General features: G+C 67.9%; 42 protein-coding genes and 1 rRNA gene. 21 read left to right on the top strand and 22 right to left on the bottom strand.

The window, feature by feature from the left end; all coding sequences use genetic code 11:
• The 3 genes from AC1DYK_RS29250 to AC1DYK_RS29240 form a co-directional block, all read right to left on the bottom strand.
• A partial coding sequence (locus tag AC1DYK_RS29250; RefSeq protein ID WP_478169491.1) for a CoA-transferase occupies window positions 1-443 on the bottom strand: 443 nt, incomplete at its 3' end.
• On the bottom strand, window positions 436-1,392 hold the full coding sequence (locus tag AC1DYK_RS29245; protein ID WP_478091822.1) for a CoA transferase subunit A: 957 nt from the start codon (window positions 1,390-1,392) through the stop codon (window positions 436-438). The genes AC1DYK_RS29245 and AC1DYK_RS29250, both read right to left, overlap by 8 nt.
• A gap of 41 nt (window positions 1,393-1,433) precedes the next feature.
• The gene (locus tag AC1DYK_RS29240; protein WP_478169490.1) at window positions 1,434-2,927 is read right to left on the bottom strand and encodes a pyridoxal-phosphate dependent enzyme; all 1,494 of its coding nucleotides are present in this window, start codon (window positions 2,925-2,927) and stop codon (window positions 1,434-1,436) included.
• A gap of 263 nt (window positions 2,928-3,190) precedes the next feature.
• Between AC1DYK_RS29240 and AC1DYK_RS29235 the strand changes: the two genes are divergently transcribed.
• The 5 genes from AC1DYK_RS29235 (at window position 3,191) to AC1DYK_RS29215 (ending at window position 7,961) form a co-directional block, all read left to right on the top strand.
• On the top strand, window positions 3,191-4,345 hold the full coding sequence (locus AC1DYK_RS29235) for an ABC transporter substrate-binding protein (protein ID WP_478169489.1): 1,155 nt from the start codon (window positions 3,191-3,193) through the stop codon (window positions 4,343-4,345).
• Between the two features lie 134 nt (window positions 4,346-4,479).
• The gene (locus AC1DYK_RS29230; RefSeq protein WP_478091827.1) at window positions 4,480-5,355 is read left to right on the top strand and encodes a branched-chain amino acid ABC transporter permease; all 876 of its coding nucleotides are present in this window, start codon (window positions 4,480-4,482) and stop codon (window positions 5,353-5,355) included.
• Complete coding sequence (locus tag AC1DYK_RS29225; RefSeq protein ID WP_478169488.1) at window positions 5,352-6,434, top strand: branched-chain amino acid ABC transporter permease; 1,083 nt, start codon at window positions 5,352-5,354, stop codon at window positions 6,432-6,434. The genes AC1DYK_RS29230 and AC1DYK_RS29225 overlap by 4 nt, the downstream gene beginning before the upstream one ends.
• Window positions 6,435-6,448: 14 nt before the next feature.
• A complete protein-coding gene (locus AC1DYK_RS29220; RefSeq protein ID WP_478169487.1) occupies window positions 6,449-7,264 on the top strand; it encodes an ABC transporter ATP-binding protein in 816 nt (271 codons plus the stop codon).
• Window positions 7,257-7,961, top strand: a complete 705-nt coding sequence (locus AC1DYK_RS29215) for an ABC transporter ATP-binding protein (protein WP_478169486.1) — start codon at window positions 7,257-7,259, stop codon at window positions 7,959-7,961. Before AC1DYK_RS29220 ends, AC1DYK_RS29215 begins: the two co-directional genes overlap by 8 nt.
• Here the strand turns inward: AC1DYK_RS29215 and AC1DYK_RS29210 are convergent.
• The 4 genes from AC1DYK_RS29210 to AC1DYK_RS29195 are packed head-to-tail and all read right to left on the bottom strand — an operon-like array spanning window position 7,946 to window position 11,225.
• Window positions 7,946-8,314 carry a non-heme iron oxygenase ferredoxin subunit gene (locus AC1DYK_RS29210; RefSeq protein WP_478169485.1) on the bottom strand — a complete coding sequence of 123 codons (369 nt, stop codon included), beginning with the start codon at window positions 8,312-8,314 and terminating at the stop codon, window positions 7,946-7,948. The two genes, AC1DYK_RS29215 and AC1DYK_RS29210, sit on opposite strands and share 16 nt — an antisense overlap.
• A gap of 8 nt (window positions 8,315-8,322) precedes the next feature.
• The gene (locus AC1DYK_RS29205) at window positions 8,323-8,793 is read right to left on the bottom strand and encodes an aromatic-ring-hydroxylating dioxygenase subunit beta (protein WP_478169484.1); all 471 of its coding nucleotides are present in this window, start codon (window positions 8,791-8,793) and stop codon (window positions 8,323-8,325) included.
• Window positions 8,794-8,795: 2 nt separating this feature from the next.
• Entirely contained in the window at window positions 8,796-10,040 is a 1,245-nt protein-coding gene (locus tag AC1DYK_RS29200) for an aromatic ring-hydroxylating oxygenase subunit alpha (RefSeq protein WP_478169483.1), read from the bottom strand.
• A gap of 39 nt (window positions 10,041-10,079) precedes the next feature.
• Window positions 10,080-11,225: an NAD(P)/FAD-dependent oxidoreductase gene (locus tag AC1DYK_RS29195; RefSeq protein ID WP_478169482.1), complete on the bottom strand. Its 1,146-nt coding sequence runs from the start codon at window positions 11,223-11,225 to the stop codon at window positions 10,080-10,082.
• A 115-nt stretch (window positions 11,226-11,340) separates the two neighbouring features.
• Here AC1DYK_RS29195 and AC1DYK_RS29190 point away from each other — a divergent pair, with 115 nt between their 5' ends.
• From AC1DYK_RS29190 to AC1DYK_RS29180, 3 genes are all read left to right on the top strand, one after another.
• Entirely contained in the window at window positions 11,341-12,258 is a 918-nt protein-coding gene (locus tag AC1DYK_RS29190) for a LysR family transcriptional regulator (protein WP_478169481.1), read from the top strand.
• Window positions 12,259-12,347: 89 nt separating this feature from the next.
• On the top strand, window positions 12,348-12,680 hold the full coding sequence (locus AC1DYK_RS29185; RefSeq protein ID WP_478169480.1) for a 2Fe-2S iron-sulfur cluster-binding protein: 333 nt from the start codon (window positions 12,348-12,350) through the stop codon (window positions 12,678-12,680).
• Entirely contained in the window at window positions 12,680-13,912 is a 1,233-nt protein-coding gene (locus AC1DYK_RS29180) for an NAD(P)/FAD-dependent oxidoreductase (protein WP_478169479.1), read from the top strand. Before AC1DYK_RS29185 ends, AC1DYK_RS29180 begins: the two co-directional genes overlap by 1 nt.
• 45 nt (window positions 13,913-13,957) lie before the next feature.
• Here the strand turns inward: AC1DYK_RS29180 and AC1DYK_RS29175 are convergent, their stop codons facing one another.
• The 3 genes from AC1DYK_RS29175 to AC1DYK_RS29165 form a co-directional block, all read right to left on the bottom strand.
• A complete protein-coding gene (locus AC1DYK_RS29175; RefSeq protein WP_478169478.1) occupies window positions 13,958-14,992 on the bottom strand; it encodes an aromatic ring-hydroxylating dioxygenase subunit alpha in 1,035 nt (344 codons plus the stop codon).
• Between the two features lie 83 nt (window positions 14,993-15,075).
• Window positions 15,076-15,831, bottom strand: coding sequence for an SDR family NAD(P)-dependent oxidoreductase (locus tag AC1DYK_RS29170; protein WP_478169477.1), 756 nt, complete (start codon window positions 15,829-15,831; stop codon window positions 15,076-15,078).
• On the bottom strand, window positions 15,822-16,895 hold the full coding sequence (locus AC1DYK_RS29165) for an oxamate carbamoyltransferase subunit AllG family protein (protein ID WP_478169476.1): 1,074 nt from the start codon (window positions 16,893-16,895) through the stop codon (window positions 15,822-15,824). The genes AC1DYK_RS29170 and AC1DYK_RS29165 overlap by 10 nt, the downstream gene beginning before the upstream one ends.
• Window positions 16,896-17,186: 291 nt before the next feature.
• On the opposite strand from AC1DYK_RS29165, the gene AC1DYK_RS29160 reads away from it, so the two are divergent.
• The gene (locus AC1DYK_RS29160; RefSeq protein ID WP_478169475.1) at window positions 17,187-18,338 is read left to right on the top strand and encodes an ABC transporter substrate-binding protein; all 1,152 of its coding nucleotides are present in this window, start codon (window positions 17,187-17,189) and stop codon (window positions 18,336-18,338) included.
• Between the two features lie 93 nt (window positions 18,339-18,431).
• On the opposite strand, the gene AC1DYK_RS29155 is transcribed toward AC1DYK_RS29160, so the two are convergent.
• The 6 genes from AC1DYK_RS29155 to pxpB form a co-directional block, all read right to left on the bottom strand.
• Window positions 18,432-19,685: a xanthine dehydrogenase family Fe-S subunit gene (locus AC1DYK_RS29155; RefSeq protein ID WP_478169474.1), complete on the bottom strand. Its 1,254-nt coding sequence runs from the start codon at window positions 19,683-19,685 to the stop codon at window positions 18,432-18,434.
• Complete coding sequence (locus tag AC1DYK_RS29150; protein WP_478169473.1) at window positions 19,682-20,503, bottom strand: FAD binding domain-containing protein; 822 nt, start codon at window positions 20,501-20,503, stop codon at window positions 19,682-19,684. Before AC1DYK_RS29150 ends, AC1DYK_RS29155 begins: the two co-directional genes overlap by 4 nt.
• The gene (locus AC1DYK_RS29145) at window positions 20,500-22,881 is read right to left on the bottom strand and encodes a xanthine dehydrogenase family protein molybdopterin-binding subunit (RefSeq protein ID WP_478169472.1); all 2,382 of its coding nucleotides are present in this window, start codon (window positions 22,879-22,881) and stop codon (window positions 20,500-20,502) included. Before AC1DYK_RS29145 ends, AC1DYK_RS29150 begins: the two co-directional genes overlap by 4 nt.
• Window positions 22,882-23,071: 190 nt before the next feature.
• Entirely contained in the window at window positions 23,072-23,839 is a 768-nt protein-coding gene (locus AC1DYK_RS29140) for a GntR family transcriptional regulator (RefSeq protein WP_478169471.1), read from the bottom strand.
• A gap of 77 nt (window positions 23,840-23,916) precedes the next feature.
• Window positions 23,917-24,951, bottom strand: a complete 1,035-nt coding sequence (locus AC1DYK_RS29135; RefSeq protein ID WP_478169470.1) for a 5-oxoprolinase subunit C family protein — start codon at window positions 24,949-24,951, stop codon at window positions 23,917-23,919.
• Window positions 24,948-25,673: a 5-oxoprolinase subunit PxpB gene (gene pxpB, locus AC1DYK_RS29130; RefSeq protein WP_478169469.1), complete on the bottom strand. Its 726-nt coding sequence runs from the start codon at window positions 25,671-25,673 to the stop codon at window positions 24,948-24,950. Before pxpB ends, AC1DYK_RS29135 begins: the two co-directional genes overlap by 4 nt.
• A gap of 130 nt (window positions 25,674-25,803) precedes the next feature.
• On the opposite strand from pxpB, the gene AC1DYK_RS29125 reads away from it, so the two are divergent.
• The 9 genes from AC1DYK_RS29125 (at window position 25,804) to AC1DYK_RS29085 (ending at window position 34,484) form a co-directional block, all read left to right on the top strand.
• Window positions 25,804-26,580 (top strand): LamB/YcsF family protein, encoded by a 777-nt coding sequence (locus AC1DYK_RS29125; RefSeq protein WP_478169468.1) that lies wholly within the window; start codon window positions 25,804-25,806, stop codon window positions 26,578-26,580.
• Between the two features lie 170 nt (window positions 26,581-26,750).
• Window positions 26,751-27,413, top strand: coding sequence for an NADPH-dependent F420 reductase (gene npdG / locus AC1DYK_RS29120; protein ID WP_478169467.1), 663 nt, complete (start codon window positions 26,751-26,753; stop codon window positions 27,411-27,413).
• 18 nt (window positions 27,414-27,431) lie between these two features.
• Window positions 27,432-28,202 (top strand): coenzyme F420-0:L-glutamate ligase, encoded by a 771-nt coding sequence (gene cofE, locus AC1DYK_RS29115; RefSeq protein WP_478169466.1) that lies wholly within the window; start codon window positions 27,432-27,434, stop codon window positions 28,200-28,202.
• Entirely contained in the window at window positions 28,199-29,209 is a 1,011-nt protein-coding gene (gene cofD, locus AC1DYK_RS29110) for a 2-phospho-L-lactate transferase (protein ID WP_478169465.1), read from the top strand. The genes cofE and cofD overlap by 4 nt, the downstream gene beginning before the upstream one ends.
• On the top strand, window positions 29,209-29,943 hold the full coding sequence (cofC, locus tag AC1DYK_RS29105) for a 2-phospho-L-lactate guanylyltransferase (protein ID WP_478169464.1): 735 nt from the start codon (window positions 29,209-29,211) through the stop codon (window positions 29,941-29,943). Before cofD ends, cofC begins: the two co-directional genes overlap by 1 nt.
• Window positions 29,940-32,378, top strand: coding sequence for a 5-amino-6-(D-ribitylamino)uracil--L-tyrosine 4-hydroxyphenyl transferase CofH (gene cofH / locus AC1DYK_RS29100; protein ID WP_478169463.1), 2,439 nt, complete (start codon window positions 29,940-29,942; stop codon window positions 32,376-32,378). Before cofC ends, cofH begins: the two co-directional genes overlap by 4 nt.
• A gap of 29 nt (window positions 32,379-32,407) precedes the next feature.
• A complete protein-coding gene (locus AC1DYK_RS29095) occupies window positions 32,408-32,551 on the top strand; it encodes a hypothetical protein (protein ID WP_478169462.1) in 144 nt (47 codons plus the stop codon).
• Entirely contained in the window at window positions 32,541-33,197 is a 657-nt protein-coding gene (locus tag AC1DYK_RS29090) for a nitroreductase family protein (protein WP_478169461.1), read from the top strand. Before AC1DYK_RS29095 ends, AC1DYK_RS29090 begins: the two co-directional genes overlap by 11 nt.
• A gap of 45 nt (window positions 33,198-33,242) precedes the next feature.
• Window positions 33,243-34,484 carry a diaminopropionate ammonia-lyase gene (locus AC1DYK_RS29085; protein ID WP_478169460.1) on the top strand — a complete coding sequence of 414 codons (1,242 nt, stop codon included), beginning with the start codon at window positions 33,243-33,245 and terminating at the stop codon, window positions 34,482-34,484.
• Here the strand turns inward: AC1DYK_RS29085 and lnt are convergent, their stop codons facing one another.
• The 4 genes from lnt to AC1DYK_RS29065 form a co-directional block, all read right to left on the bottom strand.
• Window positions 34,485-36,095 (bottom strand): apolipoprotein N-acyltransferase, encoded by a 1,611-nt coding sequence (lnt, locus tag AC1DYK_RS29080; protein ID WP_478169459.1) that lies wholly within the window; start codon window positions 36,093-36,095, stop codon window positions 34,485-34,487. It abuts the gene before it with no gap.
• On the bottom strand, window positions 36,092-36,970 hold the full coding sequence (locus tag AC1DYK_RS29075; RefSeq protein WP_478093947.1) for an HlyC/CorC family transporter: 879 nt from the start codon (window positions 36,968-36,970) through the stop codon (window positions 36,092-36,094). The genes lnt and AC1DYK_RS29075 overlap by 4 nt, the downstream gene beginning before the upstream one ends.
• Window positions 36,971-37,310: 340 nt before the next feature.
• Window positions 37,311-38,036, bottom strand: coding sequence for an N-acetyltransferase family protein (locus AC1DYK_RS29070; RefSeq protein ID WP_478169458.1), 726 nt, complete (start codon window positions 38,034-38,036; stop codon window positions 37,311-37,313).
• Between the two features lie 106 nt (window positions 38,037-38,142).
• Window positions 38,143-38,616, bottom strand: a complete 474-nt coding sequence (locus AC1DYK_RS29065) for an Lrp/AsnC family transcriptional regulator (RefSeq protein WP_478169457.1) — start codon at window positions 38,614-38,616, stop codon at window positions 38,143-38,145.
• A gap of 151 nt (window positions 38,617-38,767) precedes the next feature.
• Here AC1DYK_RS29065 and hppD point away from each other — a divergent pair, with 151 nt between their 5' ends.
• Complete coding sequence (gene hppD / locus AC1DYK_RS29060; protein ID WP_478169456.1) at window positions 38,768-39,898, top strand: 4-hydroxyphenylpyruvate dioxygenase; 1,131 nt, start codon at window positions 38,768-38,770, stop codon at window positions 39,896-39,898.
• 35 nt (window positions 39,899-39,933) lie between these two features.
• Here the strand turns inward: hppD and AC1DYK_RS29055 are convergent, their stop codons facing one another.
• On the bottom strand, window positions 39,934-40,818 hold the full coding sequence (locus AC1DYK_RS29055; protein ID WP_478169455.1) for an esterase/lipase family protein: 885 nt from the start codon (window positions 40,816-40,818) through the stop codon (window positions 39,934-39,936).
• A gap of 114 nt (window positions 40,819-40,932) precedes the next feature.
• On the opposite strand from AC1DYK_RS29055, the gene AC1DYK_RS29050 reads away from it, so the two are divergent.
• Both AC1DYK_RS29050 and AC1DYK_RS29045 read left to right on the top strand, forming a co-directional pair.
• Window positions 40,933-42,624 carry an AMP-binding protein gene (locus tag AC1DYK_RS29050; protein ID WP_478169454.1) on the top strand — a complete coding sequence of 564 codons (1,692 nt, stop codon included), beginning with the start codon at window positions 40,933-40,935 and terminating at the stop codon, window positions 42,622-42,624.
• Window positions 42,621-43,544 (top strand): MBL fold metallo-hydrolase, encoded by a 924-nt coding sequence (locus AC1DYK_RS29045; RefSeq protein ID WP_478169453.1) that lies wholly within the window; start codon window positions 42,621-42,623, stop codon window positions 43,542-43,544. The genes AC1DYK_RS29050 and AC1DYK_RS29045 overlap by 4 nt, the downstream gene beginning before the upstream one ends.
• Before the next feature lie 134 nt (window positions 43,545-43,678).
• Here the strand turns inward: AC1DYK_RS29045 and rrf are convergent.
• Window positions 43,679-43,775 (bottom strand): 5S ribosomal RNA (rrf, locus tag AC1DYK_RS29040); the annotation flags it as partial.

Here is a 43,775-nt window from a genome sequence, read left to right as displayed (position 1 = left end):
ATGGCGACGATCATGTTCGTCAGGCTCGAGATGTCGTTGCCGCCGCCGGTGCCCGGCAGCCGCGTCTTCGGGTGGGCCGGGTTGCCGATGTAGGACGAATTCAGGTTGCCGTACTTGTCGATCTGCGCGCCCCCCATGAAGCCGACGTCGACATGGCCGCGCTGCAGCAGCAGCAGCACGTCGGTGCTGCTCAGCACCATGTTGGCTCGCTTGGTGCAACGCTGTTCGTTGGTCGACGGCGGCAGCTTGCCCGGCTCGATGATCGGGCCCACCACGCCGCCCTCGAACAGAATCGTCAGGCCCGGGCAGCGCAGGCCCTGAGCCAGCGTCGCGGCCAGGAGCGGCACGCCCACGCCGGCAAAGACGACCTGCCCTTCGTTGAGCAGGCGCGCGCTCATGACGGCCAGGATCTCGCTGGCGGTGCAATCGGCGATCTCAGTCATTGAGCATGCTCCTTCCGCGGCGCGCCGCGTCCAGCAATTCGTCCAGACCCAGCAGGTTCAGGTAGTCGTTCCACGACTTCGGCTGCCGGATGTAGCGCTCGATGTAGTCCTGCATGGCGGCCACCGGGTCGGCGTTGACCAGCGAGGTGTAGTAGTCCATGTGCTTGAACAGCGGCTCGTAGACGTTGCTGCACTCGTGCGGCGCGCAGCCGTAGGGCACCTCGACCACGGCGTCGACGGCGAAGAACGGAATCTTGGTCTGGTCCGGGGAACGGCGGATCTGGTCATTCGAGACGATCCGCTCGGTCGTCAGGATCACGCGGGTGGCGGCCATGGCCAGGTCGATGTCCATGAACTGCAGGCCGTCCATCTGGGCATTGCCGTAGGCATCGCAGCGCTGCACGTGAATGATCGCCACGTCGGGATTCAAGGCCGGCACCAGCAGCACGTCTTCCTGGGTGAAGGGGCAGGTGATGGTTCGGGCTTCGGGCCGCAGCTCCAGCACGTCCGAGCCGAGCATCGAGCGCATCGGCAGGAAAGGCACCCCCATCGCTCCGGCGCGAAAGCGCATGCCCATGGCCAGGTGGCTCCACTCGTCGTAGCGCGCCTGCTTGCTCTCCACGTAGTGGCGCATGACCTTCGAGATGCCCCAGACGATGCCCTGGCTGAACCAGCTGGTGATGATGTGGTCCGAGACCCCCGAGGCGAACAGCAGGTCGCCTTCGCTCGAGACGATGCTGCGCGAGACCTGCAGATGCTTCTTGCGCTCGCGGATCAGCTGCCAGATCATCGCCGTCGGCGTGCGCGACAGCGTGCTGCCGCCGATGCCGACCTTGTCGCCGTCGTTGACCAGCGCGGCCGCATCCTCGAGCGACATGACTTTCTCTCGCAAGCTCCGGTCGCGCTGCGCGAGCTTGTTCCTCAGTTCGAGATAGGGTGTACCTTCCATATTGCCTCCTGCTTTCCCCACAGATCCTGTGGATGTGTTGACTACCGCTGTGCCCCTGTCTTCCCGTTGAACGCCTCGACGAGCGCGTCCCAGGCCGGCACCGACGCTTGCAGGCGGCCCCAGAAGGCGGGGTCCTTTCGAGCGTCGAACTGGTCCACGGAAATTCCTTGTTGCTCCACCCAGGTGAAATAGCCGAGGTTGAAGATCCTCTTGCGCTGCGAATGCGTGAGTTCCAGCAGGTGGTCGTCCTCGATGCCGCCCAGATGGCGCGCGAAAAGCTCGCCGGCATGGACCTCGTCGAAGCCCTGCGCATAGTGGCGCTGCACATAGCGCTGGCGTTCGCTGGCGTACATCGGCGCGCTGTCGGTGGCCACGGTGACGATGGCATCGTCGGGGCCGAGGTCAAAGTGCTTCGCCACCTTGATCGCGGCGACCACGTTGGCCCAGCCCGAGATGCCGATGGCCGCCAGCGCCTCGACACACGCCGGGTCGAGCTTCTGGCGCTGCACCAGATAGCGCTTGCCGACCTCCGAATTGAACAGCTGGTTCAGCGCGTCCGAGCTGCGGTCCGACACGCCGACGGCGACGTCGGTGTTCATGACGTTGTGGATCAGCGGAATGTGCTTGTCGCCGATGCCCTGGATGTTGTGTTCGCCGTAGCCGTTCTCCAGCAGGGTCGGGCACTCGCTGGCCTCGACGGCGACGATGCGCGCGCCGTGGCGCTGCTTGAGATAGTCGCCGGCGGCCAGGGTGCCGGCCGAGCCGGTCGCCGACACGAAGGCCGCCAGCCGCAGCGCGGGCGCATCGGCCTGCAGCGCGGCGAACAGGCGCTCCATCGCGCGACCCGTGCAGTGATGGTGGACGATGTAGTTCCCGAACTCGGAGAACTGGTTCAGGATCACGTTGTCCGGGACCGCTGCGAGCGCGGCGCAGCGGTCGTAGATCTCCTTGACGTTGCTTTCCGTGCCCGGCGTGCGGACGATGTCTTCCGGCGCCGCCACCCAGCGCTCCAGCCAGTCGAAGCGCTCCCTGCTCATGCCGGCGGGCAGCACCGCGATGCCGCGGCAACCGAGGATCCGCGAGATGGCGACGCCGCCGCGGCAGTAGTTTCCGGTCGACGGCCACACGGCCTTGTGCCGGCCTGGATCGAAGCGCCCCGTGACCAGGCGCGGCACCAGACAGCCGTAGGCCGCGAGCACCTTGTGCGCGCCGATCATCGGAAAGCGGTCGCCCAGCGCGATGACGATCCTGGTCTTGACGCCGGTCAGCGCCTCGGGCAGCACCAGGTGGCCCGGCACGCTGGCCGGGCCGCTTGCGGCGGCGTCGTTGAACCAGTGGACGCGCCACAGATTGGCCGGGTGGGGCTGTCCGGGATCGACCTGCGCCAGCGCGGCGAGGCGCTCGGGCGGAATCGTCTCGGGGTCGGCCAGCTGGCTCAGGGTCGGCAGCGCCACGCCGGCTTCGCGCAGGCAGGCGTGCGCCTTCGAGAGCGTCCGCTCATCGACCACTTCCGGCGAAATATTCAACTGGCTCATGACTCTCCTGGGCTGGCTCTGGCGACCAGTGCCTCGGCATCATATGATGCCATCAGCTGGTCGTCCTATTATTAGTATCTTATCAGCGAGTAAAGGCTCAGGCAAACAACGGCTCGTCGGTGAAAACCATGAGTCGGTGCACGACTCATCGATATACAGTAGTCCTATTGTTAGATAGATAGTTTGAGTGATTGCGCGACAGCTCGAATGCGCCGGCATCCCGCCGGACGATTCGTCCCCCACCTCTCTCTAAGGAGCGGAAGATGAAGCAAACCTGGCTGAGACCGAGTCTGGTCGCCGCGGCGGCGTGTTTTTCCGTCGCTGCGGCAGCCCAGTCCAACGTCATCAAGATCGGCGTCAACCAGCCGCTCACCGGTGTCGTGGCGGCGTCCGGCAACTTCGTGACGAGCGGCGCAAAGATCGCCGCCGACGAGATCAATGCGAAGGGCGGCATCAACGGCGCAAGGATCGAACTGGTGATCGAGGACAGCAAGAGCAATCCGACCGAGGCCGCCAACGCCACCGAGAAGCTGATCGTGCGCGACAAGGTCCCGGTCATCATGGGCGCGTGGAGTTCGACCTACACGCTGGCCGCGATGCCCAAGCTGATGGAATACAAGGTGCCGATGGTGGTCGAGACCTCGGGGGCCGACAAGATCACGACCTCGGGCAACCCCTACGTGTTTCGCATCTGCCCGACCAACGACATGGAAGCCAAGAGCTTTGCCCGCCATGTCGAGCCGCTCAAGATCAAGAAGGCCGATCTGCTGGTCGTGAACAACGACTGGGGCCGCGGCTCGGCCGAGTCCTTCCAGCGCATGCTGGAAGCCAAGGGCGTGAAGGTGGGCCGCGTGCTGACCATGGACGCCTCGGCGCAGGACATGACCTCCCAGTTGTCCCAGCTCAAGGCCACGGATGCCGACACCCTCTTCGTCACCACGGCGGTCGAGCAGCTCACCCTGGTGCTCAAGCAGGCGCAGTCGGTGGGCCTGAAGCGCCAGATCATCACGCTGGGCGGCTCGCAGAGTCCGGACCAGTTGATCGAGCACGCAGGGTCTGCAGCCGCGGGCACCATGCACAACATGATGTTCGCGCCCTGGACGCCCGACGCCTCGGCCGATCCGGCCACCGCCAGGGCGTTCATCGCGGAGTGGAACAAGCGCAAGCACGACAAGGCCGGCCTGACCGAAGGCTTCCGCGGCTATGACGGCATCCGCACCATCGCCGCGGCCGTCACCAAGGCCGGCGCCGCCGACCCGGAAAAGATCCGCGCGGCGCTGTGGGACATCGAGCTGACCGGCCTGACCGGCAAGATCAAGTTCGAGAAGGTCGGCCCCTCGGGCCGCGAGAGCGGCCAGAGCACGCCGAACACCTACCTCGTGAAGATCGACAACGACAAGATCGGCATCGTCAACTAGCCGGCTGTATCGCCGTATCGCGCCCGGGCCGACAGTCGCCTCGACGACGGCGCAGTCCGGGCGTGGCCCCGTGGGTCGTGGAATCAGCGCTTTCCGCGAAACGTTTCGTTCTTCCAGCGCGTGCGAGAAACCAAGTGGACCAACTCATCCAGCACATAGCCAATGCGCTGATCCTCGGAGGCACCTATGCGCTCCTGGGGATCGGCCTCACCCTGATCCTCGGGATCATGAAAGTCGTCAACTTCACGCATGGCGAGCTCTATGCGTTCGGCGGCTTCATGGCCTACTACTTCGTGTCCAGCCTCGGATGGAATTTCTTCCTGGCGATGGGCATGGCGATCATGCTGGGCATCCTGCTCGGCGCGCTGATCGAGCGCATCTTCCTGCGCCGCATGCGCAGCGCCGACATCGACTCGACCATGGTGGTCATGATCGGGTGCTGGATCGCCATGCAGAACATCGCGCTGCTGGTCTGGGGCGGCGTCGCCAAGTCGGTGCCGACGCCCTTTCCGACCGAGCCGCTGGTCATCGGCCCGGTGTCGATCTCCTGGCTGCGCCTGTTCGTGCTGGGCGCTGCGCTGCTGCTCATTCTCGCCACCTATGTGCTGATCCACCGCAGCCCCCTGGGCAAGGCGATGCGCGCCACTTTCCAGGACCGGGACACCGCCTCGCTGATGGGCGTCAACATCAACGCCATCTACACGGCCACCTTTGCGCTCGGCTCGGGCCTGGCCGCCGCCGCCGGTGCGCTGCTCGGACCGGTCTTCGTGGTCACCACCACGATGGGCAACACCGCCGCCCTGAAGGCCTTCGCCATCGTCATCCTGGGCGGCCTCGGCAGCATCCAGGGCGCGGCGATCGGCGGCTTCATCCTGGCCTTCGCGGAAGAGCTGGGCTCGGGCTACGTCTCGTCGGGCTACCGGGATGCGATGGGCTTCATCCTCATCATCCTGGTGCTCATGTTCAAACCTACCGGCCTGTTCTACGTACGCGGGGAGCGCATCGGATGAAAAACCTCAGAACCAGCCTGCTGCTCGTGGCGCTGCTCAGCGTGCCCCTCTGGGTCACCGACCAGTACTACCTGCACATCGTCATCACGACCGGCATCTTCATCATCGGGGCGATGAGCCTCAACCTGCTGCTCGGCTACACCGGTCAGCTGAGCCTGGGCCACATCGCCTTCTTCGGCATCGGCGCCTACACGAGCGCGCTGACCTCGCTGGGCTTCGACATCCCGGTCTTCTGGGGCGACGGACGCATCGTCCACACCCCCTGGCATCCAGTCATCGGCGTCCTGCTGGGCACTTTCGTGGCCGGCGTCTGCGGCTACATCGTGGGCAAGCTGTCGTTCAAGATCCGCGGCGCCTATTTCGTGATCGTGACGATCAGCTTCGCCGAAGTGGTGCGGCTGGTGGCGCTGAACTGGGTCGACCTCACGCAGGGGCCGCTGGCATTGAGCAACATTCCGCCGCTCGGCTTCAACTTGCCGCTGTTGGGCGAGAACGTGTTCTGGAGCAAGCTGCCGAACTACTACCTGGTGCTGGCGCTGGCCGTGATCGCCTACGTGCTGATCCGCCGCGTGGTTCATTCCCGCATGGGCAGGGCCATGATCGCGCTGCGCGAGAACGAGTCGCTGGCCACCTCGGTCGGCATCGACGTCACGCGCTACCTGGTGTTCGCCGCCGTGATGTCCGCAGCCCTGGCGGGCGCGGCAGGCAGCCTCTATGCGCACTACATCCGCATCATCGATCCGGACATCTTCCTGTTCATCTACACGGTGACGATGGTGATCATGGTGGTGACCGGCGGCAAGGGCACCCTGGCGGGACCGATCGTCGGCGGCGTCATCTTCGGCGTGCTGCCGGTCGGCCTGCGCGCGGTGGCCGCGCCCGAGGTGCAATGGGTGGTCTACGGCATCGTGATGGTGCTGATCGTCTTCTTCCTGCCGCGCGGCATCGTGCCGGCGGTGTGCGACTTCTGGGCCCGCAGGACCGGCGGCATCCAGCGCCACCAGCGCGCCACGCCGGCAGCGCCGGCGCAAGCCTCGCCACCCGAAGCGGCGGCCAAACTGAACGGCGCAGCCGGCTGACCATGCAAGCAACCATGAACCCCTCGATCCGACCCGCCACGGCGGCCACCCGGAGCGACAGGAAGATCCTGTCGATCGACCATGTCGCCGTGCATTTCGGCGGCCTGGTGGCCATCTCCGACATGAGTTTCCACGTCAACGAAGGCGAGCTGGTCAGCCTGATCGGCCCCAACGGCGCCGGCAAGACCACCGCCTTCAACGTGGTGACCGGCTTCCTGCGCCCGACCAAGGGCGAGGTGCACTTCCGCGACGTCGCGCTGCACAGGCTCAAGCCTCACGAAGTGGCCGGTGTGGGCCTGGTGCGCACCTTCCAGAAGACCAGCCTGTTCACCACCAACACGGTGTTCGAGAACGTGCTGACCGGCTTGCACCGCCACGGCAACGCCTCCGCCTGGTCCACCCTGCTGGCACTGCCGGGCATGCGCCGCGAGGAGGCCCGGCTGCGCGAAGCCGTCTGGGAGACGCTCGACTTCGTCGGCATCGCGCACCGGGCCAATGAACTCGGCGGCTCGCTGCCCTACGGCGAACAGCGCCTGCTGGGCGTGGCCGTGGCATTGGCGGCCAACCCGACGCTGCTGCTGCTCGACGAGCCGGCCGCCGGCATGAACCCCTCGGAGACCGGCGACTTCATGGCGCTGCTGGCCCGGATCCGCCAGCGCGGCATCTCGATCCTGCTGGTGGAACACGACATGCCGCTCGTGATGGGGGTCTCCGACCGCATCGTGGTGCTCAACTACGGCAAGATCATCGCCGACGGGTCGCCCGCCGAGATCCAGGCCAATCCGGAAGTCATTCGCGCCTACCTCGGCCAGGGGATCAAGCATGCTTGAGATCGACAACATCGTCTGCCGCTACGGCAAGGTCGAGGCCATCAAGGGCGTCTCGCTGAAGGTCCGCAAGGGCGAACTGGTGACGGTGATCGGCGCCAACGGCGCCGGCAAGTCGTCCACCCTGAAAGCCATCTCGGGCCTGTTGCCGCCGGCCAGCGGCACCATTCGATTCGAAGGCGTGGACATCACGCGGGCCACGCCGCAGCGCATCCTGTCGATGGGCATCGCCCACTGCCCGGAAGGCCGACGCGTCTTTCCGCAGATGACCATCCAGGAGAACCTCGAGATGGGCGCCTACCGCCGCAAGGACAAGTCGGGCATCACGGCCGACATGGCGCGCATGTTCGACAACTTCCCGAAGCTCGCCGAACGGCGCTACCAGATGGCCGGCACGCTGTCCGGTGGCGAACAGCAGATGCTCGCCATCGGCCGCGCGCTGATGTCCCGGCCCAAGCTCGTGATGTTCGACGAGCCGTCGCTGGGCCTGGCGCCGAACATCGTCGAGAAGACCTTCGAGATCATCCAGAAGGTGCGCGCCGACGGCGCCACGGTGCTGATGGTCGAGCAGAACGCCTATGCCGCACTGGACATGTGCGACCGCGCCTACCTGTACGAGTCAGGCTCGTTGGCATTGGAGGGGACGGGCAAGGACATGATCCACGACCCCCACGTGCGCAAGGCCTACCTGGGGGGCTGATCCGGGGCCGGACATCCATCCGGCGGCGCAATGCGCACGAAGATGTCCTTGCCGATGATCTTCACGGGGAACACCGCGATCGCCTCGGTCGCGGGACGGCAGAGGGCCTGGCCGGTTCGGATGTCGAAGCGCGCCTGGTGCAGCGGGCACTCGATCTCGCAACCATCGAGATAGCCTTCGGAGAGATGGGCGCGCTCGTGCGAACAGATGTCTTGCGTGGCGTGCACCTCGCCATCGATCCTGTAGAGGGCGACCGGCCGGCCGCCCGCGTGGACACCCCTCGCCTCGCCCTCCGCCACCTCGTCGACGCCGGCGGCGCGCTCCCAGCCTCGGCCCGGTCGTTGCTCGTCCATGGCGGGCCTCAGATCGGGTAGACGATCGAGTTCGGAACCAGCTCGCTGTCGAAGACGCAGATGCGCTCCCTGAACTTCAGCCGGCCCTCCTCGCTGACGATGGTGTCGATGTAGCGCCCGGTGTTGAAGACCTCCGAGAAGGCGTCGAGCTTGGTGCGCAGCACGACGTAGTTGGCCTCGGCATGGATCACGCCCTCCTTGCTGCCGAGGATCCTCGGAGCGCCCACGACGTGGCGCTGCATGTAGGGTGCGTGGTAGATGGTCTCGTTCATGCCGTAGACGCGGTCCTTCAGCATGGCCTTGCTTTCGAGCGCCAGCGCCGACATCTTCAGGCCGGCGTCGAAGTTCTCGCGCGAGACGATGCGGTACATGCATTCGTCGGTGAAGAAATCGGGCCACTCCTGGTACTGGGTGTCGTCCACGCAGCGGACGTAGTCGGTGTAGAGGTCCTGCACCGCAAATCGGGTCGTCGCATCCATCTTCAGATCTCCATCACTTTGCGGTAGTACTCGTACATGCCCCGGATCAAGGTCTCCGAGATATGGGTGTCGGTGTCGGCGACCTCGCGCCCGCCCAGTTCGCACAGCGACTCCGCCTCTGCGTTCTGCGATACGCCCTCCTCCACCAGCCCGATGATCTCGCTGTCGTCCACCGAGACGAAGCCCGCCGGTCCGAACAGGTTGGCCTGGCGCAGCCGGCGCTGCGTCATCTCCGGCGAGTCGTCGGCGAACCCCAGGTGGGTCCAGATGTAGTCGAAACTGCGCGGGCCGCGCGGGATCACCTGGCGCACGGCGACCGAGTTGATCTGCTGCTGCATGATCACGCTCGGGAAGATGCTCTGGATGACTGCGGTCGGGCCGTTCCACCACGGCTCGGTCTCGACATCGAGGAAGCGGCCGTCGTTGAGCGCCATGTTCTCGCGATAGCTGCTGACGCCGGAGGTCGCCTCGCCCTTGCCGCCTTCATTTCGCACGGTGACCATGGCCGAGTGGCGATGCAGGTCGTCCATGACGTTGGCGGATTCATTGTCGGCACGCCACAGGCCGTAGTTGACGAACCAGGTGTGCAACAGGCCCGGGTGGTAGCAGTCCTTGAGGTTCTCGTGGATCAGCTTCCAGTTGCCCGGCACGCGCTGGCGGTTGTAGCCCAGGACCTTCAATTCGCGGCCGTCGAACACGCGGTCGAAGTACTTGAGCATGGCGGGGCCCAGGAACTCCTCGAAGCCCGGCACCTCCGGATGGAAGCTCGCGAACACCACGCCGTGGCGCACCGCGACCTGGAGCCTGGTCAGGCCATGGTTTTCACGCTTGAAATCGGCGGGCATCCCGCCTTTGCCCTTGAGGCCGCGCATGAAGGGCACGCCGAGCAGGTTTCCCTTCAGGTCGTAGCTCCACTGGTGGTAGGGACAGATGAAGTCCTTGCGGTTGCCCGTGTGCGCCTGGCAGAACTGTGCCCCGCGGTGGGCGCAGCGGTTCTCGACCACGTTGACGCTGCCGTCCTCGTCGCGCACGACGATCACCGAGCGTTCGCCGATCCAGCTGCGCTTGTAGTCACCCGGGCGCGGGATCTCGGACGTGAGCGCCACGTAGTTCCAGTGCGGGCCATTGAAGATCCGCTCCTGCTCGCGGCGGTAGATCTCCGGGTCGGTGTAGAGCCAGAACGGCATGCGCGACGAGCCGGGCCGGTGCCAGTGGCGTACGAAGGAAATGGGTTGAGGACTGTTCATCGTGTGCTCCTTGGAATGCATCGGCGTGGGTTCAGGAACTCAGGCCAGCCACATCGGCATCGCCTGCGCCAGCGCGCCGGCGCTCTCGGTGCGGGCACCGTTCAGCGCGAAGCCGCGCAACTGTCCGGCTTCGTCGCGAAACAGCGACTGCACGCCGCTGGCATCGGACTCGGTGTGCCACTGGCCCGACACGTCGATCGGCGGCGGGCACACCACGGACGGACAGGCCGGCGTCTTGACCACCACCGGCATCGCTGGATAGCGCACCATGGCGGCCTCGCCTGCCAGGTTGGCGGCAACCACCTTGGCGGCCGGTCCGATGGGTGCGATGTAGGGAAGCCACAGGCCATCCACCTGCGCGCAGTCGCCCAGTGCGTAGACATGCGGATCGCTGGTGTGCAAGCCGGCATCGACGCTGATGCCGTGCGCCACAGCCAGACCGGCTGCACGCGCCAGCGCGGTGCGCGGGCACAGGCCGATGGCCGACAGCACGAGGTCGGCGTCGAAGGCGTCCCCGTTGGTGCACAGGATGCGCACGCCCTCGCCCTTCGCCTCGATGCGTTCGACGCCGGTGCCGAGATGCCAATCCACGCCGGCTCGCTGTAGCGCTTCGTGCAGGCAGCGGGCGTTCGCATCCGGCAGCAGGCGGCGGAGCGGCAGGCCGGCGATATCCACCACCTTGACCGCAAAGCCGGCATGCACCAGGTCATTGGCGAACTCGCAGCCGATCAGGCCGGCGCCGAGGATGGCGACCACCTTGCGGCCTCCTGCCGCCGCGCGAAAGCGCCGGTAGTCGCAGAGGTCGTTGACGCTGAGCACATGCGCCAGCGACTGCGCATCCAACGCAAGGCGCACCGGTTCGGCGCCCAGGGCCAGGACCAGGCGGTCGTAGCCGAGCCGGCCCCTGGAGGTTTGAAGCAGGCGGGCGGCCAGGTCCAGCTGCGTCACCCGCGTGTCGCGCCATACCTCGCCCTGGATCTGCGCGGCCATGGCCTCGGCGCTGCGCGAACTCAGCGCCGCCACGGGCGCGCCGAGACGAAAGGCTTCGGACAGCGTGGGCTTGGAATAGAAGTGGCCGTCGTCCGCCGTGACCACGACCAGGCGGGCCGTCTTGTCGCGCTTGCGGACTTCGCGCGCCACCGAGTAACCGGCGAGTCCGCTCCCGACGATGACGATGGACTGCATGCGACCTCCTCCAGGCACTGCCTTGATGTCTTGCGCGTCGGACGGCACCGCCGCGCTGTCCTTGTCAAAAATGTAGGCGGCCGCATACCATACGTAAATCGCACGAGGTCGATTCATGGTATTCAAGAAAATAGATATTGCAGATCTCGACCTGAAGCTGCTGGTGGCCTTCGAAGCGGTGCTGATACAGCGCAGCGTCACGGCCGCGGCGGACCGCATCGGCCTCAGCCAGCCGGCCATGAGCACCTGCCTGGGCAAGCTGCGCAAGGTGCTGAACGACCCGCTGTTCGTGCGCACCTCGCGCGGCATGGAGCCGACGCCCTTCGCCATGGAACTGGCGGAGCCGATCCGCCACGCCTTGCATCTGATCCGCCAGACCCTGAACCACGACAAGCATTTCGACGCCGCCACGTCGACTCGCACCTTCCGGATCATCATGACCGACATCGGCGAACGGGTCTTCCTGCCGGGGCTGCTGCAGCGGCTCAGCGAGGTCGCGCCGGGCGTCAACCTGCACACCGTGCAGCTCCCGATGAAGGAGATGCGCGAGGCGCTGGAATCGGGCGAGATGGACCTGGCGGTCGGCTTCATTCCGGACCTGGCCGCCGGCTACTACCAGCAGCGGCTGTACAACCGCTCCTATGTCTGCGTGGCCCGCAGCGACCATCCGGTCATCGGCCGCACGCTGAGCCTCAAGCAGTACCTGGCGGCATCGCACGCCATCGTGTCGGCGCCCGGCACCGGCCATGACGTGGTGGAGCGGGTGCTGAGCGAGAAGGGCTACACACGCAGGGTGGCGCTTCACGTCACCCATTTCCTGGCCATCCCGCTGATCGTGGCCAACACCGACCTGGTCGTGACGATCCCGACCATGCTGGCCGAGTCCTATCTGCCGACCAGCAACATCAAGCTGCTGACCCCGCCGCTGAAGATGCCGGTCTACGCCATCAAGCAGTATTGGCACGAGCGTTTCCACGAAGACCCGGCCAACCGCTGGCTGCGCGAGCTGTTCAGCGATTTGTTCACGGACTGACGGGGTGCGCTGCCTGGCCTCCGCCGCATCATGGTGTTAAGATTCTATTAATAGAACCTTTACATCGGACTGCGAACGAAGGAGTACGCATGGTCAGCATCACCTACATCGAACCGTCAGGCCAGGCGCTGACACTGGAACTGGCCGAGGGCTGGAGCCTCATGCAGGGCGCGGTGGCCCACGGGGTCGACGGCATCATCGGCGAATGCGGCGGCTCCTGCGTCTGCGCCACCTGCCATTGCTACGTGGACATGGATCGCCTGACGCAGCTGGCGCCGCCGAGCGAAGAGGAAGGCGAGCTCCTGGCATGCGCGGCCGCCGAGCGCAAGGCCAACAGCCGGCTGGCATGCCAGATCAAGGCCAGCCCCGCGCTGGAGGGCCTGGTCGTGACGATCGCGCCCTTGCAGGGCCTCGGCGTGTGATGAAGCACATCGTGATCGTCGGCGCCGGCCAGGCCGGGCTCCAGGCCGCCGAGACGCTGCGCGCCGGCGGCTTCGATGCGCCGATCACCCTGCTGGGCGACGAGGCGCACCTGCCCTACCACCGCCCTCCGCTCTCCAAGGCCTGGCTGGCCGGCAGCCTGGGCGCGGACCAGTTGGCGATGCGCACCGCGGCGGCGCTGGAACGCAAGAAGATCGCCGTGCGGACCGGTGCCAAGGTCGTCTCCATCGATACGGCGGGACGGTCCGTCGCCCTGGCCGACGGCAGCCGCCTCGGCTATTCGGGCCTGCTGCTGGCCACCGGCGCCACGCCCCGGACCCTGCCCTGCGCCGCGGCGGCGGCCGGCGCCGTGTGCGTGCTGCGCTCGCGCGACGATGCCGATGCGATTTCCGCACGCCTCTCGCGTTGTGCGCAGCGCGGCCTTGCGCTGGTCGTGGTCGGTGGCGGCTTCATCGGCCTCGAAGTCGCCGCGACCGCGCGCGCGCTCGGCGTGGCCGTGACCATCCTCGAAGCCGCGCCGCGCCTGCTCGAACGGGTGCTCGCCCAGCCCCTGTCCGACTGGTATGCACGGCTGCACCTGGGCCATGGCGCACGGGTGGTTCTGGATGCCCGCATCGGCGGCATCGAGGCCGCGGCCGACGACACGGTCGAAGTGCGCCTCGCCGACGGGCGCATCTTTCCCGCCGGGCTGGTGCTGGTCGGCATCGGCGTCGACGCCAACGATACCCTGGCGCGCGATGCCGGCATCGAGTGCGCTTCGGGCATCGTCGTCGATGCCCATGGCCGCACCTCGGCGCCGGGCGTCACGGCAGCAGGCGACTGCACGATCCGGCGACTCGACAATGGCGAGTTGCTGCGTCTCGAGTCGGTGCAGAACGCCGTCGAGCAAGGCCGCGCCGCCGCCTCCACCTTGCTGGGGCTGGACCGCCCCTTCGCGGGCACGCCCTGGTTCTGGTCGGACCAGCACGGCAGGAAGCTGCAGATCGCCGGCCTCTCGCGCGGCGCCGACGGCTGGACGGTGCGCGGCGACATGCAGGGCGACGGCTTCTCGGTCTTCCACTACCGCGACGCGCGTCTGATCGCGGTGGATTCGATCGACGCCGCACGCGATCACCTGGTCGCGCGCAAGCTGCTTGCGGCCGGCGCCTCGCCGACCCCTGCGCAGGCGGCCGACCTCGCGCTCGACCTCGCGACGCTGATCGCCGGCGCCTGACAGGCGCCACGCGACAAGGGCCTTCGATCTCGAAGGCCCTGCGGCTCAGCGATCGGCCCCGGCCGACTCGCGCTCGATCAGGCGGTCCACCATGCGCCGCATCTTGCGCGGCGCTGCATCGATGCCCAGCACGATGCGCTTGTAGTCGGCGTTGCGCTCCTCCTCGCGCTGAATCCGCTCGAGAATGACCTTGTCCTCCTGGAAGGCCTTGTCCAGGTCGGCCGTGAGTTCGGCGTCGATGTCGTGTTCGTCGATGCGGAAGTTGCGCACATGAAACCAATGCTGCAGCACGGTCCGTTCGTCCACCGGGGTGAGCACGTGGCAGGCATGCATCTGGATGCCTTCGTGGCGATTGCCGGCGTCGGGGATGGTGCCGCTGACGCAGGAGCCCATGTCGATCGCGAAGAAGCAGGGTGCCGTGTAGTTGTAGTAGTGCCAACGGTCGACCGCGCCGCTGAGCTTCCCGTACTTGGCGAACAACGGGATCGCCTGCGCCCCGCGGATCCAGCGCCAGACGGTGATGGCATCGTCGCCGTACTCGTTGTTCACCGGGACCGTCGCGCCCGCGGGCGTGCCCAGCGTGGTGGTGTGCACGAAGGTCACGTGCGCCGGGTCCAGCAGGTTGTCGCACAGGCTCAGGTAGTTGCACTCGATGCGCAGCGTCTGGCCCTGCACCGCATGCCATCCTTCGGCGCCGTACTGGTCGAGCTGGAAGATCTTCGCCGTGTCGGCGGCGGCGGGGTCGCCCATCCAGACCCAGACCAGGCCGTACTTCACCTCGAGCGGATAGGCAGCGACCGTCGCATTGGCGGGGATGATCTCCTGCCCGGGGATGCGCACGCACTTGCCGGCGCAGTCGAAGGTCATGCCGTGGTAGCCGCATTCGACGGTGTCGCCCTTGAGCTTGCCGAGCGACAACGGCGCGAGCCGGTGCGGGCAGGCGTCCTGCAGCGCGACGATGCGGCCGTCCTCGCGGCGGAACAGGACGAGCGGCTGTTCCAGCACCACGTGGCGCGACAGTTCTCTGCCGATCCGGTCGGCCCACACGACGGGGTACCAAGCGTCCTTGACGTATTTCACTCTGTCTCCTTTCGGGTTGTTGCAAGAATCGATCGGGCTGCCACGCTCTGCAGCGCGTGCGGGCGGCAGACCGATGCCAGGGGTCAGTGGTAGTAGGCGCCGCCGTCCACGACCAGCGTCTGTCCGGTGATGAACGCCGAGTGCGGGCCTGCGAAGAAGCCCACCGCGCCCACCACGTCGCCTGGCAGCATGTCGCGCTTGAGCGCACGGTTCTGGACCGAGAAGCCCGCCACGGTGCTGGCAAGTTCCGGATTCCTGTGGACGCCGTCGCTGAGCGTGAAGCCCGGCGCCACGCTGTTGACCAGCACGCCATGCGGACCGAGTTCGCTCGCCAGGGTACGGGTCATCGAGACGATCGCGCCCTTGGACGCCACGTAGTGCAGCATGCCCGGGTTGCCCTTGAAGGCGACGCCCGACGAGATGTTGATGATGCGGCCGCCGCCCTGGGCCTTGAAGGCCGGCAAGGCGGCGCGGCAACAGAGGAACTGCCCGATCACGTTGACGTCCAGCATCTTGCGCCAGTCGGCCACGGTCAGTTGCTCGAAGGGCTTCAATTGCAGCGTGGAGTAGATGGCGGCGTTGTTCACCAGGACGTCCGCGCGCCCGAAAGCCTCCAGCGCCGTCGCGACCATGCGCGCGGTGTCGTCCTCGCTCGACACGTCGGCATCCACGGCTGTCGCCCGGGCGCCGCCTTGCCGCAGCTTGTCCGCCGCGGCCTGGCCGCCGGCCAGGTCGGCGATGACGATCGAGGCGCCGCGCTGCGCCAGCGCCTCGCAGATCGCATAGCCGATGCCCATCGCGCCGCCTGTGACGATCGCAACCTTGTCTGCTAGATCCATTCGTGTTCTCCTTGTTGAAACAATGTGATCGGCGGGCAATAGACGCCTCTGCCGATGGGTCCGGGACCGCCCGCCCGGTCGAGGATCGCGAGATGAACCATCGGCGCCGTACGGCTCGCGCGGATGCGATCGAGATCGACGAGTCCCGAGGCCGGGTCGACGATGCGCATGCGCCGCGTCAACGCATCGGCGGGCAGCACGGCGGCCCACTCCTCGCGCAGCGTCGGTGCGTGCTGCAAGGCCTGGCCGCCGAAGCCGCAGGCGTCGACCAGGGCGCTGTCGCCGATGGCGCCCAGCGCCTGCGCGGCCAACTCAGGCCGAAAGTACTTGCCGAGCGGTGGCGTGGCCGCTGCGACTCTCCAGGCGGTCTCGCCGCGCGGGCGCCATCCGAACTCGATGCCGTTGCCGCCTATCGCCGCGATCCGACCGCCCTCCACGTGGATCTTCCAGGCGCTCCAGGCCATCCAGATCCCGAGCACGAAGCCCGGGTTGGCCAGCAGCAGCACCTTCGCCGCGGGGCCGAGCCCGGTCAGCGCATGGACGAAGAGCCCGTTGCCGGCCGAGGTCAGGGCGTGGCAATCGTCGCCGAGCTCCAGCGCGGCGCGCATCAGGGATTGCGGGTCGGGCAACTGCGCGAGCAGGGGATTGATGGCCGCGGCGATCTGCCCGCAGCCCTCACGGGCGCGATCAACGCAGCCCGGGTCGCTCGACCCGAAGCGCAGGGCGGGCGGCACGCCCTCGCTGACCGGCGCGTAGCCGCGATGCCCCTCGTCGCCGACTTCGAAGCACCACATCGAAGGCGCCAGCACCTGGGCCAGCGGCGCGGCAATGCCGAAGTCCTGCGCCGGGCGCAGCGCGATGCGCCGCGTGGCGATCATCTCGCGCGCCTCGGCCGGGTCGCCGGCCAGGCCGCCGATCACCGCCGCCTGCGCCGCCGCGGCCGCGACGGCCCCGGGGGGCGCGCCGCGATAGGGCGGCCCGGCATGGAACAGGGTGCGGGCTGGAAGCTGCGGCAGCGCCTCTTCGAGGCGAACCAGCCGGATCAGTCGCGCGAGCCGCTTCATGGGTTGGCGAGCCGGTCCGAACGGCCGGACCCTGCAAGCGCGTGCGCAAGCCTTTCCGGCCGGACAGGTCTCCAAAGGTGCGCGTCCAGATGCATCGCCGTTCTCCGAGTGGATTTAACGTTCTATTTATAGCACGATAGAACTTCACGCGAGCAGTAAAAACCATGACCCCGCTGCCGGAGCATTGGTATTTAAATATAGTCATCCTATTGTTAGGCCAATAGGGTGACTAGCTCGGGATGCGCCGGCACTCCGCCGGTGCGCCAAGCGAGGACAACAGGAGACGACGAGATGAGAAAGACACTGACAAGAATCGCACTGGCTGCGGCCGTTGCGTGCCTGGGGGCGACTGCCGCGGCCCAGGACGTCATCAAGATCGGGGTCAACCAGCCCCTGACGGGCGTGGTCGCGGCATCGGGCAACTATGTGACCACCGGCGCGAAGATCGCCGCCGACGAAATCAACGCCGGCGGCGGGATCAACGGCAAGAAGATCGAACTGGTGATCGAGGACAACAAGAGCAATCCGACCGAGGCCGCGAACGCCGCCGAGAAGCTCATCGTGCGCGACAAGGTGCCGGTGATGATGGGCGCATGGAGCTCCACCTACACGCTGGCCGTGATGCCCAAGCTGATGGAATACAAGGTGCCGATGGTGGTCGAGACCTCGAGCGCCGACAAGATCACGACCTCAGGCAATCCCTACGTGTTCCGCATCAGCCCCACGAACGGGATGGAAGCCGTCAATTTCGCCCGCTTCGTCGCGCCGCTGAACATCAAGAAGGTCGACTTCCTGGTCGTCAACAACGACTGGGGCCTGGGTGCGGCCTCCGAGTTCAGCAAGATGCTCAAGGAGAAGGGCGTCACGGTGAACCGCACGCTGCACATGGACGCCTCGGCGCAGGACATGTCGGCGCAGCTCTCGACCATCAAGGGCACCGACAGCGAGACGCTGTTCATCACCACCGGCCCCGAGCAGATGACGCTGCTGCTCAAGCAGGCCCAGGCGCTCGGTCTCAAGCGACAGGTCGTCACCACCGGCGGCACGGTTCCGGACCAGCTGATCGAGCAGGCCGGCGTCGCCGCCAACGACTCGCTGCACGACGCGATGTTCGCCCCGTGGTTCCCGGAGACCGCGCCGAACCCGGCGGCCGCGAAGCGCTTCGTGACCGAGTGGGCGAAACGCGGCGTGCCGGCCGCGGGCATGCCCGAAGGGGCCAGAGGCTACGACGCCATCCACACCATCGCAGCGGCGATCGCCAAGGCCGGCAGCGCCGACTCCGAGAAGATCCGGGCCGCGCTTTGGGATGTGAAGGTCAATGGCCTCACGGGCAACATTTCGTTCAACAAGGTGGGGCCGAGCGGCAAGGAAAGCGGCCAGAGCCCGGCGACCACCCACCTCGTGAAGATCGAGAACGGGAAGATCATTCTGGTCAGCAAGTAAGTGGCTTGAAAACGCGGCGTCCGGCAGCGCCGGCGCCGCGATTCAAGCGATCGGCGATCACCCTCCACCGCCCGCGTCACGCGGGCGGATGTCCTATCCGCGGCCGAAGAGCGAGCGGAAGAAGCCGAAGATGCGGTCGCGCAGCACCGAGAACACCAGCGCACCGGCATTCAGCTCGGCGGCGGGCGCCGGCAAAGCCGCACCGCAGCCCGCGTCGCTGCCGTCATGGCTCAGACGTGCGCGCAGGTTCTCGGCAAAGGCATCGGTCATGCGCTTGGCGATGTCCTTGACGATGCTGGAGCGGCTGAACTGCGCGAGCGATCCCGTCAGCGCGAAGCCCACCTGCACGTCGACGCGGGTCGCGGCGCCATCCTTTTCCTCGATCAGGTCGTAGCGGATCTCGCCGCGCGTGGCCGAGCTGGACTTGGTGTCGCGGGCGCTGCCGAAGATGGTGCCGCTGAAGTTCGCGGGATCGCGCTCTACATCGGCCGCGCCCTCGAAGTCGGCCACGATCGGGCCCACCTTGATGCGCAGCTTCGGCTCGACATGGGTGTCGGTCGGCGGCGCCAGCAGCGATGCGCCGGGCAGGCAGGTGGTCACGTCGGCCAGGCGGCCGAAGAAATCCCAGACCTTGTCACGCGGGAAGTCGACGCTGAAGCTCTGGTTCAGCGTGGTCATCGGCTTGCTGCTGTCGACCGCCGGTCGGACCGCAGCGGCCTTGCCGGCTGCCGCCGGATCAGGCGCCCTGGCGACCGGCACGGCCTTGGCCGCCGCAGCGGTGCCCCCGCTGCCCGTGCTGCCAGCCGCCATCGGCGGCGCATGGCCCGAACCGACCGGACCCAGCGTGTCGCGCGCGCTGACCGCGGCAATGATCCCGGCCGCCTTGCGTTCCGCAATGACGCTCTGCACGGCGCGCACGATGCCGACATAGCCGGTGCAGCGGCAGAGGTTGCCGCTCATCGCATAGCGGATGTCCTGCTCGGTGGCGTCGGGCATCCGCAGCACCACGTCGTGGGCCGAGGCCAGCATGCCGGGCGTGCAGTAGCCGCACTGCAGCGCATGCTCGCGCGAGAAGGCCGCGCGCAGGGCACGCATCACGACATCGTCGTCCATGCCTTCGATGGTGGTGATGCTGGCGCCGTCGCAGGCCACCGCCAGCGTGATGCAGGAGCGCGCCGGCACGCCGTCGATCATCAGCGTGCAGGCGCCGCAGACGCCATGCTCGCAGCCCAGGTGGGTGCCGGTGAGGTCCAGCGAATCGCGCAGGAAATCGGCGAGTTGGGTGCGCGGTTCGACGGCCGTCGCGCAGACGGCCTTTCCATTGACGGTCAGCTGAATCGTTTTCATGGCTGTTCGGCCCGGTCGACGGCGCGCTTCAACGCGGCGAGGTGAATCTGGTTGTCCAATGCGTCGGCATGGCCGGCATCGGTCAGGAGCTTGCGGGCGGCATCGAGGTCGAGGCGGCGGCCGTCGGGAAACAGGGGCCGCGCATCGCGCACCACGATGGGCCTCGATTCGGTCGCGCCGAGCACCACGCGGCACACGGCGCGCTCCGGATCGTGCAGCACCACACCGATCGCATGGGCGAACTCGCCGGTCTTGCGGCACAGCTTGTGGTAGCCCCAGCGCGCACTGCGCGACAGGCGCGGGATACGCACCGCTTCCAGCATCTCGCCCGGACCGAGATCGACCTCGAAGACGCTGGTCATGAAGGCGTCGATCTGCATGCGGCGCTGGCCCGAAGGCCCGGCGATCAGCACTTCGGCGCCGATGGCGGCCAGGCTGGAGATCCAGTCGGCCGAGGGGTCGGCATGCACCAGGCTCCCGCCCAGCGTGCCGCGGTTGCGCACCGCGCGATAGGCGATGCCGCGCGCCACACGCGACAGCGCACCGCCGGTCACGTCGGGCACGCGGCCGTCCTCGATGTCGGCATGCGTCACGCAGGCGCCGATGACGATCGCGTCGTCGTTGACCTCGACCCGCTTGAGTTCGGGGATGCCGGTGATGTCGACCAGCAGGTCGGGCTGGACCAGCCGCAGGTTGAGCATCGGGCCGAGCGACTGGCTGCCGGCAATGATCTTCACGACGATGTCGTCGCGCTGAATCAATCGAACCACCTCGGCGAGGCTGGCGGGACGTTCGTAATCGAAACGGGATGGCTTCACACCACCTCCGCCACGGGCAGGGTCACCGGCGCCGAAGCGCTGCGCGCGCGTTTCAATGCGGCTTCGGCGATGGCTTCGAGCACGCGGCGCGGCGTCACCGGCGACACGTAGATCTCGGCGCCGAGCGGGCGCAAGGCGTCGTTGACGGCATTGCCGATCGCCGCCGGAGGCGGAATGGCGCCGCTTTCGCCGACGCCCTTGACGCCGAACTCCGTGTAGGGCGAGAGCGTTTCCATGTGGATCAGGCGCGGCTCGGGCACTTCGGTCGGGCCCGGCAGCAGGTAGTCGGCGAAGGTCGATGCCAGCGGCTGGCCCGAAGCATCGAAGGGCATTTCCTCGTACAGCGCGGTACCGATGCCCTGCGCCGTGCCGCCGTAGATCTGGCCGTCGACCACCATCGGATTGACCAGCTTGCCGCCGTCTTCCACGATCACGTAGTCGAGGATTTCGACGTCGCCCGTTTCGGGGTCGACCGCCACCAGGGCCGCATGGGCGCCATAGCCGAAGGTGCCCGAGTCGCGTTGCGGCTTGTAGCCCTCGGTGACTTCCAGGCCGCCGCCATTGACTTCCGGCGGCAGGTCCTGCGGGCGGCGGAACCAGACATGGGCCACCTCGCCGATGGTCACGCTGCGCTCCGGCCCCGCCACGATGCCGTCGCGCACCGTCACCTTGTCGACCTCGGTGCCGAGCATGAAGGCGCCGATCAACGCCACCCGCTTGGCCAGCGTCTGACAGGCGCGCGAGACGGCGCCGCCCGACATCACCATGCAGCGCGAGCCCCAGGTGCCGGTGGAATACGGCGTGAAGGCGGTGTCGCCGTGGATCAGCTTCACCTTCGAGACATCGATGCCGAGGATCTCGTGGGCCACCTGCGCCAGGGTGGTTTCCAGGCCCTGGCCGTGCGAGTGGGCGCCGATGCGCAGCTCGAGGCCGCCGTCCGGCGTCAGCCGCGCGGTCGCCTGTTCATAGCCCGGCACCATCGGGATGCCCCAGCCCGCATACACGGAGGTGCCGTGCGCCGCCTGTTCGCAGTAGATCGCCAGGCCGACACCGATCAGCCGGCCGTCGGCTTCGCCGCGCTGCTGGCGCTTGCGCACCGCCGGAATGTCCATCGCCTCGACGGCCTGGCGCAGCGCGGCCGGATAGTCGCCGCTGTCGAAGTGCTTCTTGGTGATGTTGTCGAAGGGCATCTGCTCCGGCCGCACCAGCGATTGCAGCCGTACCTCGTGGGGCTCGATGCCGCATTCGTGCGCCACGGCGTCGAGGATCAGTTCCATCGCGAAGCACACGCCGGTGCGCGCCACGCCGCGGTACGGCAGGATCGGACACTTGTTGGTGGCCACCGAATAGGTCTTGCAGCGGTAGCCCGGGAAGTCGTACGGGCCCGGCAGGATGCTCGCGACCTGGGCCGCCTCCAGGCAGGCCGAGAACGGGTAGGACGAATAGGCGCCGGAGTCGACAGTGGCTTCGCAGTCGATCCCCAGCAGGCGGCCTCCGCGGTCGGCATAGGCGGTGATGCGGTAGTGGTGCTCGCGGCAGTTGGCGCCGGCCGTCAGGTGCTCGCGACGATCTTCGATCCAGCGCACGGGATGACCGCGGTGGATGGCCAGCCAGGCCAGCGCCACCTCTTCGGTCAGCAGGATGCCCTTGTAGCCGAAGCCGCCGCCGACGTCGGGCGAGATCACTCGGACCTGGCCCTCGTCCAGCCCCAGGCATTCGGCCAGGCCGGTGCGAACGATGTGCGGGATCTGGGTCGAGGTGTAGACCACCAGTTGCTCGAGCCGGCTGTCCCAGTGGGCCACCACGCCGCGCCCTTCCATCGGCGACATCGCCTGGCGCGACGTCCTCAGCTCGCGCGTGACCTGGATCGGCGCGTCGAGCACCTGCTCGATGCCGACGCTGACGTTGGCCTCGAGGAAGACATTGTCGGACCACGCCTCATGCAGGCGGGCGGACGCCGGCTCGCGGCCGAGCAGCATATCGTGCACCGCCGGCATTTCGTCCAGGTCGAGCCGGACCGCGGCGGCGATGTCCTCTGCCTCGGCGCGCGTGCGCGCCACGCACATCGCCACGGTTTCGCCCACATGCCGGACCTTGCCCTGGGCCAGTACCGGCTGCTCGGAAATCTTGAAGCCCGGCAGGCCCGAGACGGCTCGCACCGGCTTGACCGAGCCCAGGTGCGCCACCGTGTACACGCGGTCCTCGAATTCCGGGGGAACCTCGATGCCGACGATGCGGGCATGCGCCAGCGGGCTGCGCACGAAGGCCACATCCTGCATGCCGGCCAGGCGGATGTCCGCCACGAACTGCCCGCGCCCGCGCATCAAGCGGTCGTCCTCCTTGCGAAGAACCCGGGCTCCAACACCTTGACCTGCCATGGACTTGCTCCTCCAGCCACTGGCTGCGCCGTCGTCGTCTGCAACGCTCATTGTGCGAACGACCCGACGGAGCAACCGAAGATGAAACGATGGCGACGAGACTTTCGCCGCTCAGTCAGCCTAACATACTATTCATAGTATGTTAGTCATTTCACGCGTCCTGACAGTAGGGAAATCCAGAATGGGCAGTTCAGGCGGCCTTGCGCGCGATGGCCGCCGGGGCGTCGTTCTCGAAGAAGTCGATCGACATCTTCACGCAGTCGGCGCGGTAGGTGATGTCGGCCACGTAGATCGCGGTGTCGGTGTCGTCGCGCACCACCCAGCGCACCTCCGCCGTCGGCGCGCTCAGCGAGACCTGCAGCAGTTCGGCGATCTCCGGGTCGGCGGTGCCGATCACCAGCGTCTGGTGCGCATGCCGGATCTTCAGGTTCATGGCGGCCAGGATCGGCAGCGCCGTGTGCTTCAGGAATTTCTCGCGCCGGCGGTCGAAGACGGGCTTGGCGATGTGCAGGTTGGCGACGGCGTAGGGCACGTTGTCCTTCAGCTGGACGCTGCGCAGGAACACGTACTTGTCGGCCAGCAGGCCTTCGCCCTCGCGCAGCCGGGGCGCAGCCGGCGGCGCGTCGACCTTGATGAACTGCGGCACGTTGTCCTTGATCGACGCGAGCACCGAGTCCCACGAGGTCTCGAGCGTGAGCCAGCGCTTGTCGTTGACCGTGGCGTTGACGAAGGTGCCGCGCCCCTGCTGGCGTGTGACCAGACCCTCGCGCTCCAGCAGGTCGACCGCTTGCCGGACGGTCACGCGGGCGACCTGGAATTCCTCCTCGAGCTCCTCCAGCGTCGCGATCTTCTCGCTGGGCTGCCAGTCGCCGGTTTCGATGCGACGCCGCAAGGCGGCCGCGACCTGGATATAGGCGGGTATCTTTCCGCGTCGATCGGAACTATGTATTGTTGGCATTTCTACGATCCCGTCATACTGACTATAGGTCCACAGAATAATACATGGACGTGCCCCCGCCGGCGCCGCGGCCGGGCTCAATCTGTAGCACTGGCGACACCGCTGATCAGGCTCTGCGTATACAGCGACGCGACATCGATCGCCGCCGCGGCATCCACCGTTCGCAGTGTCGCCAGGCTGCGGTCAAGCGCGGCCTCCTGCGCACGGCGCAGGCCTTCGGCCTCGCTCACGCTCACGGCCGCGAAGCGCAGCGCGCGCCCCGGCCGGCGCCGCCCGAGCACCGGGATGTCGGCGGAGATCACGGTGGCGATCTTGGGATAGCCGCCGGTCGTCTGCGCATCCGCCATCAGCACGATGGGCAGTCCCGAGCCCGGCACCTGGATCGAGCCGCAGACGATACCGTCCGAGACGATGTTGTAGCCCTTGGCATGTGCGAGCGGCGGGCCGTCGAGGCGGAAGCCCATGCGGTCCGACTGCGCCGAAACCACATACTCGCCGGCCAGGAAGCGCGCCAGCTCGGCCTCGGCGAAGAAGTCGGCCTGCGGCCCCAGCACCACGCGGATCGTCTGGTCGAGCGCCAGATCGAAGCGCTGGGCCAGCATCTTCTCGGCCCGCTGCGCCGCACTGCCCAGCCGCAGCGGCAGGCGGTCGCCGCGCTGCAGCGCCCTGCCGCCGAAACCGCCGAACCTCGCCCGCACGTAGGTGGAGGCACTGCCCAGGCACAGCGGCAGTTCGAAGCCGCCCTCGACGGCCAGATAGGCACAGCCGGCGTCGCCCAGGTGCGCAACGCGAAAGCGGTCGCCGCGCAACAGCCGCGCGCTGCGGCCGGCCGCGATGCTGCGCGCGTGGGGGCCGCTCACCTCGATCACGCCGTCGCAGCCGGCCAGCGCGACCCGCAGCGCATCCGCCGCCACCTCGAAGGCGGGCCCCTGCAGGATCATCTCCAAGGCAGGCGTGCCGGGCGCATTGCCGACCAGCGCGTTCGCCAGCCGCAGGCCGATGCGGTCGAGCGGGCCGGACACCGGAACGCCCGCGTCCTGGAAGCCGCGGCGGCCGCCGTCCTGCACCGTCGTGTGGATACCTGGCGTGACCACCTCGAGTGCCGCGCTCATGACGCGATGCCTTCGCAAGCGAGTTGGTAGCTGCCGTCGACGCTGGCTTGGCGGATCTGCTCGAAGCGCGCGCCATCGACAGGTTCGAAGCGAAGCTTGTCGCCGGGGCGGAACAGCGCGGGGCGCGGCCGCAACGGGTCGAAGATCCGAACCGGCGTGCTGCCGATCAGGTGCCAGCCGCCGGGGCTTTCCAGCGGGTAGATCGCGGTCATGGTCGAAGCGATGGCGATCGAGCCCGCCGGGACGCGAATGCGCGGATCGGCGCGGCGCGGCAGAACCAAGGCCTCGGGCAGGTCGCCCATGTAGGGATAGCCTGGCACGAAGCCGATCATGTAGACGTGGAAGAGCGTCTCGGTATGCAGGCGCACCACCTCGGCCACCGAGAGGCCGGTGCGCAGCGCCACGTCCTCCAGGTCCGGCGCATGGGCGCCTTCGTAGCAAGCCGGCACCCGCCACAGCCGCCCTCCTGTGTCGGCACCCGTCGTGTCGTCCTCCAGCAGCGCGGCGAGCCCGCGCTCGAGGCTCTCCCGGTCGGTGCGCAGCGGGTCGTAGTGGACCATCAGCGAGCGATAGGTCGGCACCGTTTCGACCACGCCCGGCAGCAGCGCAGCGCGCAGCCTTGCCGCCAGCCGCAGCACGCGGTCGCTCAGCGCCCGGTCGATGCGCTCGCCGAACTCGACCACCAGCGCGGTGTCGCCCGCGCAGAGAAATCGCACTTCCATTCCTGCTCCTTGTCCTTGTCGCCGAGCGACGTTCGAATTGGTATTGTCTTTCTATCTTTGGTACCATATACTAACCCGGACCGGCAGCAGACCTCAACCGGAATCCCACGCAAGGACCAAGGAACAGCAAATGTCACTCTCGATCAATCTCAACGCGGACATGGGCGAAGGATTCGGCGCGTACGACATCGGCAACGATGACGCCATCCTCAAGATCATTCGCTCGGCCAACATCGCCTGCGGCTTCCATGCCGGCGACCCGATCACCATGCGCCGCGTGGTCGAGCACGCCAAGGCCGAAGGCGTGAGCATCGGAGCGCATCCGGGCTTCAACGACCTCTGGGGCTTCGGCCGCCGCCGCATCGACATGCGGGCGGACGAACTGGAGAACATGATCGCCTACCAGATCGGCGCACTGCAGGCGATGGCCGCCATTTGCGGCGAGAAGGTGACGCACGTGAAGCCGCACGGCGCGCTGAACAACATGGCCGCCGAGAACGCCGACTACGCGCTGGCCATCGGCCGTGCGATCAAGGCCGTCGACCGGGACCTGATCTACGTCGCCTTGTCGGGATCCGAAATGGAGAAGGCGGCGCAGAAGCTGGAACTGCGCCTGGCGCGCGAGGGCTTCTGCGACCGCCAGTACGAGGACGACGGCAACCTGACCTCGCGCAAGATCCCCGGCGCCGTGATCAAGGACCCGGCCGTCGCGACGCAGCAGGTGGTGCACATGGTGCTCGAGGGCGAGATCGTCTCGCGCAACGGCAAGCGCATCAAGCGCCGGGTCGACTCGCTGTGCGTGCATGGCGACGAGCCGACCGCGCTGGCCCTGTCGGCCGCGGTCCGCGCCGGCCTCGAGGCCGCCGGCGTCAAGGTGGTTCCACTCACCGAGATGAAGCTGGGATGACAGCCCCCACGCTCCCCCACTTCGTGTGGGTCGCTGCCCCCCGAGGGGGCAACAGCAGGCCGCCCATCCGCGCGAAGCGCGGACTTCGCCGCGCTGGCGGCCCGGCGCCGGCCTGAACTCCGCCGCTCATTTCCTCCCAGCATCCACCCCACACCCCAAGGAGTCACGCCATGCAAAGTCGCCCCACCCTCGCCATCATCGGTGGCACCGGTGCCCTCGGATCCGGCATGGCCAAGCGCTGGGCCGCAGCCGGCTACCCGGTCATCGTCGGCTCGCGTTCGGCAGAGAAGGCGCAGGAAGCGGCGCTGAAGATAGAGAACGGCAACGGCGCGCCGCCCGTGCGCGGCGACAGCAATGCCGGTGCCGCGGCAGCCGCCGACATCGTGATCCTGGCGATCCCGTTCTCCAACCACGACGCGACGCTCGACGAACTCAAGGATGTGGTGGGCGGCAAGATCGTGGTCGACGCCGTGGTGCCGCTGGTGCCGCCGAAGGTCGCGCAGGTGCAGCTGCCGCCGCAGGGCTCGGCCGGCCAGATCGCGCAGCAGCGCATCGGCGAAACCGCCCGCGTGGTCTCGGCTTTCCAGAACGTCGGCGCCGCCAAGCTGCAGGGCGGAGGGCCGATCGCCTGCGACGTGCTGGTCTGCGGCAACGACAAGGAGGCGCGCGAGGCCGTGATCGAGCTGGCAGTGGCCGCCGGCATGCGCGGCATCGATGCCGGCCCGATCGCCAACGCCGCCGCCGCCGAGGCGCTGACTTCGATCCTGATCGGCATCAACAAGCGTTACAAGGTGGATTGCGCAGGCATCCAGATCACCGGCATTCCCGCCTAGGCAAGAGGAAGCTCCGAGATGCAAAGCGCAGCCGTCGCGCTCACCGCGCTGCCGGACTTCCCGCTGGTGGCACCGGGTGACGACCTGGCCGGCCTGATGGCCGAGAGCCTGCGGCGCGCCGCCATCGCACCGCAGCAGGCCGACGTGCTGGTGCTGGCCCAGAAGATCGTCTCGAAGGCCGAGGGTCGCTATGTCAGCCTGCGCGACATCGTGCCCTCGCGCCGGGCCATCGGCCTGGCGGCCGAGACCGGCAAGGACGCGCGCATGGTCGAGCTCATCCTCTCCGAGAGCCGCGCCGTCGTGAAGTACTGCCCCGGCGTCCTGATCGTCGAGCACCGGCTGGGCCTGGTGATGGCCAACGCCGGCATCGACCAGTCCAACATCGATCACCCCGACGGCGACGAACGCGCGCTGCTGCTGCCGGCCGACCCCGATGCCAGCTGCGAACGCCTGAAGGCGCAACTCGACGCCGCCTTCGGCGTCGCGCTCGCAGTGGTCGTCAACGACAGCTTCGGCCGACCGTGGCGCCGGGGCGTGACCGGCGTGGCGATCGGCGCCGCCGGCTTGCCCGCATTGCTGGACATGGTCGGCGCGCCCGACCTGTTCGGCCGTGCCATGCGCGTGACCGAGATCGCACTGGCCGACGAGATCGCCGCTGCCGCCTCGCTGGTCATGGGCCAGACCGACGCCGGCCGGCCCGTCGTGCACCTTCGCGGCCTGCGCTGGAGCGCGCCCGCTCGACCCGCGGCCGAACTGCTGCGCCCCAAACACCAGGACATGTTCAGATGAGCGCCTCCTTCGACCCGTCCGCGCCGCCGTCGAAGCGCGGCCGCGTGGTGGCCTTGTGCGGTGGCGTCGGCGGCGCCAAGCTCGCGCTGGGCCTGGAAGACACGCTCGACGCGGGCCGTCTGACCGTGGCCGTGAACACCGGCGACGACTTCGACTTCCTCGGCCTGCGCATCTCGCCCGACCTCGACACGGTGCTCTACACCCTGGGCGGACTCAGCGACACGACGCGCGGCTGGGGCCGCGCCGACGAGAGCTGGAACTTCATGGCGGCACTCGCGCAATGGGGCGGCGAAGCCTGGTTCTCGCTCGGCGACCGCGACCTGGCCCTGCACGTGGAGCGCACGCGCCGACTGGGTGCCGGCGAGACCCTGACCGCCATCATGGGCGACATGGCGCGCCGCGCCGGCATCCGCGCCGAGCTCCTGCCCATGAGCGACGAAGCGGTTCGCACCATCGTCCACAGCACCGAGGGCGACCTGCCCTTCCAGCACTATTTCGTCAAGCATCGCTGCGCACCGGTCGTCACCTCGATCTCCTTCGACGGCGCCGACGATGCCTCGGCCAATCCGGCGCTGACGCGCGCGCTGGCCGATCCGCACTTGAGCGCGGTGGTGATCTGCCCGTCGAACCCCTTCCTGAGCATCGATCCGATCCTCGCGGTGCCCGGGGTGCGCGCGGCACTGCGGCGCACGGCCGCGCCGATCGTCGTCGTCTCGCCGATCGTCGGCGGGCAGGCCGTGAAAGGACCGACGGCCAAGATCATGGGCGAACTCGGCCACCTCGTGAGCTCCGCCACCATCGCCGCGCACTACGCGGGCCTGATCGACGGCCTGGTGATCGACAGCAGCGACGCGGCCGACGCCGACGCGCTCGACATCCCGACGCACGTCACCCGCACGCTGATGCACGACGTCGACGACAAGCGCGCGCTGGCACGTGCGGTACTGGCTTTCGCAGACTCCCTCAGCCAGGAATCGGCCGCCGTGAGCGCGCGCCGGATCGCATGATGAACGCCCCGCTCCTGTGGGCCGTCATCCCGGTCAAGCGCTTCACGCGCGCCAAGCAACGCCTGGCACCGCTGCTGGACGCGCATGAGCGTGCCGGACTGGCGCGCGCTATGTTCGAAGACGTGCTCCAGGTGCTGGCGGGCTGTCCCTTCGTGGCCGGCACGCTGGTCGTCACGCAGGACCCCGAGGCGGCGGCGATCGCGCGCCGCGCCGGCGCCGAGGTGCTGGCCGACCCGCCCGAAGCCGGGCTCGCCGAGGCCCTGCGGCACGCGGCGCGCACCCTTTGCGCCGCGCGCTGCGCCGGCATGCTGGTGGTGCCGGCCGACCTGCCGCAGATCACCTCGGCCGACATCGAGCTGATCGCGCTCGGTCATCGGCGTTCGCCGGCCGTGACGCTGGTGGCCGCCAGCAGCGACGGCGGCACCAATGCGCTGGCCTGCTCGCCGCCCGACGCGATGCCGCTGCTCTTCGGCGAGGACAGCTTCCGGTGCCACCGCGACGCGGCGCTGGCGCTGGGCCTGGTGCCGAAGCTGTTGACCCTGCCGCGCTTCGGCCGCGACATCGACCGGCCCGACGATCTGCTCGCCTGCCTCGATGACCGGTCGAGCCTGCGCACCCACGCCTACCTGGCCGGCAGCGGCATCGCGCACCGGCTGCGCCAAACGCGTCCGCACATGCCCATCCGCACGGCGGCGCATCCGACCCACTCCACCCGAAGGGACCCGACTCCATGACCACGTCCATGCTTGCAGCCCACCACCCGATGTCGCGCGAAGAGGCCTACCAGCTGGTGGACATGGGGCTGGACCTGCTGATGCCGGCCGCCGCCGCGCGCCGCGATGCGGCGCATGGCATGGTCGTCAGCTATTCGCGCAAGGTCTTCATTCCGCTGACCCAGCTGTGCCGCGACGTCTGCCACTACTGCACCTTCGCCCACGCACCGCGCAAGGGCCAGGCGCCCTACCTGTCGATCGACAAGGTGCTGGAGATCGCCCGCGCGGGCGCGGCGGCGAATTGCAAGGAAGCGCTCTTCACGCTCGGCGACAAGCCGGAACTGCGCTACCACGCGGCGAGCGACGCCCTGGCGAAGATGGGTTACGACAGCACGCTGGCGTACCTCGAGGCGGCGGCGCGCGCGGTCTACGACGAGACCGGCCTGCTGCCGCACCTGAACCCGGGCCTGCTCGAACTCGACGACCTGCGCCGGCTGCGCCAGGTGTCGATCTCGCAAGGCATCATGCTCGAGAGCAGCTCGGAGCGGCTCTGCGAACGCGGCGGCCCGCACCACGGGTCGCCGGACAAGAAGCCGGCCGCGCGCCTGGAAACCATCCGCCTGGCCGGCGAAGCCGGCGTGCCCTTCACCACCGGCATCCTGATCGGCATCGGCGAGACGCGAACGGAGCGCATCGATGCCCTGCTGGCCCTGCGCGAGCTGCACGAGCGCTACGGCCACATCCAGGAAATCATCATCCAGAACTTCCGGCCCAAGGCGGGCACCCTGATGGTCAACGCGCCCATTCCCACGCTCGAGGACCATCTGTGGACCATCGCCGCGGCGCGCCTGATCTTCGATCCGTCGATGAACATCCAGGCGCCACCGAACCTGCGCCCGGGCGCGCTGCGCCCGCTGGTCGATGCCGGCATCAACGACTGGGGCGGCGTGTCGCCCGTCACGCCGGACCACGTGAACCCCGAGGCGCCCTGGCCGCACCTGGACGCGCTGGCCAAGGCCACGAAGGCCGCCGGCAAGGAACTGACCGAGCGTCTCGCGCTCTACCCGGCGCATGCGCGCGAGCTCGAGCGCTGGGTCGATCCGGCATTGCGCACCGCACTGCTGCATCGGCTGGACAGCGACGGCTTCCCGCGCACCGACAGCTGGTCGCCGGGCGCCCATGAAGATCCTCCCGCGGCCGATCTGCAGCTGATCGCCACCCACGCTGCCCCCCGGCCCGGCGCGGAGGTCGAACGCATCCTGGCGCGCGCCCAGGCCGGCGAGACGCTCGGCGAAGCCGAGATCGTGCGGCTCTTCCGTGCGCGCGGCGACGAGTTCACCGCCGTCTGCGCCGCTGCCGATGCCTTGCGCCGCGAGATGAACGGCGAGGTCGTGAGCTTCGTCGTCAACCGCAACATCAACTACACCAACATCTGCGCCTACCGCTGCCAGTTCTGCGCCTTCGCCAAGGGCAAGACCACCGAGGACCTGCGCGGCAAGCCCTACGACCTGCCGCTGGAGGAAATCCAGCGCCGCGTGCGCGAGGCCTGGGACCGTGGCGCCACCGAGGTCTGCATGCAGGGCGGCATCCACCCCGCCTACACCGGCGCCACCTACCTGGAGATCTGCCGGGCGGTCAAGGCCGAGGCGCCGGGCATGCACGTGCACGCCTTCTCGCCGCTCGAGGTATGGCAAGGCGCCAAGACACTGGGCCTTCCGCTGCGCGACTACCTGGTCCAACTGAAGGACGCGGGCCTCGGCACGCTGCCGGGCACGGCCGCCGAGATCCTCGACGACGAGGTCCGGCAAGTGATCTGCCACGACAAGGTCGACACCGCGCAATGGCTCGAGGTGATGCGGACCGCGCACGGGCTGGGCCTGCGCAGCACCTCGACCATCATGTTCGGCCACATGGAGAAGTTCGAACACTGGGCGCGCCACCTGCTGCACCTGCGCGCGCTGCAGATCGAAACCGGTGGCATCACCGAGTTCGTGCCGCTGCCCTTCGTGCACATGGAGTCGCCGATCTACCGCAAGGGCAAGGCGCGGCGCGGGCCGTCGTTCCGCGAGACGGTGCTGATGCATGCCGTGGGCCGGCTGGCGCTGCATCCCGTGATTCCGAACATCCAGGCCTCCTGGGTCAAGCTCGGGGCCGAAGGCGTGAAGGCCTGCCTGCGCGCCGGCGTCAACGACATGGGCGGCACGCTGATGAACGAAACCATTTCGCGCGCTGCAGGCGCCTCGCACGGCCAGGAGATGACCGCGATGGACATGGAGGCGATGCTGCGTTCGATGGGCCGCATTCCGCTGCAGCGCACCACCGCCTACGGCACGCCGCCGGCCGATGCCAAGGCCAGGGCGCGCGCCGTCACCACGCCGGTGTCGCCGGTGCGCATCGACTTCCGCAAGCGCGAGGCGACCGCCGCGACGGCCACCCACGGCAGCTGCGCGGCCTGAGCCGCAGCCCCGCACGAGCCGAGTCGGACATGGGAACGCTGGCGCATCTTCTGCAGAACAACCGGGCCTGGTCGGAGGCGCTGCTCACGGCGCGCGAGAAGGACATCGTCGAACGCGTGGCGATCCGCAACTCGTCGCCGGACTGCATGTGGGGCCAGGACTATGGAACCTGAACTCGGCATCGCCACGGTCGCCGCCGCGCTGCTCGGCAGCACGCGACTGCAATGGATGGCGCGCCGCTCGGTGCGGCGCTACCTTCCGAAGCCGGTCCCGCCGGAGCTGGTCGACCAGCTGCTCGAAGCCGCCGCCACCGCGCCGTCGGCGCACAACCGGCAGCCCTGGCGCTTCGCCATCCTGGACACCAGTCGGCACAAGATCGCACTGGCCTGCGCCATGGGCGAACAGTTGCGCCAGGACCGGCGCGGCGACCGCGATCCCAACGCCGACATCGAGGCCGATGTCGCGCGCTCCTTCGCGCGCATCACGGGCGCGGCCACGGTGATCGTCGTCTGTCTCAGCATGGAGGACATGGACGTCTATCCCGATGCCGCGCGCAATCGCAAGGAGCACCAGATGGCGGTGCAGAGCACCGCGATGGCAGGCCAGAACCTGCTGCTGACCGCCCACGCTGCCGGCCTCGGAGCCTGCTGGCTGTGCGCACCGATGTTCTGCCCCGAGACCGTCCGTGGCGCGCTCGGGCTGCCCGGCCATTGGGAGCCGCAGGGCATGGTCACGCTCGGCTACCCGGCCGATGCGGGCAAGCCTTTCGTGCGCAAGCCGATGGCCGACGTCGCGATGCGCCTGCGCGACGCGCACTGAACGCACGGCGCCTCCATTACGCTTATCTCTTCAAAAGGAAAACCCATGCTGGTCCACAACCGCTTCGCGACCCGAACGCCCTACGGCGACGATCTGCGCGCCGTCATGAGCATCGCGCGCGCGCACGAGAGCCGCGAGTGGCTGTCGCACTGGCCCGAACTCACGCGCGAGGCCACGCCGCTCTTGTCGCTGGCCGGATTGGCGCGGTCGCTGGGCGTGGCGCGGATCGACCTCAAGGACGAATCGAAGCGGGCCTCGCTCGGCAGCTTCAAGGCGCTCGGCGCGCCGATCGCGCTGGTTCGCCTGATCCAGCGCCAATGGCCGCAGAAGAATTTCACCGCGAAGGATCTGTTCCTCGGCAGGCAGGCGCGAGCGCTGCAGGACTTCACCGTGATCAGCGCCACCGACGGCAACCACGGCCGTGCGCTGGCCGCGGCGGCGCACGACATCGGCTGCCGCTGCGTGATCGTGCTGCACAAGAACGTCAGCGTCGAGCGCGAGCGCTCGATCGCCTCGCACGGCGCCACGATCGTGCGCATCGCCGGCAACTACGACGCCTCGGTCGAGGAAGCGGCGCGCCTGGCTGGCGAAAACGGCTGGTTCGTCGTTTCCGACACCTCGTACGACGGCTACGAGGAGATTCCGCGCGACGTCATGCAAGGCTACGGAACCATCCCGGCGGAGATCCTCGAACAGCGCGGCGCCGAAGCGCGCGACGGCTGCCCCTACACCCACGTGTTCCTGCAGGGCGGGGTGGGCGGCATGGCCGCGGGGGTCGCCAGCTACCTGTGGGAGCGGTACGGCGCGCGCCGGCCGACCTTCATCGTGGTCGAGCCGCAGCAGGCCGACTGCCTCTATCAAAGCGCGATCCGCGGCCAGGCCGCCAACGCCACGGGCTCGGTGGACTCGGTGATGGCCGGTCTCGCCTGCGGCGAGACCTCGCCGCTGGCGTGGCGCTTCCTGCAGCCGTCGATGGACTTCTTCCTGACCATCGAGGACGACGAGGCCATCGCAGCCATGCGCACCCTCGCGGCCGGCAACGAAGCCGACATGCCGCTGGTCAGCGGCGAGTCGGGCGTGGCCGGCCTTGCCGGCCTGACGCACCTGGTGCGCGATGCCGATCTGCGCCGCCAGACCGGCCTTGGGATCGACGCGAGCGTGCTGCTGCTGTCCACCGAAGGCGCCACCGCGCCGAGCGTCTACCAGCAGTGGGTCGGCAAGGCGCCACAGCAGGTCTGGGCAGCCGGCGAGCAGCACCGCGAGGCCGGCCGGCTGGCCAGGACCTAGCTAGCCAAGGCGCCCACGCTCCCCACTTGGCCCGGCGGCGGGCTGGCCTTCGCGGCGTCGCAGTGCCAGCGTCGCCACGACCACCGCCAGCGCCAGGCCCCACAGCGGCCAGAGCCCGAAGCGCGACACCCAGACCGCGTAGGGCGTGCGCCCGGACCGGCCTTCCACCTCCGCCTTCAGCACGCCGCGCGTGAGCCGCGGCAGTTCGTGCGTCACCCGGCCGCGATGGTCGATGACCACGGTCGCCCCGGTATTGGTGGCGCGCACCATCGGCCGCTGGAACTCCAGCGCGCGCATGCGCGAGATCGCCAGATGCTGGTCGATCGCGATCGAGTCGCCGAACCAGGCGATGTTGCTGACATTGAGCAGCACTGTGGGCGCATCGTCCACGCTGCGGAAGTTGGCACCGATCTCGTCGCCGAACAGATCCTCGTAGCAGATGTTCGGCGCGATGCGCTGGCCCTGCCAGGCAAAGGGCGCCTGCGCCAGCCCGCCGCTCGCGAAGTCGCCGAGCGGGATGTTCATCATGTCGGTGAACCAGCGGAACAGCCCCGGGATGAATTCGCCGAAGGGCACCAGGTGGTGTTTCTCGTAGCGATAGGTCGTGCCTTCGCCGGGCCGGAAGCCGATCACCGCATTGCTGTAGGAACGGCCGTCGCCGACCGGCAGGCCGACGATGGCCGCCTGGGTGCCGCTCGCGTAGCGCGCCGCGATTGCATCGAGGTAGCCCGGCGGCAGTTGAGAGGGCAGCAGGGGCAGGGCCGTCTCGGGCGTGATGACCAGCGATGCGCTCGCGTCGCGCAGCTGCTCGCCATACCACTGCAGCGCGGTCGCGATGCCGCCGCCCGGGATGAACTTCTCGTCCTGCGGGATGTTCCCCTGCAGCAGTTCGATGCCGATGCGGCCGCGCGATCGCGCGGCGTCGTCCGTCGGCGTGCCGCGTGCCAGGTCGATCAGCGCCGGCACGCAGAACAGCACCAGCGCCAGCCCGACAGGCAGCGCGAAGGCGCGCCCGCGCGCATGACGGAAGGCCAGCGGCACCAGGGTCGCGATACCGGCGGCGATCGCCCCGATGCCGTAGACGCCCACCCACGGCGCATAGACCGCCAGCGGCCCGTCGACATGCGCATAGCCGCCCGCGCCCCACGGGAAGCCCGTGAACCAGCTGCCGCGCAACAGTTCGGCCAGCGTCCACAGCGCGGCGAAGAAAGCGGCCGAGCGCAAGGGGCTCGCCGGTGCGAAGGCCACGTACAGGGCGCAGCCGAGCGCGTAGTAGAGCGAGAGCGCCGCGGCCAGCGCGAACACCGCCACCGCGGCCAGCGGTGCCGCCAGGCCGCCATAGGTGTGCATCGAGATGAAGAGCCACCAGAAGGTGCCGCAAAGCCATGCCGTGGCGAACACCCAGCCCAGGAACGCCGCGGCTCGCCATGGCCGCGGGCCGTCGACAGCGGCACGTTCGGCGGGACGCAGCGCGTCGAGCTGCCAGACCAGCGCGGCCAGCGACAGCAATTGAAGCCACCACAGCGGCTGGCCGTCCCAGGGCGCGGCGATCGAGAGCGCCTGGGCCAGCCCCGCGAACCCGAAGCCCAGCGCGCGAACCGAGGTTTTCAATCGGCCGCGTCGTCGCCGCGCGCCGGCGAGACCTTGAACCAGCGCACCGCGCCACCCTTGGTGTGCAGCACGACGAAATCGAAGGCGCCGATGGCGTAGTGTTCGCCGCGCTTGGGCACATGGCCCATCTCGTGCGCGATCAGGCCACCGATGGTGTCGAACGCCTCGCTCAGCGCCTTGTCGTCGAAGCGGATGCCGAAGGCCTCGGCCACGCGCTCGATCGGTGTGTCGCCCGAGACCCGATAGGTATGGTCCGCGAGGCCGAAGATATCGCCCTCGTCCTCGGCGATGTCGAACTCGTCCTCGATCTCGCCGACGATCTGCTCCAGCACATCCTCGATGGTGATCAGGCCCGCCACGCGGCCGAACTCGTCGATCACGATCGCCAGGTGGTTGCGGTTGCCGCGGAACTCGCGCAGCAGGTCGTTCAGCCCCTTGCTCTCGGGAACGAAGGTCGGCGGGCGCAGCAGCGCACGGATGTTCAGTCCCGGCGCGCGCTGCAGCTTGAGCAGGTCCTTCGCGAGCAGGATGCCAATGATGTTTTCCTTCTCGCCCTCAAAGACCGGAAAGCGCGAGTGGGCGGTGTCGATCACCAGGTGCAGCAAGGCGTCGTACGGCGCGTCGATGTTGACCAGGTCCATCCGCGGCGCCGCCACCATCACGTCGCCGGCGGTCATGTCGGCCATGCGCAGCACGCCTTCGAGCATGACGCGCGACTCGGCGCCGATCACGTCGTTGTCCTCGGCGTCGGCGAGGGTCTCGATCAGTTCGTCGCGGGAATCGGGCCCGGGATGGATGAATTCGGCGAGCTTCTGGAGAAAGCTGCGCTTGTCTTCGCGTTCGACGGGCGCGCGATCAGGGTGAGGGTCGGCCACTGCGGGAGGGCGGAGTTGGGGAACCGCAAGGATAACCCACCCCTGGGATCACCCACCCCCGAATCCTGCTCACTGCGTGTAGCAGGCTCCCCCTCAAGGGGGCGCCCCCGACGGCCCGGCAAAGCCGGATCCGTGGCGGCCCAGGATGGCCGGCGCGCTGCGCGGCCGGACTTCAGGGGGCGGCCATTCAGTGGTCCACCGCGTGATCGCGTGACCCGCGACGCACGAAACCGGCGCAGCCAAATGCCAGAGATACCGCGGAACCGGCTTCGCCGGGCCGCCGGTATCGCCCCCCTTGAGGGGGGAAGCGCCGCAGGCGCTTCGGGGGGTGTTTCTTTTTTCAGGCGGCGGATTTGTCTCGCGCGGCGCGGACGCCGCTGCGGATTTCCTGCAGTTCGCCCAGGAAGGACCAGAACTGCTTGGCGCGCGTCTTGAGCTGGTAGTCCACCTGCGCGAAGTGCTGCAGTGCGATCTCGCTCATGCGGCTGTCGAAGGTCGCAGCGGGCAGTTCGAGATGGGCCTCGGACTCGGAGCCACTGCGCACCACGGTGGCGCCGGCATTGCGCGCGATCTTCAGCATGGCGGCGTTTTCGCTCAGCGCATGGATGAACAGCATGCCCACGCCCTCGTTGCGCGCCACGACCACCGCGCGCTCGAACAGGCGTGCGCCATAGCCGCGCCCGCGAGCGTGCACGGACACCGAGACGCCGAACTCGGCGCAGTCCTGCTGCTGGTCGGCCGGCGCGAAAGCCAGGTGGGCCATCGCGATCAGGTCGAGCCGGCGGTTGTAGATGCCGAACAGTTCGTCGCGCTCGAAATCGAGCCCGTCGACGTAGCGTTGGATCTGCTCGTCGGAGGCCGCATAGCCGAAGCGCAGGTAGCGGTCGTGCGGGGGCAGGTCGAGCAGGTGTTGAGCGATGCGGTCGCGCTCACGCGGGCCGATCGAGCGGATCGGCACCATCACGGGATGCGGCGCGGCGGCGCGCGGTTGCGCCTCAACCATCGGCGCCTTCAGGAACGAGCCGACGCCGAGCGAGGCTATGAGGAGGGCCTTGGCGGTGAACATGCATCGAATATAAGGGTTTTCCCTAAACCTACAAGGGGACGGGGATTGCCGGGCTCACCATTCGCGGACAAATGCCCAGCCGTCGACGATCTTTCGAATCGGGTTGTTACACCGGCACTGCGGTCGTCGCCTTGACCCGATCGAGCACGAAGCTGGTCTTGCAATCCTGGACGCTGGGGTGCTTGAGCAGGGTGTTCATGATGAACCGGCTGTAGTGCGCCATGTCGGCCACCACGACGCGCAGCAGATAGTCCATCTCCCCGGTCAATGCCGCGCATTCGACGACCTCGGGCCAAGTCTGCACGCTGGCGCGAAACAAGTCCATTGGATTTCGCTTATGGCTCTCGGTGAGCTTCTCGAGCCGCACGTTGAGGTAGGCCGTGAGCCCCAAACCCACCGCCTCGGGCTTGACCAGGGCGACGTAGCGGTCGATCACCCGGCTCTCCTCCAGCCGCTTGACCCGTCGCAGCACCGCGCTGGGCGACAGGCTGACCTGTTCGGCCAATTGGTCGTAGGTGGCGCGGCCATCGGACTGCAGCGTGCGCAGAATGTGGCGATCGATCTTGTCAAGTGCATCCATACTTTGAATTTTGCATGTTTCCTGCGTGAAATGGCGAATCGAGGCCCAACAACGCCGAAATCATGAGGGCTGGCGCTTTTACAGTTCCCCATGGACGCCAGCCACCCCGCGGCGGCACACTGAATCCACCTCGCCCCCACGGAGAGCCACCATGACGAGCACCACCGACACCCCCGCCTTCACGCCCTGGGAGAACCCCATGGGCACCGACGGCTTCGAGTTCATCGAATACGCCGCACCCGATCCGGCCGCCATGGGCCGCGTCTTCGAGCAGATGGGCTTCAAGCCGATCGCCAAGCACCGCCACAAGAACGTGCTGCTCTACCGCCAGGGCACGATCAACTTCATCATCAACTCCGAGCCCGACTCCTTCGCCCAGCGCTTCGCGCGCCAGCACGGTCCGAGCATCTGCGCGATCGCCTTTCGCGTGCAGGACGCCAAGGCGGCCTACGAGCGCGCGATCGGCCTCGGCGCCTGGGGTTTCGCCCCGGGCGCCGGTCCGGGCGAGCTCAACATCCCGGCCATCAAGGGCATCGGCGACAGCCTGATCTACTTCGTCGACCGCTGGCGCGGCAAGAACGGCGCAGCGCCGGGCGACATCGGCAACATCGGCTTCTATGACGTCGATTTCGAGGCGCTGCCCGGCCTCTCGGCGGTCGAGGCGCTGGCGCCCGAAGGCCATGGCCTCACCTATATCGACCACCTGACGCACAACGTGCACCGCGGTCGCCTGAAGGAATGGGCCGACTTCTACGAACGCCTTTTCAACTTCCGCGAGATCCGCTACTTCGACATCGAAGGCCAGGTCACGGGCGTCAAGAGCAAGGCCATGACCAGCCCCTGCGGCAAGATCCGCATCCCGATCAACGAGGAAGGCAACGAAAAGGCCGGGCAGATCCAGGAGTACCTGGACAGCTACCACGGCGAAGGGATCCAGCACATCGCCATGGGATCGCGTGATCTCGCGCACTCGGTCGACGCGCTGCGCGCCTCGGGCGTGAAGCTGCTCGACACCGTCGACACCTACTACGAGCTGATCGACAAGCGCATCCCGGGCCACGGCGAGAACGTGGCCGAGCTCAAGAAGCGCAAGATCCTGGTGGATGGCAAGAAGGGCGCGCTGCTGCTGCAGATCTTCAGCGAGAACCAGCTCGGTCCGATCTTCTTCGAGTTCATCCAGCGCAAGGGCGACGACGGTTTCGGCGAAGGCAATTTCAAGGCGTTGTTCGAGAGCATCGAGCTCGACCAGATCCGCCGCGGCGTGCTCGCCGCCGCGCAGTAGGCTGCCAGGCCCGCCTTCGATCGGAGGCGATGGCCTCAGCCATCGAGCAGTGCGAGGGACTCCCGTCTGATCTGGTCGTCGAAGGCCATCTCCACATGCCCCCGCCCTGCGGCGAGCCGGTTGTCCGCGCCCGGCAGCGTGGCCACCGAGGCAGGAAAGACGATGTTGTCGCAGTTCGAATGCCAGCAGGTGAAAGGCACTTGCCGGGGGCTCGCCCGCTCGCAGTCGATCCGTTGCAGCCACTCGCCCCCCATGCGCATCTGCCGACCGTTGACGGTGCGACCGAAGCGCGCCAGCCAGGTGCCTCGGTGCGGCGTGCCGATGGTCAGGATGCGATGCACGCGCGCGCCATCGGCATTGCGCAGCCAGGCACGGGCCGCGAGCCCGCCCATGCTGTGGCAGATCAGGACCGGCGGCAGGCCTGTCGCCGCGGTCACGCGCACGATGGCGGCCTCGATGGTCTGCACATAGCGATCGATCGAACCGAAGACCGGCTCGAGGTCGACCGCCACGAAGGCGCGGTCGGCCGCGCGCAATTCGCGCAGCCACGGACTCCAGAACGCGCGATTGCCGACGAACCCATGGATCAGCACCGCCCCCCGGCGAGGCCCGTGCGGCAGATGATCGGGAATCGCGCGCCAGCGAAAGGGCTGGTACCAGCCGAACACGCGCGGCGCCGCCACGCATTCCGCCAGCCATGCCCTGAAGAATTGCCAGGTGCTCGCGCGAGGCGCGGGGTCGTGCGCGCCGACCCGATGGCTCAACGCGAACTCGAGCGCGAGGAAGGCCGCATGGGAGCAACTCAGCACCAGCAGCCCGGCGATCGCGGCCGCGGGCGACCGGTCCCACCAGAAGCCGGTCCACGCCAGTGCGAGGACCAGCCAACCGAATACCAACCACCGCTGAGCACGTGCAACCATGCACCGACTATCGCACGCGCGACAGGGCCGAACGCCACCTTGCGCCGACCCTAGGACAAGCCCGCTGGCGGCAGCCCCTCGCTCGCTCCGACAATCCGCGCCAAAGGAGACCGAATGCAGACCTCAGTGCTTCAGAACTACCCGGCCGGCGTGCCACACGAAGTCCACCCCGAACAGTACCGTTCGCTGGGCCAGCTCTTCGACGAATCGTTCAAGCGCTATGCCGAGCGGCCCTTCTCGGTCTGCATGGAGCAATGGATGTCCTATGGCGAGCTCGACACGCTGTCGAGCGCGATGGGCGTCTGGCTGCAGTCCCTCGGGCTCGAGCCCGGTGCACGCGTCGCGGTGATGCTTCCCAACGTGCCGCAGTTCGCGGTCACGATCTGCGGCGTGCTGCGCGCAGGCTACACCTGTGTCAACGTCAACCCGCTGTACACGGCGCGCGAACTCGAGCACCAGCTCACGGACTCGGGCGCCACCGCGATCGTGATCCTCGAGAACTTCGCCTCCACGCTTGAGCAGGTGATCGATCGCACCGCCATCAAGCACGTCGTCGTGACCGCGATGGGCGACCTGCTGGGCGGGCTCTACGGCGCCTGGATCACGGTGGCGGTGCGGCACCTCGCCAAGATGGTGCCGCCCTACAAGATCGCGCTGTCCGACGGCCGCACGGTCACGCCCTTCCCCAAGGCGATCGCCGCCGGCCGCGGTCGCGCGCTGGCGGCCGACCCGAGCACGCTCGACTCGATCGCCTTCCTGCAATACACCGGGGGCACCACCGGGCTCTCGAAAGGTGCGGTGCTCACGCATCGCAACATCGTGGCCGCGACGCTGCAGGCCGAGGCCTGGTTCACGCCGGCGCTCGGGCGTGCCGGCGACCTGTCCAAGGTCAACAGCATCGCCGCGTTGCCGCTGTATCACATCTTCGCCCTGACCTTGTGCCTGCTCGCGATCCGCCAGGGCTCGCATCTCACGCTGATCCCGAACCCGCGCGACACGGCCAAGTTCATCGCGGTGCTGAAGAAGCGGCCCTTCCACATGCTACCGGCCGTGAACACCCTTTTCAACGCATTGCTGGTCCACCCCGAGTTCAAGACGCTCGATTTCTCGAAGCTGTTCGTCTCGCAGGCCGGCGGCATGGCGGCCTCCGAGGGCACCGCGCGCAAATGGGCCGAAGTCACCGGCTGTCCGATGATCGAGGGCTGGGGCATGAGCGAGACCTGCGCGATCGGCACCAACAATCCGGTGACCAACACCGCCTACACGGGCAACATCGGCCTGCCCTTGCCGAGCATCGAGATCGCGATCAAGGATGACGAAGGCCGGTCGCTGCCCGCGGGCGAGGCCGGCGAACTCTGCATCAAGGGGCCGAATGTGATGGTCGGCTACTACAACCAGCCTGCCGAGACCGCGGCGGCGTTCACTGCCGATGGCTTCATGCGCACCGGCGATATCGCGGTGATGCAGGAGGATGGCTACAGCCGGATCGTGGATCGCAAGAAGGACATGATCATCGTCAGCGGCTTCAACGTCTATCCGAATGAACTCGAAAACGTGATCTCGCTGTGCCCCGGCGTGATCGAGTGCGCCGCGATCGGTGTCCCCGACGAGAAGCAGGGCGAGGCCATCAAGGTCTTCGTGGTCCGCAAGGACCCGGCGTTGACCGAGGAGTCCGTCATGCGCTACTGCCACGACCAGCTCACTGGCTACAAGCGGCCCAAGCAGATCGAATTCCGCGATGCGCTGCCCAAGACCAACGTCGGCAAGATCCTGCGGCGGCAATTGCGGCCGGGCGCGACGTCTTGAGAGCCGCCGACGGACTTCCGGCGCAGCTCCAGGTCTTCGAACGGGGCTGGCTGTCGGCCAACAACATCCTCTTCACGGGGCGTGATCAGACGGCCCTGGTCGACACCGGCTACGTGACCCACTCGGCGCAGACCGTGGCGCTGATCGAGAGCGCGCTGGGCGGGCGACCCCTCGACGACCTGCTGAACACACACCTGCACAGCGACCACTGCGGCGGCAACGCGGCTCTGCAGCGACGCTATCCGGCGGTCCGCTGCCTGATCCCGCCCGGGGAGGCCGCGTCGGTGCAGCGCTGGGACGAGGACGCCTTGAGTTTTCGCGCGACCGGCCAGTGCTGCGACCGCTTCCGCTTCGACGGCCTGCTCGAACCCGGGCAGCAGATGCAGCTGGGCGACCTCGCCTGGGAAATTCATGCCGCCAAGGGCCATGATCCGCACTCGGTCATCCTCTTCGAACCGGCATCGAAGACCCTGATCTCCGCCGATGCGCTCTGGGAGAACGGCTTCGGAGTGGTGTTTCCCGAACTGCTCGGCGAAGCGTCGTTCGAAGAGGTCGCCGCGACGCTGGACCTGATCGAGTCGCTCGGGCCGCTGCACGTGATTCCCGGGCACGGGAGCGTCTTTCATGACGCGCCGGGCGCCCTGCGAAAGGCCCGCAGCAGGCTCGACGACTTTGCGCGCGACCCGGTCAAGCATGCGCGGCATGCGCTCAAGGTCTTGTTGAAGTTCAAGCTGCTCGAACTGCAGTCCGTCGGCCAGGCCGAATGGAACGTGTGGCTCGCGCAGACCCCCTATTTCGAGACGATCCGGGCGCGCTTTTTTGGCGCGCTCACACTGAATCCGCTAATGGCAGGCGTTGTGGATGAGCTCATCGCGGTCGGAGCTGCATCGGTAGAGGATTCGAGAATTCTGAATCGCTGAATCGCTGAATCGCTGAATCGCTGAATCGCTGAATCGCTGAATCGCTGAATCGCTGAATCGTCGATTTGATCGTCAGAAAGCGAAACGCAAAAAGCCCAGCCTTTTGAGGGGCTGGGCTATTTGGGGCTGTAAGAGCCTGACGATGACCTACTTTCACACGGGAACCCGCACTATCATCGGCGCTGAGGCGTTTCACTGTCCTGTTCGGGATGGGAAGGAGTGGGACCACCT

Source organism: Variovorax sp. P2_H12 (assembly GCF_056403395.1).
Note: the sequence above shows the minus strand (reverse complement) of the source record. Positions and strands in the feature narration are given on the sequence as shown.

Excerpts from the sequence above, each read along its gene's own strand:
- AC1DYK_RS29145 (WP_478169472.1), bottom strand. The coding sequence starts at position 22,881 with ATGGCAGGTCAAGGTGTTGGAGCCCGGGTTCTTCGCAAGGAGGACGAC.
- pxpB (WP_478169469.1), bottom strand. The coding sequence starts at position 25,673 with ATGGAAGTGCGATTTCTCTGCGCGGGCGACACCGCGCTGGTGGTCGAG.
- AC1DYK_RS29065 (WP_478169457.1), bottom strand. The coding sequence starts at position 38,616 with ATGGATGCACTTGACAAGATCGATCGCCACATTCTGCGCACGCTGCAG.
- AC1DYK_RS29205 (WP_478169484.1), bottom strand. The coding sequence starts at position 8,793 with ATGGATGCGACGACCCGATTTGCGGTGCAGGACCTCTACACCGACTAC.
- AC1DYK_RS29155 (WP_478169474.1), bottom strand. The coding sequence starts at position 19,685 with ATGAAAACGATTCAGCTGACCGTCAATGGAAAGGCCGTCTGCGCGACG.
- cofH (WP_478169463.1), top strand. The coding sequence starts at position 29,940 with ATGACCACGTCCATGCTTGCAGCCCACCACCCGATGTCGCGCGAAGAG.
- cofD (WP_478169465.1), top strand. The coding sequence starts at position 28,199 with ATGAGCGCCTCCTTCGACCCGTCCGCGCCGCCGTCGAAGCGCGGCCGC.
- AC1DYK_RS29170 (WP_478169477.1), bottom strand. The coding sequence starts at position 15,831 with ATGGATCTAGCAGACAAGGTTGCGATCGTCACAGGCGGCGCGATGGGC.
- AC1DYK_RS29195 (WP_478169482.1), bottom strand. The coding sequence starts at position 11,225 with ATGCAGTCCATCGTCATCGTCGGGAGCGGACTCGCCGGTTACTCGGTG.
- AC1DYK_RS29215 (WP_478169486.1), top strand. The coding sequence starts at position 7,257 with ATGCTTGAGATCGACAACATCGTCTGCCGCTACGGCAAGGTCGAGGCC.
- AC1DYK_RS29240 (WP_478169490.1), bottom strand. The coding sequence starts at position 2,927 with ATGAGCCAGTTGAATATTTCGCCGGAAGTGGTCGATGAGCGGACGCTC.
- AC1DYK_RS29085 (WP_478169460.1), top strand. The coding sequence starts at position 33,243 with ATGCTGGTCCACAACCGCTTCGCGACCCGAACGCCCTACGGCGACGAT.
- AC1DYK_RS29070 (WP_478169458.1), bottom strand. The coding sequence starts at position 38,036 with ATGTTCACCGCCAAGGCCCTCCTCATAGCCTCGCTCGGCGTCGGCTCG.
- AC1DYK_RS29210 (WP_478169485.1), bottom strand. The coding sequence starts at position 8,314 with ATGGACGAGCAACGACCGGGCCGAGGCTGGGAGCGCGCCGCCGGCGTC.
- AC1DYK_RS29140 (WP_478169471.1), bottom strand. The coding sequence starts at position 23,839 with ATGCCAACAATACATAGTTCCGATCGACGCGGAAAGATACCCGCCTAT.
- AC1DYK_RS29235 (WP_478169489.1), top strand. The coding sequence starts at position 3,191 with ATGAAGCAAACCTGGCTGAGACCGAGTCTGGTCGCCGCGGCGGCGTGT.
- AC1DYK_RS29220 (WP_478169487.1), top strand. The coding sequence starts at position 6,449 with ATGAACCCCTCGATCCGACCCGCCACGGCGGCCACCCGGAGCGACAGG.
- npdG (WP_478169467.1), top strand. The coding sequence starts at position 26,751 with ATGCAAAGTCGCCCCACCCTCGCCATCATCGGTGGCACCGGTGCCCTC.
- AC1DYK_RS29165 (WP_478169476.1), bottom strand. The coding sequence starts at position 16,895 with ATGAAGCGGCTCGCGCGACTGATCCGGCTGGTTCGCCTCGAAGAGGCG.
- AC1DYK_RS29055 (WP_478169455.1), bottom strand. The coding sequence starts at position 40,818 with ATGGTTGCACGTGCTCAGCGGTGGTTGGTATTCGGTTGGCTGGTCCTC.
- cofC (WP_478169464.1), top strand. The coding sequence starts at position 29,209 with ATGAACGCCCCGCTCCTGTGGGCCGTCATCCCGGTCAAGCGCTTCACG.
- AC1DYK_RS29095 (WP_478169462.1), top strand. The coding sequence starts at position 32,408 with ATGGGAACGCTGGCGCATCTTCTGCAGAACAACCGGGCCTGGTCGGAG.
- AC1DYK_RS29200 (WP_478169483.1), bottom strand. The coding sequence starts at position 10,040 with ATGAACAGTCCTCAACCCATTTCCTTCGTACGCCACTGGCACCGGCCC.
- AC1DYK_RS29135 (WP_478169470.1), bottom strand. The coding sequence starts at position 24,951 with ATGAGCGCGGCACTCGAGGTGGTCACGCCAGGTATCCACACGACGGTG.
- AC1DYK_RS29180 (WP_478169479.1), top strand. The coding sequence starts at position 12,680 with ATGAAGCACATCGTGATCGTCGGCGCCGGCCAGGCCGGGCTCCAGGCC.
- AC1DYK_RS29090 (WP_478169461.1), top strand. The coding sequence starts at position 32,541 with ATGGAACCTGAACTCGGCATCGCCACGGTCGCCGCCGCGCTGCTCGGC.
- AC1DYK_RS29050 (WP_478169454.1), top strand. The coding sequence starts at position 40,933 with ATGCAGACCTCAGTGCTTCAGAACTACCCGGCCGGCGTGCCACACGAA.
- AC1DYK_RS29185 (WP_478169480.1), top strand. The coding sequence starts at position 12,348 with ATGGTCAGCATCACCTACATCGAACCGTCAGGCCAGGCGCTGACACTG.
- AC1DYK_RS29125 (WP_478169468.1), top strand. The coding sequence starts at position 25,804 with ATGTCACTCTCGATCAATCTCAACGCGGACATGGGCGAAGGATTCGGC.
- cofE (WP_478169466.1), top strand. The coding sequence starts at position 27,432 with ATGCAAAGCGCAGCCGTCGCGCTCACCGCGCTGCCGGACTTCCCGCTG.
- AC1DYK_RS29160 (WP_478169475.1), top strand. The coding sequence starts at position 17,187 with ATGAGAAAGACACTGACAAGAATCGCACTGGCTGCGGCCGTTGCGTGC.
- AC1DYK_RS29190 (WP_478169481.1), top strand. The coding sequence starts at position 11,341 with ATGGTATTCAAGAAAATAGATATTGCAGATCTCGACCTGAAGCTGCTG.
- hppD (WP_478169456.1), top strand. The coding sequence starts at position 38,768 with ATGACGAGCACCACCGACACCCCCGCCTTCACGCCCTGGGAGAACCCC.
- AC1DYK_RS29245 (WP_478091822.1), bottom strand. The coding sequence starts at position 1,392 with ATGGAAGGTACACCCTATCTCGAACTGAGGAACAAGCTCGCGCAGCGC.
- AC1DYK_RS29225 (WP_478169488.1), top strand. The coding sequence starts at position 5,352 with ATGAAAAACCTCAGAACCAGCCTGCTGCTCGTGGCGCTGCTCAGCGTG.